We start from the raw sequence: 57195 nt of genomic DNA, 5'->3' as shown, positions 1-57195 counted from the left end.
TGGAGTTCGGCCTGCTGCCGCCGCTGCTGCGCCGCCTGCGCTCCGAGGCGCCGGGGATCACCCTGGTGGTGCGCCGCGCCAACTACCTGCTGATGCCGCAACTGCTGTCGTCCGGGGAAATTTCCGTAGGCGTGAGCTACACCGACGAGCTGCCGGCCAACGCCAAGCGCAAGACCCTGCGCCGCAGCACCTGGAAGATCCTCCGTGCCGACTCGATTCCCGGTGCGCTGACCCTCGATGACTACTGTGCGCGGCCCCACGCGCTGGTGTCCTACGCCGGCGACCTGGACGGCTTCGTCGACCAGACCCTCGCCGAGATGGACCGCAAGCGCCAGGTGGTGCTGGCCGTGCCGCAGTTCGTCGGCCTCGCCCAGTTGCTGGCCGGCACCGACATCATCGCCACCGTGCCCGAATACGTGGCCCTGGCGCTGACCGCCGCCGGCGGCCTGCGCGCCGAGGAGCCGCCCTTCCCCACCCGCCTGGCCGAGCTGTCCATGGTCTGGCGCGGCGCCCAGGACCAGGACCCGGCCGAGCGCTGGCTGCGCTCGCGCATCACCATGTTCGTGGGTGATCCGGACAGTCTCTGACACCCGACAACCGATTCAACCTGCAGGAGCGCGCCATGCGCGCGATCGCGGGCATGGCCCGCTCCTACAGGGGAACGCGCGCTCGCGGCAATCCCCGTGCCCACTCCTTCTATCTATTCCTGCGCATAGTGCAAAAGCATTTATCACTGCGCGTGATAATCAAAATCTGCTCGTTCGATTAGTTCCCGGGCGCCCCCTTGCGCAGACTCCGCTCCATCAGAAATCCCAAAACCAATTAGATCGCCGGAGTATTTCCATGGAGCGAAATCTGAACACCTTGCGTATTCCGTTGGCGTTGGCCGCCGTGCTGGTTCTCAGCGCCTGCGGCAAGGGCCAGGAAGCGGCGCAGAACATGGCCGCCCCCAAGGTCAGCGTGGCGGACGTCATCGAACAACCGATCAACGAATGGGACGAGTTCACCGGCCGCCTGGAGGCTCCCGAGTCCGTCGAACTGCGTCCGCGCGTCTCCGGCTACATCGACCGCGTCGCCTTCCGTGAAGGCGCGCTGGTGAAGAAAGGCGACCTGCTGTTCCAGATCGACCCGCGGCCGTTCCAGGCCGAGGTCCATCGCCTGGAGGCCCAGCTGCAACAGGCTCGCGCCAACCAGACCCGTACCGTCAACGAAGCCTCCCGTGGCGATCGCCTGCGCGCCACCAATGCCATTTCCGCGGAACTCGCCGACGCCCGCACCGCCGCCGCCACCGAGGCGAAAGCCGTGGTCGCCGCGACCCAGGCGGAACTGGACAACGCCCGCCTGAACCTGTCGTTCACCCAGGTCACCGCGCCCATCGACGGCCGCGTCTCGCGCGCCGAAGTCACCGCCGGCAACCTGGTGAACAGCGGCGAAAGCGTGCTGACCACCCTGGTTTCCACCGACAAGGTCTACGCCTACTTCGACGCCGACGAGCGCGTCTACCTGAAGTACGTCGACCTCGCCCGCAAGGGTGGCCCGGACGCCCGTGGCACCAGCCCGGTGTATCTGGGCCTGACCGGCGAGGACGGCTTCCCCCACCAGGGCCGCCTGGACTTCCTCGACAACCAGGTCAACCCCAAGACCGGCACCATCCGTGGCCGCGCCGTGTTCGACAACGACGCCAACCAGTTCACCCCCGGCCTGTATGCCCGCATCAAGCTGGTCGGCAGTGGCACCTACCCCGCCGCGCTGATCAAGGACGAAGCGGTCGGCACGGACCTTGGCAAGAAGTTCGTGCTGGTGCTCGACAAGGACAGCAAGGTGCAGTACCGCGGCATCGAACTGGGCCCGAAACTCGAAGGCCTGCGCATCGTCCGCAGCGGCCTGGTGAAGGGTGACCGCATCGTGGTCAATGGCCTGCAACGGGTCCGCCCGGGCGCCCAGGTTGATGCCCAGGGTGTCGAGATGGCCAGCAAGGAAACCCTCGCCAACCTCGAAAGCCAGCGTCGCGCGCTGGAGAGCTTCGAGGCACCGAAGGTCGCCGAGAAATCGGCCAAGCCGGGTGCGCCGCGCGGCTGACCCCCCAACCCGTAATCCATGAACTGATGTACCAGGCCCTGTCCCACCAGGGCCTTGGGTGACCTTTGTCCCGGGTTTGGCGAACCGCAGCGTTCGCGACAGGAACCAGCCATGAACTTTTCGCAATTCTTCATCCAGCGGCCGATCTTCGCCGCCGTGCTGTCGCTGATCATCCTGATCGGCGGGGCCATCTCGCTGTTCCAGCTACCGATCAGCGAATACCCCGAGGTCGTGCCGCCCACCGTGGTGGTGCGCGCCAACTTCCCCGGCGCCAACCCCAAGGTGATCGGCGAGACCGTCGCCGCACCGCTGGAACAGGCCATCACCGGCGTCGAGAACATGCTCTACATGTCCTCGCAGTCCACCGCCGACGGCAAGATGACCCTGACCATCACCTTCGCTCTGGGCACCGACCTGGACAACGCGCAGGTGCAGGTGCAGAACCGTGTGACCCGCACGCAGCCCAAGCTGCCCGAGGAGGTCACGCGGATCGGCATTACCGTCGACAAGGCCTCGCCCGACCTGACCATGGTCGTGCACCTGACCTCGCCGGATAACCGCTACGACATGCTCTACCTGTCCAACTACGCCATCCTCAACATCAAGGATGAGCTGGCGCGCCTGGACGGCGTGGGCGACGTGCAGCTGTTCGGCATGGGCGACTACTCCCTGCGTGTCTGGCTGGACCCGAACAAGGTCGCCTCGCGCAACCTGACCGCCACCGACGTGGTCGCCGCGATCCGCGAACAGAACCGCCAGGTCGCCGCCGGTTCGCTGGGCGCCCCGCCCTCGCCGAGCGACACCAGCTTCCAGCTGTCGATCAACACCCAGGGTCGCCTGGTCACCGAGGAAGAGTTCGAGAACATCATCATCCGCAGCGGCCCGGACGGCGAGATCACCCGCCTGAAGGACATCGCCCGCGTCGAACTCGGCTCCAGCCAGTACGCCCTGCGCTCGCTGCTGGACAACCAGCCGGCGGTCGCCATCCCGATCTTCCAGCGCCCCGGGTCCAACGCCATCGCCATCTCCAACCTGGTGCGCGAGAAGATGGCCGAGCTGAAGAAGGACTTCCCCCAGGGCGTGGACTACTCCATCGTCTATGATCCGACCATCTTCGTTCGCGGCTCCATCGAAGCAGTGGTGCACACCCTGTTCGAAGCCCTGATCCTGGTGGTGCTGGTGGTCGTGCTGTTCCTGCAGACCTGGCGCGCCTCGATCATCCCACTGGCCGCCGTGCCGGTGTCGCTGATCGGCACCTTCGCGGTGATGCACGCCTTCGGCTTCTCGCTCAACGCGCTGTCGCTGTTCGGCCTGGTACTGGCCATCGGCATCGTGGTGGACGACGCCATCGTGGTGGTGGAGAACGTCGAGCGGAACATCGGGCTGGGCCTCACCCCCATCGAGGCGACCAAGCGCGCCATGAAGGAAGTGACCGGCCCGATCATCGCCACCGCGCTGGTACTGTGCGCCGTGTTCATCCCTACCGCGTTCATCTCCGGCCTCACCGGGCAGTTCTACCGGCAGTTCGCCTTGACCATCGCGATCTCCACGGTGATCTCCGCGTTCAACTCGCTGACCCTGTCGCCAGCGCTGTCCGCCGTGCTGCTCAAGGGGCACCACGAGCCGAAGGACCGCTTCTCGGTGCTGCTGGACAAGCTGCTGGGCGGCTGGCTGTTCCGTCCGTTCAACCGCTTCTTCGACCGCGCCAGCCACGGCTATGTCGGCACCGTCACCCGCGTGCTGCGTGGCAGCTCGATTGCGCTGCTGCTGTATGCGGGGCTGATCGGCCTGACCTACCTGGGCTTCTCCAGCACCCCGACCGGCTTCGTGCCGCAGCAGGACAAGCAGTACCTGGTGGCCTTCGCGCAACTGCCCGACGCCGCCACACTGGACCGCACGGAAGCTGTGATCAAGCGCATGTCGGAAATCGCCGGCAAGCACCCGGGTATCGAGCACACCGTGTCCTTCCCCGGCCTGTCGATCAACGGCTTCACCAACAGCCCCAACAGCGGCATCGTCTTCACCCCGCTCAAGGACTTCAGCGAGCGTAAAGGCCCGGGCATGTCGGCCAACGAGATCGCCGCCGAGCTGAACAAGCAGTTCGCCGATATCCAGGACGCCTACATCGCGATCTTCCCGCCACCGCCGGTACAGGGGCTGGGCACCATCGGTGGCTTCCGCCTGCAGATCGAGGACCGTGGCAACGCCGGTTACGAGGAGCTCTACGCGCAGACCCAGAACATCCTCAACAAGGCCCGCGCGCTGCCGGAGCTGAACCCCATGTCGGTGTTCACCAGCTACCAGGTGAACGTGCCGCAGGTGGATGCCGCCATCGACCGCGAGAAGGCCAAGACCCACGGGGTGGCGATCAGCGACATTTTCGACACCCTGCAGGTCTACTTAGGCTCGCTGTACGCGAACGACTTCAACCGCTTCGGCCGCACCTACCAGGTGAACGTCCAGGGCGAGCAGCAGTTCCGTCTCGAACCCGAGCAGATCGGCCAGCTGAAGGTGCGCAACAACCTGGGTGAAATGGTTCCGCTGGCGACCTTCATCAAGATCAGCGACACCTCCGGCCCCGACCGCGTGATGCACTACAACGGCTTCATCACCGCCGAGATCAACGGCGCTGCCGCACCGGGCTACAGCTCCGGCCAGGCCGAGGCTGCCATCGAGCGCCTGCTCAAGCAGGAGCTGCCCAATGGCATGACCTACGAATGGACCGAGCTGACCTACCAGCAGATCCTCGCCGGCAACTCCGCGATCTACGTGTTCCCGCTCTGCGTGCTGCTCGCCTTCCTGGTGCTGGCCGCGCTGTACGAGAGCTGGGGCCTGCCGCTGGCGGTGATCCTGATCGTGCCGATGACCCTGCTGTCGGCCATCGCGGGCGTGATCCTGTCCGGTGGCGACAACAACATCTTCACCCAGATCGGCCTGATCGTACTGGTGGGTCTGGCGTGCAAGAACGCGATCCTGATCGTCGAGTTCGCCAAGGACAAGCAGGACGAAGGCATGGACCGCCTGAGCGCGGTACTGGAAGCCTGCCGCCTGCGTCTGCGGCCGATCCTGATGACCTCCATCGCCTTCATCATGGGCGTGGTGCCCCTGGTGCTGTCGTCCGGCGCCGGCGCCGAAATGCGCCATGCCATGGGTGTCGCGGTGTTCTCCGGGATGCTCGGCGTGACCTTCTTCGGCCTGCTGCTGACCCCGGTCTTCTATGTGCTGATCCGCCGCTTCATGGAAGCTCGTGAGGCGAAGAAACAGGAACGCGCCGCCCTGAGCCACACGACCAATAACGAGGCCCACCAGGCATGAGCGTCATGACCATCAATGCTGTGAGCAAGAGTGCCGTGAAACTGTTCGTCCCTTCCCTGCTCGCGCTGGCCCTCAGCGCGTGCATGGTCGGCCCCGACTACCAGAAGCCGGACACCGCGCCGGCCCAACTGGACAGCAACGCCCAGGCGCAGAACTACGACCGCACCCGCTTCGAAGACGCCTGGTGGAAACAGTTCGATGACCCGGTGCTGACCCAGCTGGTCGACCAGGCCCTCAAGGAAAACCGCGAGCTGCGCGTGGCCTATGCCCGCGTGCTGGCTTCGCGGGCGATCCGCGACGACGTTGCCAATGACCGTTTCCCCACGGTCACCAGCCGCGCCGAAGGCCAGGTTGGCAAGGGCCAGGTGCCCGGCCAGACCGAGGACCGGGTGAACCAGGAGCGCTACGACCTGGGCCTGGACATGATCTGGGAAGTCGACCTGTTCGGCCGCGTGCGTCGCCAGCTGGAATCCAGCGACGCGCAGAGCGAAGCCATAGTCGCCGACCTGCAGCAGTTGCAGGTCAGCCTGATCGCCGAGCTGGCCGATGCCTATGGACAGCTGCGCGGTGCGCAACTGCGCGAGAGCATCGCCAAGAGCAACCTGGACAACCAGCGCGAGTCCCGTGACCTGACCATCCAGCTGCGCGACGCCGGCGTCGGCAGCGAACTGGACGTGCAGCGTGCCGAAGCGCGCCTGGCTTCCACCGAAGCCAGCGTGCCGCAACTGCAGGCCGAGGAAGTACGCCAGCGCAACCGCATCGCCACCCTCCTCGGCCAGCGCCCGGACGCGCTGAGCGTGGACCTGTGGCCGAAGAAACTGCCGGCCATCGCCAAGGCCCTGCCCATTGGTGATCCGGGCGAGCTGCTGCGTCGCCGGCCGGACGTCGCCTCCGCCGAACGCCGCCTGGCGGCCGCCACCGCGGACGTGGGCGTGGCCACCGCCGACCTGTTCCCGAAAGTCAGCCTCGGCGGCTTCCTCGGCTACACCGCCGGGCGTGGTTCGCAGATCGGCTCGTCCGCCGCCAGCGCCTGGGGCGTGGCCCCGAGCATCACCTGGGCGGCCTTTGACCTGGGCAGCGTGCGGGCCCGCCTGCGCGCCTCCAAGGCCGATGCCGACGGCGCCCTGGCGACCTACGAGCAGCAGGTCCTGCTGGCGCTGGAAGAGTCGTCGAACGCCTTCAGCGACTACGGCAAGCGCCAGCAGCGCCTGGTGTCGCTGGTGCGTCAGTCCGAAGCCAGCCGCAATGCCGCGCAACAGGCCGGCCTGCAATACCGCGAGGGCACCGTGGACTTCCTCAACCTGCTGGACGCCGAGCGCGAACAGCTGGCCGCCGAGGACGCCCAGGCCCTGGCGGAAGTCGACGTGTATCGCGGCATCGTGGCGATCTACAAGGCCCTTGGCGGCGGCTGGCAGCCGACGCCGGCAGCCTGATCGATCCTCCCCGGTCGGGAATCTCCCGACCTTCTGACCCCGCGGTCTGACGCTCCGGACCGCGGGGCTTTTTTATGCCCGCCGCCAGGCAGTTCCCGCGCAGCCGGTCACTTTCTGCCCCACGCAGGCAAGCCCCAAGGACGCCGGTTCGAGAATCTGTCAGAAACCCAGATGTCGATCAGTGTTTTCCGATAGCAAATAAAAATAAGCTGAAGCCGGTTCGAATTCAGAATTCACTGACATCAAGAATCAGGGAAGCCGCTCAGTGCTCAACAACGAGGTCGAGAGAAGTCCACCATCCTCCGGCGACAGCGAGCTGTGCCGGCTCCTCCTCGGCGTCAGACGCGGCGAGGTCGTCCACCCTCGTTTGAAGTGGCTGCTGGTACACCTCGGATTCGCCGAACGGCGCGGCCTGCAGCTTGCCCTCACGGGCAAGGGCCGGCTCCTGCTGGAGACCTGAGCTTGGGCTGAGCGCCGCGGGCCGCTATGATCCGGACCGACTTGCCAGGGATCAAAGGAGTTCGGTCCTGCTCTGGCCTAGACTCTCTATATCGGATATTTCAGACAAGGACACGCCGTGGACGCCACTGCCCATTTCATCCCGCTGGACCCCACGTCTCTCTTCATCACCCTCGGCATCATCGTCTTCGGCATGTTCATGCTGGGCATCGGCTTCACCATCCGCCATCGCCCGGTGGGCGTGTTCCTGATGTGGGTCGGCACGCTGAGCATGCTGTCGATCATTGCCTACCGCATCTACATCGCTACCTCGGTGTAACGATGCAGGCAAAAAAATGGCGCCCTCGGGGCGCCATTTTCGTTTCAGCCAGCCTCAGTGCTGCATCGCCCGCGCATAGCCTTTGGGCGAGAAGCGCAGGGTCACGCCCAGCATCAGCACCACCGACACCGCCAGCAGGACCCAGGAAGCCTGGAAGCTGCCGGTGCTGTCGCGCAGCCAGCCGGTGACGTAAGGCACGATGCCGGTGACGATGAAGCCAATGCCCTGCACGAAGGCCGCCAGGCGCCCGGCTGCGCCGGCGTCGGCGAGGTGGTCCAGGGTCAGGGTCAGGCTCAGGGCGAAGCAGGCGCCCAGGCCGTAGCCGATCATCGCCACCCAGATGCCCGGCAGGTGCAGCGGCGCGCAGATCAGCCCGACGAAGCCGGCGAGTTGGATCAGCAAGCACAGGCACAGCCAGCCACGGCGATCCAGCGAGCGGCGGATCAGCAGCGGGATGGTCAGCGCGGCGATCACCTGGAAGATGGTCATCAGGCCGATCAGCTGGCCGCTGGCCTGTGCCGTCCAGCCAAGCTGGCGGTAATACACCGGCAACCAGGCCACCATGCTGGTGTAGCCGCCGTTGATCAGGCCGAAGTACAAGGCCAGCAGCCAGGCGCGACGGCTGCCGAAATAGTGCTGCACCTTCTGCCTGGGCGGCGCGGCCACCGGCGTCTCGCGCGGGCGGGCGACGGACCACAGCAGCAGGCCGACGACAGCCAGCAGCAGCCAGGCGCCGAGGCCGTCCTGCCAGCGGTGGAAGTGCTCCGATACCACCGGCGCCAGTACGGCCGCGCTGCCGCCGCCGGCCATCAGCGATGCCGAGTAGAGGCCCATGGCGGACGGTACCTTGTGCGGGAACCAGCGTTTGATCACGCCCGGCACGAACGCCTGGATCACCGCCACGCCGCAGCCCGCCAGCACCGCGCTGGCGATCAGTGCGAAGCCGCTGTCCAGCAGCAGCCGCCAGAAGCAGGCCGCACCAATGGCCAGCAGGCCGAGCACCATGCCGCGGCTCTCGCCCAGGCGCGGGCCTACCCACGGCAGGCCCAGGGCGAACAGGCCCATGCACAGCACCGGCAACACCGTCAGCATCGACAGGCCCTGGAAGCCCAGGCCGGTGGCATCGTGGATATCGGCCAGCAGCGGGCCGATGGAGGTGAGGATCGGCCGCAGGTTGATGCCCAGCGCGACTATCACCAGCAGGCCGATCCAGCCGGCGTGGCTGCTCTGCCCCGCCGCTTCACCCTGGGCCGGCAGCGTCATGCCGCGGCTCATGAGCGCTGCTCCTGCCAATGGTTGTAGAGACCCTCTTCACCGCTCGGACGCAGCGCGCGCAGCGGTACCGATTGCCACTGCGGCGGCTGGGTCATCTGCTGGTACACGGCGGCAGTCGACAGCCCGAACGGCTCGCCATCGTCGTTGGAATAGGCGAAGTACGCGCCCTCCACGCCGCACAGGTGCATGGCCGCCAGGCACATCGGGCATGGGTGGCCGCTGGCGTAGATCACGCAGCCGTCCAGCCGCGACATGCCCAGCACCGCCGAGGCACGGCGGATCGCCAGCAGCTCGGCGTGGGCGGTGGGGTCGAAATCCAGGTGGATGGAGTTGGCGGCGCGGGCGATCACCCGGCCGTCCTTGACGAGCACGGCGCCGAACGGGCGGCCGCCGGCCTCGATGTTGTCGCGGGCCAGTTGCAGGGCCTCGCGCATGAAGACTTCGTGTGACATGGCAGTTTCCAGCGAATCGGTTCGATCAATGCGCGCCGGCGACTTCCAGCATCCTGGCGATGGTGGTCTGGTTGCGCTGGCGGGCGTGTTGCAGCGGCGTGACGCCGTCGTTGTCGGCCAGGTTCAGGTTCGCCCCGGCTTCTATGAGTTGTTTCACGATGGCCTGGTGACGCGGGCCGCCGTCGCTGAGCAGGATGGCTTCGAGCAGCCCGGTCCAGCCCAGCTTGTTGACGTGATCGGGGTCGACGCCGGCCTTGAGCAGTGTCGCTACCACCTCCACATGGCCGCGCTCGCAGGCCGGGATCAGTGCCGTGCCGCCATAGCGGTTGGTGCTGCGCAGGTCGGCGCCGTGGGCCAGGGTCAGCCGGAGGATCTCCAGGCGCCCCGCCGCACCGGCCAGCAGGTAGGCGCTGTCATGGATACGGTTCTGCCGGTTGACGTCGGCGCCAGCGGCAATCAGCAGCCGCGCGACTTCCACACGGTTGCCGGCGGTGGCCAGCAGCAGCGGCGTGTTGCCCTGCCCGTCACTCACATCCACCGGTACGCCGCGTTTGAGCAGGGCCGCCACCTCGGCTTCGCGACCGTCGCTGGCAGCGCCCAATAGCGAGTCTGCGGCGGCACGGCTGTGCACGTCCTCGGTCTGAACAATCGGCATTTCCATGGGCGCTCCCCCGTGATGGCTGTCGTGCCTCTAATCAATGCAGCCAGTATGACGAAGGGATGTTCTATGCTGAAATTAAATAGAAACATGACTTTCAGTGGGAATCGCAATGCTTGATCCCAACCTGCTGCGCAGCTTCGTGATGGTGGTGGACGCCGGCAACTTCACCCGCGCCGCCGAGTTGCTGCACCTCACCCAGTCCACCGTCAGCCAGCAGATCCTGCGGCTGGAGCAGAGCCTGGACTGCCGCCTGCTGGACCGCAGCCAGCGCCAGGTGCTGCCCACCGAACAGGGCGAGCAGCTGCTGGGCTACGCGCGGCGCATCCTCGAACTCGGCTCGGAGGCACGCGAGGCGCTGAGCAGCGAGCACAGCGAAGGCGTGCTGCGCCTGGGTATGCCGGAGGACTTCGCCGGCGAACGGATGATGCCGCTGCTGGCGGCCTTCAGCGCAGAACGCCCGAGGCTGCGCCTGGAAGTCTCCAGCGGTCTCAGCCAGGAACTGCTGCGCCAGTACCGCAGCGGCGAACTGGACCTGGCGCTGGTCAAGCAATGGGGCGCGGACAGCGACTGCCTGGCCCACTGGCCCGAACCCCTGGCCTGGCAGGACAGCGCCGCCACCCCTGCCGCCACCCGTGATCCGCTGCCGCTGGTGGTCTTCCCGCTGGGGGCGCTGTATCGCCAGGAGATGATCCACGCCCTGGAAGCCAGCGGCCGGCGCTGGCGCATCAGCTACAGCAGCGCCAGTCTGGCGAGCCTTTCAGCGGCGGTGGCGGCGGGCATGGGCGTCAGCCTGCTGCCCCTGCGCGGCCGTCACGAAGGCCATCGCGTGCTGACCGCCGAGGAAGGTTTCGCCCCCATCGAGGGGCTGGAACTGGCGCTTTATGCGCGCCCGGAGCTGGGCAGCGCCGGACGCAGCCTGTGCGAGCAACTGCGCGAACTGTGCGCGCAGCTCGCAGCGACCGCGCCGGAAAACTGAAGGGCTCAGGCCGGCGTGCCGAGACGCTCGAGAAACTGTTCGGCCGGCACCGGCTTGCCGAGCAGGAAGCCCTGCAGCGAGTCGCAGCCCAGGCGGGTGAGGAAGTTCTGCTGCCCCGAGGTTTCCACGCCCTCGGCGACGATGCGCAGGTCCAGCGCCTGGCCCAGGGCGACGATGGCCGAGACGATGGCCGCGTCGTCGCTGTCCTGCTCCAGGTCGCGGACAAAGCCGCGGTCGATCTTCAGCTCGTTGGCCGGCAGGCGCTTGAGGTAGAGCAGGCTGGAGTAGCCGGTGCCGAAGTCGTCGATGGACAGGTCGACGCCCATGTCCGACAGCCTGCCGAGGATTTCCAGGCTGGAGTCGGCGTCGCGCATGGCGGTGGTCTCGGTGATCTCCAGGGTCAGGCAGCGCGCCGGCAGCTGGTGGCGCTGCAGCGCGTCGGCCACCGACTGCACCAGGGCCGCATGGCAGAACTGCAGCGCCGAGAGATTCACCGCCACACGCCAGCTTTCATGGCCCTGCAGGTACCACTCGCGCATCTGCCGGCAGGCTTCGTCCAGCACCCAGTCACCGATGGGGATGATCAGCCCGGTGCGCTCGGCCAAGGCGATGAAGGTGTCAGGCATCAGCAGGCCACGCTGCGGATGCTGCCAGCGCAGCAGCGCCTCGGCGCCGATGGGCTCGCCGCTGGCGGCGAACTTGGGCTGGTAATGCAGGATGAACTCGCGACGCTCCAGGGCCGCGCGCAGGTCGTGCAGCAACTGCAGGTGGTTGCGCGCGTTGGTGTTCATCGACTGCTCGAAGAAGCTGTAGCCGTTCTTGCCGTTGCCCTTGGCGTGGTACATCGCCGCGTCGGCGTTGCGCAGCAGTTCATGCTGGCTGGCGCCGTCGCCGGGATAGACCACGATGCCGATGCTGGCGGCGATGCGCAGCTCCTGCCCGGCGACCTGGAACGGCTGGGCCAGCAGGCTGATCTGCTGCCCGGCGACGGTCACAGCGTCCTCGGCCTCGGCCAGTTCGGCGAGCACCACGAACTCGTCGCCGCCGATGCGCGCCACGGTGTCTTCGCTGCGCAGGCTGTCGCGCAGGCGCTGGGCCACAGCCTTGAGCAGCAGGTCGCCGACATGGTGGCCGAAGGCATCGTTGACCGGCTTGAAGCCGTCGAGGTCGAGGAACATCAGCGCGAAGTGCCCGCCGCCGCGCTGCACCTTGCCGATCATCTGCTCGATGCGGTCTTCCAGCAGGATGCGGTTGGGCAGGCGCGTGAGGTTGTCGTGCAGGGCGAGCTGGGTCAGTTCCTGGTTGGCCAGGGCCAGCGACGAAGTGAGCTGCGCCGTGCGCGACTCCAGCCGTGCGTCCAGCACCGAGGTGAGCAGCGCGATGCCGATCACCGCCAGGGTGACGATGATGATCAGCAGCGCCAGCCAGTCACTGTTCAACCCGCTGGGGGAGGCGCCGCAGAAGCTGCCCGCGGGGAAACGCGCGGCCGCCATGCCGGTGTAGTGCATGCCGACTATGGCCACACCCATCACCAGCGCCGCGCCAGCACGGGCCAGGCGCACGTAGGGCGTGTTCTGCCGCAGTTTGAAGGCAATCCACAGTGCCGCGCCGGAAGCCGCCACGGCGATCGCCAGGGACAGGCCGAACAGCGCCGGGTCGTAATCGATACCCGGCTGCATCAGCATCGCGTACATGCCCAGGTAGTGCATGCAGCTGATCCCGGTGCCCATGGCCAGCGCGCCGCAGATCAGCTGCCAGAGCGGCAGGCGATCCTGGCTGACCAGCGCCAGGGCGAAGCCCGAGCTGAGCACGGCAATGGCCAGCGACAGCAGCGTCAGGGTGAGGTCGTAACCCAGTGGGATGGGCAGGCTGAAGGCGAGCATGCCGATGAAGTGCATCGACCACACGCCGATGCCCATGGCCACCCCGCCGCCGCCGATCCACAGCAGCACCGGCCAGCCACGAGTGGTCGCGATGCGCCCGGCCAGGTCCAGGGCCGTGTAGGACGCCAGCATGGCGACACACAGCGAAATCAGGACAAGGGAGGGATCGTAACTACCGGCAAGCATGGGAAATCTCGGTGCCCGTGGGGCGGGCGCAAAAGTGCGGAATTCTAGCGAAGACCGGTGAAGAGGAACCAGCGCTTCCGGTGGAATTTCTATCGGCGTGCCCGCAGCTGCCTTGAGCCCGTTCGGCGGCTCGCCAGAATGATCCACCGCAGGCTCTGGCCGGCGCAACCGGCTACCCTTGCAGAGTCCCCCACAACCGGAGCCGCTTCCCTTGGCGAAGCAACCCTCGATCCTCACCCTGCCGTTCCGCCGCCTGGCCAACCCCTACACCCGCTACCGCTACGCCGCCTGGATTCACTGCGTGCGCGTCGGCCTCGCGCTGCTCGCCTCGATGCTGCTGACCAGCGCGCTGAAATTGCCCCACGGTCTCTGGGCCTCGGTGACGGTGCTGGTGGTGATGGGTGGGCTGGTGCACCAGGGGACGATCCGCGGCAAGTCCTACGAGCGGGTGATGGGCACTCTGGTGGGTGCGGCGCTGGGGCTGTGTGTGATCGCGATCTACGACCAGACCCGTTCGCTCACCCTCACCTACCTGGCCATGTCGGTGCTGGGCGCGGCCTCGGCCTTCTATGCGATCCGCCGGCCCGGCTACGTCGCGCTGCTGGCGGGGATAACCATGTGCATCGTCGCCGGTCCCGGTGAGACGGGCTTCACCGAAGGGCTGTGGCGTTCGGCCAACGTGCTGATCGGCGTCGCTGTAGCCCTGCTGTTCTCGCAGATCTACCCGCTGCGGGCGGTCTATGTCTGGCGCTACCTGCTCTCGGACAACCTGCGTGCCTGCGCGCGGATGTACGGGCAGCTGTCGTCCAACCACGACTTCACCCCCGAGCATTTCGCCCGCCAGCTGGAGGAGCTGGACCACCGTCTGGTGGCATCGCGTGCACACCTGGGGCCGGTGTCGCGGGAGACCGGCATGCCGCTGCGCGAGCTGGAGATTCTCCAGCGCATCCACCGCGCGATCATGGGCACCCTGGAATCGCTGATCGCCTCACGGCAGTTCGCCGCCGAGGCCGGGGAGATAGAACCGGTGCCGGCCAGCCTCGACAGCCACCGGCAGATCATCGGCCGCCTGCTGCTGCAATCGGCCCATGCCCTCAAGTTCAGTCGCACCAGCAAGCTGGTGCAGGCCTGCCAGGGTCTGGAAAACCTCCCGGTGCGGCCGCACAACCTGACCGACTCCTTCGAGAAGCAGGGCTTCTACTGGCTCACGCTGCGTCTCTATGAACAGGTGGAGATGCTTTCGGAAAAGCTCGCCGCCACCTCCGGGCACTGGAACATCCAGAGCAGAGATAGAGTTTGATTGCGCGAGCTAGAGCAGAACAAGGCGAAAAATGCCACGGACGCGGAGTTTGCAGATTGCAAATGAGCAGTCCGGGGCATTTTTCAACGCAGTTATGCCGACGCGCAGCCAATCAAGCCCCGAAGCCGCCGTCGATGGTCAGGCTGGCACCGGTAATGTAGCCCGCTTCCGGGCCGGCCAGGTAGGCGACGAAGGCGGCGATTTCTTCCGCGCGGCCATAACGACCCACCGCCATCAGGTCCATCAGGGAGGCCGCGAAGTCGCTGTCGGCCGGGTTCATGTCGGTATCCACCGGGCCGGGCTGCACGTTGTTCACGGTGATGCCGCGCGGGCCGAGGTCACGGGCCAGGCCCTTGGTCAGGCCGACGATAGCCGACTTGCTCATGGCGTAGACCGCGCCGCCGCCGAAGGGCATGCGGTCGGCGTTGGTGCTGCCGATGGTGATGATGCGCCCGCCCTGCCCCATGTGCCGCGCGGCGGCCTGGGTGGCGACGAAGACGCTGCGCACGTTCACCGCCAGGGTGCGATCGAGGTCTTCCAGGCTGAATTCTTCCACCGGGGCGATGGCCAGCACGCCGGCGTTGTTCACCAGGATGTCGATGCCGCCCAGGCGCTGGGCCGCGGTGTCGATGGCCTGTTGCACCGAAGCTGCATCGCCGCTGTCTGCTTTCAGCGCCAGGGCGCGGCCGCCGCCGGCTTCGATGCTGGCGGCGAGGTCTTCGGCCTTCTGCGCCGAGCTGACGTACGTGAAGGCCACGGCAGCGCCTTCGCGGGCCAGGCGCTGCACGATGGCGGCGCCGATGCCACGGGAGCCGCCCTGTACGAAAGCGACTTTGCCGGCGAGAGGTTGATGGGTTTGCGTGGTGGTCATTTCGTGTCTCCAGGAATCCAGTGGGGGAGTAAGTTCGACGGGGCCAGTTTCCCTCGCGGACTCGTTACTCGGTAGCCAGCAATCGCTATATTCAGTCGATACCAAACGTCCGGAATACCACCCATGGAAAGCCTGATCAGTATCGAATGCTTCGTCCGCAGCGCCGAGGCCGGCAGCTTCGCCGCCGCCGCGAGAAACCTGGGGCTGACGCCCGCGGCGGTGAGCAAGAACGTGGCAAGGCTGGAGAGCAACCTGGGCGTGCGGCTGTTCCAGCGTAGTACCCGCAGCCTGACACTGACCGAATCCGGCGCGCGATTTCTCGACGAAGCAAGCGGTGGCCTGGCCAGCCTGCAGAGCGCCATCGCCAATCTGGCCAGCGCCGACGGCCAGCCCAGCGGCATGCTGAAGGTGAGCATGGGGCTGGTGTTCGGCCGCGACTACATATTGCCGCTGCTGGGCGACTTCCTCGGGCGCTACCCGGCGATCCGCCCGGATTGGCACTTCGACAACCGCCAGGTCGACCTTATCGCCGAAGGCTTCGACGCGGCCATCGGCGGCGGCTTCGAGCTTCCGCCCGGCGTCGTGGCGCGCAAGCTGAGCCCGGCGCACCTGGTGCTGCTGGCCTCGCCAGCCTACCTCGACGGCCGCCCGGCAATCCGCTATCCGTCGGACCTGCCCAGCCACGACGGCATCCGCATCCGCTCGCCGCAGACCGGCCGCGTGCGGCCCTGGCCGCTGACCAACCGCCAGCAGGCCCAGGCGCCGATCTCACTGAAGGAACGCATGACCTTCAGCGACCCGGAAGCCGCCTGTGTCGCCGCACTGATGGGCCTGGGGGTAACCCTGGTGAGCATGCAGCACGCCGTGCCCTACCTCGACAGCGGGCGCCTGGTGCGCGTGCTGCCGGAGTGGTATGTGGACGCCGGCAACACCGCGCTCTACTACGCCGCGCAGAAACTGCTGCCGGCCAAGACGCGGGTCTTCGTCGATTACGTCATCGAGCACTTCCGCAGCCAGGGCCTGGAGCAGCGCTTCAGTGCGCTGTGAAGCGCTACGACCTCGACCCTTGTTGCGAAAATTGAAATGAATCTTGCCAGTCGCCAGCGGGTCGATACTTAGCAAGCTACGCAGACCAGAAGCTTGCGCATCGAGAATCGAGGAGAACCTGGATGAAAAAATATGCCCTGCTCCTGGCCATGATGTTTTCCGTACCGGCCTTCGCTGATAGCGCGCTGTGCGACGGCAACCTGCAGCAGATCAACGACTTCCTCAAGACCGCCAGCAAGAACGCGACCGGCGTGAAGGTCAATACGGTCCACGAGTACGTCGCCAAGGCCGAGGCGGCGAAGAAGGCCGGCAACTACGAGGAGTGCGTCAACCAGTCGAGCCAGGCGCTGCGCGTGATCAAGAAGCCCGCCAACCGCTGAGGGCTCCGCAATGAAAACAGGCCGCAGCAGCGGCCTGTTTTTTGCGCGCACCGGCAACTGCGTTCACTCTCTGGGCAGATGACCCTGATAGCGTTTCCAGGCCGCCGACCCCACTTTTGTATAACTGATGTGTGCACAGGTCTGACACCAGTGTCCCGCACGGACCTGACGAAAAGGAGTACTCCATGTATGTCCTCGAGCGCACAACCACTGATATTTCACATGAGCACCACGGTACTCCTCGGCCAGGCACTGTCCGCCATGCCTTGCGGCAGCCTCCTGCATATCCTCCAGCGTAAGCCAGCGAGCATCCTTGGCGCATTGTGCGCACCAGTTTCCCTTGCGGACCGTATAGAACAATGCCTCCCAGACGTGTCCCTTCGCGCATTCCCAGCGATGCTTGGCACTCACGCCCAGAAAAACCTCGGACAGGCATTTCCCACCGTGAAGCGCGGCGGCTTGCTGCAATGGTCCCAGGTCCGCGGCTTTGTCCTCCTTGACGCACTGCAAACACCAACTGCCCCTGCGTATACGTGCGTATTGCCCCTCCCAGATATGGCCTCTGGAGCAACGCCAGGTATAGCGCTCCTTGCTCGTCATGAACTCTGGAGAGAGAAACTCACCTCCGCGCGATTGCGCCAGGCGTCGAGCGTCCTCGATATCCAGCCGCCGTTCCGTGCCCTTGCCCCTGCACCTGTAGCACCAGGTCCCTCTCTGCAGCACCTGTATGGCCATCGCCTCCCAGGTGTGCCCTTCGGCGCAGCGGAACAGGTATTTGAAGTTTTGCCCACGAAAGACAGTGGACAGGCATTCCCCTCCCCGCTTCTTCGCGTGCTCCTGCAAGCGCGGCAATCCCTTGCGCGAAACTCTCTGCAAGGCCCCAGCCCGGCGTACACAAAGCGGACACACGCTATCGCGAACGGCGGAGTTATAGTTTCGCATCCACTCATGGCTCGGCTCATGCAGGCAGCGAAAGCGATAATGGCTGTATTGCCCGTTCCATTGCTCGTCCAGGCACACACTGCCATCCTGTCGCGCCTTGCTATGCAGACGCTGCATTCGCGCCGCCTCACGGCACAAACGGCAACTGCGAACAGGCACCAGGTTATAGGCCGTGTAACTCAATACATGCCCCTGGCTGCACTGGAATCGATAGAGCGCCTTGCTGTTCACCCACTCGCTATCCAGCGCGATGAAGCCCAACTCTTCCAGCTTGCGTCTGACGAAAGGTGGGCAATTGAAAGTGTCCGTGTTCATTTCCGCGCTCCCACGGCATAGGCCGCGTCATGTCTGGTACCCAGCAGCACCTCCTGCGGCAACCTGAAATCTCGCAGCTTCAACATCGCCAGCACTCCGCCACCTTGAGCGCGCAGCTCCCAGGTCAGCGGCAGGCCATCCGGCGCCATCAACCTCACCTGATAGATCGAACCACCGCCCGCAGGAGGTGTGATCTTCGCCTGTTCCAGCAGCCGCAACAGCGCCCAGGGGCCAGAGTAGTCGCCATACAACCGGGCGCCCGCCTTGACGCTGCTCCAGGTCAGCATGACGCCCGGATGGTCGTTCTGGCTTGGCCAGGTGAAGGTCTTCCAGCTTTCCATCTGGTTGAAGTACTCCAGCCGCTCACCATCGATGATCAACGTGGTCTCCACCACATCACGCACCGGCTTGGCCTTCAGCTCGAAAGACATACGCATGGCGCCATCCGAGTACAGGGCACCGGCCAGTTCACCCAGTCGATTCACCGCAGCCAGGAAGGCGGGATTGATGCGTACCCCCTGCGCCTCGCCGCCCACCGGCACCCAGCGCTTGCCTTGCTTGCGCAGGACCCCACCCAGCTCATCGGCGATGAAGCGGTCGATACGCCCACCGGACCGGATCATCTGCCCCAGCATGGGTAATGGCGCATCTGGCCCACTAACGACGAAGGGATAACGCCCAGCGAACGCACGCTGCCAATCGGCGGCTATCTCCTGTTGCCACTGGCGATTCAGGTTACCCGCCGAGGACTGCATCATCCCCGACCAGGCCTGCCCCACAGGCAGTACGAACAGGTTCTGGGCGAAGGCCTCCAGCGGTTTGCCGAGGCTTTGCGCGACCACCTGGCCGTAGTCCTGGGTGTCGATGGTGCGACCCTGGAAGGTGGCTTGCGCCAGAGTCTGCGCCATCGCCCGTGGATCTGACGCGCTCTCGACCTGTTGCAAGCGTGTGCGCACCTGTCCGACACGGATGAGGTAAGTCGGCAGGCTGGCCTTCTGACTGGCCGTCGGAGCCGCCCTGCCCAGCAAGGCCAGAAGCGGCCCGAACGTTTGCTGCATGGCTGTGCTTGCGTCCGTAGCCGCCTCATCGCCGGCACCTTCGCCCTTGGCGGAACGCTGCACATTGGCAGTGCCGGCCCCGCCCTGGAATGCCAGCGAATCCATCAACGCCACCAGGGGCGAGCGACGTGAGTCGGCCAAAAGGCCCAGTTGGTCAATGGCCTCCCTCCGAGAATCCGCCTTGCGCCAGCGAATGCTGTTAAGGAATTCCAGCCAGGCCTGGGCGAAATCCTGGAAGTAGCGCTCGCTAATGCGTGCCTGCAGGGCGGCTGGTTGCAGCTCAGGGGCCAGCGGGTGCTGCGGGTCGCTGAGTACCCAGTCGAGTTCCTCGTGGCGGATTTCGCCGAGCTTGGCGATGGCTTCACGGAGATAGCCGTCCCACGCCTGACGGGTGAAGGCTCCCGCCACGCTGGCGGGTGTTTCGAACAGCGTTGTGGCTTCATTGGCGCCTACCAGGCTCGCCAGCCCGAGGTCGACATACTGCTTGCCCGCCCGCGTCAGCAACTGCTGGTAGAGCGCCTCTTCGGTCGTGGGCTGGTCGAGCTGTCCGAGCAACGCCTGGCGCGCCTGGGCGATCAGCCCGGCGTCGGGCTGGAGGCGCCACTCAGGATGGGCCTGCAGGTGCTCGGCATAGAACCCCCAGAGGTCTGGCGCCAACGCCTGCCACTTCTCGGCGGGCAGGTCCGCGCGCTCGGCACTGACCTTGCGCAGCTGCTTGCCGAGGAACTTGCCGTCGGCCTTGTCCGGCTGGCTCATCATCAGGTAGGCCTTGAGCTGGTCGCGGGCGCTCAGGGCGCGCTCAGCCAGTTCGGTGCCGTCAGTTGGCAAACCGGCCAGGCTGGCGAGTTGTCGCTCCAGCGCGCGGGCGCCCACATCGCGCATGAGCTCATTGTTGGCCTTGGCATAGCGCGGCCAGAGCGCCGCCAGCAGCGCATCGTTCTGGCTCAGGCCGAAGCCCTGGTACCAGGGTGCACCCTGCTCCCGTCGCTGCTCCAACCTCGACAGTTCGCGGGTAAGAGCCCGCAGCGCGGTCAACTGCGCATCAAGGTCGCCCGCTGTGCTGACCGTCGTCACGGTCGCTTCGGCCGTAGCGATCTGGCTACGGTTGCTGGCGAACGAAAGCAGCAGCGCCAGCGCGCAAAGCCCGGCAAACCCCAGCGCAGCTACCTGCGCACCGCGCAACCATGTCCAGCCGAAGCGACGCCCGCGCGCCTGCCGGTCCTCGCGAATGGCATCCCAGGCCGGCGCCGGCGACCAGGAGTTTTTGGCTTGCCCTTCGGCAGAGGGCACTTGCGCCAGGCTGAACAGCAACCCACGCAACGGTACGCCACGAGCAAAACGGCTCAGCAAGGGTTCCAGAACCTTGCGCCAGCTAGCGATACCCGACTCGCCCAGGTCGCGGGACAGGCGCAGCAGGAAATCCTGGCTGCTGGCCGAATTCATGCGTTGCAGCCCCTGCCCACGCAACGGCGCCAGCAACTGGTGCAAGCGCGTTTCGATTTGGTCAACCGAGGCGCCTGGCGGCAACAGGCAGCCCACCGAAGGGTTGCTGCGGGACTGCTGCTCCCAATCGCTTCTACGGAGTTGCCACAGGTACAACGGCGCCTGCCAGCGCAGGTCCCGCGCCAGGCCGCGCAGTTGCAGCACGCCTTCGCTCAGCGCCGGCAACTCGTGGCTTTGCCCTTCGCTCTGGGCCCAGACCACGCCATCCAGTGGCAGCCTTGGACGTAACTGCCCCAGCAGCCAGATGACGCCAGCGCGCCAGGAACCGCGCAGGCTGCCGCCATGCAGCAGCACCACGCCCTCGCCTTCCAGCCAGCGGGCGGCAGGCAACCCAGGCGCGATGGCATCGACCTCCGTCTGCTCGCCCACCACCAAAAACAGGCGAACCTTGTTGCGCCAAGCAAAGCCGTAGACGGTGGACATATGCTCGCGAATGGCACGCAGATCACCCCGGGCAGCATCCTGCGCCGAATCAATCGCAGTTGGCGTGGCTGGCTGCGCATCATCGGCGCTTTCCACTTGGTAATCGAACTGCCCGGACTTCCTGCCCAGGAAGCGATAAAGCCCCAGGAGCAGCAGCACAAACGAGCCGAGCGCCAGCGTCCAGAACAGCCCTGAGGACTGCTCCGCGCTGCCAGCACGCACCCCCAGCAACTCCGGATAGCGCCGCAGCAGCACGGTAACGACACCGCCAATCAGCACGACCAACGAGACGATCAGAACCAGCAAACGAGCAGAACGCATGGGCATTTCCTTATTGCGGCGACGGCGCAGCCATCACCACCGCACCCCAGAGCGCGGACTCGGCAACGACGTTTCCGCTGAAGATGATTTGCGCCTGGCCCTCGCGGCGCGCCGCCTGCACCGCAGCCGCGATGGCCGCCCACGGAGCCGCACAGCCGGGGTGGCCCAGGAGAGCGCCCAGGTCGCGCAGGGCCGGTTCCGGCTTGAGCAGTTCCAGCGCCATCGTATTGACGTCGCCCTGGCGCTTGGCGGGGATACCCACCAGCCACAATCGCTTGAGCGCATCGGCCTTCAACGGCACCCAGTCCAGCGCCTGGCGAGCGGCGTAGTGCAGGGTTTCGCTGGTGATGCCGTGCTCCTGCTCCGGGCGGTGCAGATAAGCCACGGCGGGCACGGTTTTCTGCGTCAGGCGGTTGCCCAGCAGCAACGCCACCGCCACCTCCGCCGAGTCTTCCAGCGGCTCCGGCGCAACGCACAGTGCAACCACCAGCAACAGCGCCGGGTCGGTGATGCGCACGTCCAACCAATGATCAACAGCGTCCAGCCCCTTGCGCTCCAGGCGCGTCGGCGTCTGGCGGATACCCGACTCGGCCCAGGCCAACTGCCAGGCATCCTGCTGCTGAGCCAGGGGAACGCCGCTGTCGGTTTCCAGCACCAACGTCACTGGCTGTTCGGCCGGGAAGGCCTGCAAGGTTTCGGCGATGTCGCTCAGCACCTGGCGATACAGGCGCAGCAGCATCGCCGCGTCATCCAGCAGCGCGCCCGACTCGCCAACCACCGGCGCCATCGCACTGTGCCGGGCGGTGGGTTCCCCCTTACCGCGTACGGGCTGGGTTTTCAGCACGCTCTTACCGCCGACCAGCGCCTCGTACTGCATGTCGCCCTGCTCATCGCCCTCTTCACGCAAGGCGGTGTAGAGGCTGATCGCCAGCACCTGCTGCGAGCGACGTCCCTTGCGCAGCTTCGCCAGCCAATCGGCCTCACGCGCCTCGTTCCAGCCTTCCGCACTGCTGAGCAGGCTGAGATGCACCATGAAGCGGACCAGCAACAGACCACTCCAGATGAGCAAGGGAAGCCCCAGCGCCATGCCCCAGAACGTCACCGGCTGCTGGCCCAGCGATTGCCCGCCCAGCACCAGGGTCAGGCCCATACCCAACAACAGGGCCAGCAACAACAGACCGAGCCAGACCCACGCATTCGGTGAAGCCGGCAGCTTGGCAGGCGGCGGCACCTTATCCAGACGGACAGCCATGATCAGCTCGCGGTCGCCTCGGGAAGAGAAGTGATCAATGCACAACCGCAGGCGCAGCGATGGCCGTGGAAGGCAATCGGGATGCCGTTATCCTTGAACGTCGGGTGCCCCTCGCTCACCACCGTCTCGCCATGGGCAGGGCAACTCACCCGGTCGCCTACTCGGGCCACGCCGATGCCGTGGAATTTCCTGTCACCGGAGCCGGTCAGGACACTGCCGCCGCTGGTGGTTTTGTCGCCGATACGGATGATGCCTTTCATTGCAACACTCCTATTCCTTTACCAAGTTTAAGTATCTGAAGATCAACAAAGCAGTATCGCTAATGGCTCAAAGCACAAGATCAATTTCAAAAAGCAAAGCTCCAAGCCAACCACACACTGCTACCCCTTAACTCTGAACAACAAAGGATTTCTCTTTCTCAAAACCGAATAAGGGATAATTGACCATTCTGGATTATCACAAGCGCGCTGCACGCGCGCAAAGTAAGCCCCTATGCGGAGTCCTTTAGGAGTCAAATACCAAGAAGGGTATTTCCAGACATTAATATCCGAATAGTCGCAACCACCATTACCATCAGGACCACTCATATCATCAGGGTAAAGCCTCCTGAACAACTCAACTATGGCCGGGGCGAATACCTTACGTCGATACTCCATCCAGGCATCGGAATCCGGAACAAGTTTATCCGCACCGCCCAACCAATACATTTCTTCCAGCGTCAATTCCAAGCCTGTTTTTGCACTTATAGTTACCCCCTCAACACCAAAATCAGGATGAGCTGCCCCCACGCAGTACCAACCACTATTCACAGCATAACTCACAAAGTTCTCACTCAGAAAATAACTACCCACCACCAACTCAACACCTGACTTTCCAAGCCCATCGGAGCAACCAAAATAATTTCTTAACTCAGAATAGAATCGCCCATCAATAATACTATTTATAGACCTTATTACCGACTCCGGATACCCGCCCGTCACATGAAACATTGAAAGTCCCGATCTAGTCTCATGAAACCATTGAAGATTGAATCCTCCACCAATAACCTCTTTTTTCCCCGGGACAAACTCAAGGCCAGTCAGTTGCAATTTCTCATAGCCGCCCAAATCTTTTAAAATCCCCGAATCTATTCGAGGTTCCTTTACAGATGAAGGCGTAACGACCTTTAGCTCTACGGACAACTCTTTACCTTTAGGACTTATGAACTTGCCACTCACCAAGCCCCCCGCTCGGCTTAACTCGAAAACATCCGCAGGTCTATCATCGCCTTCATAATTCGCTGAACTAAGGCGATAGACGTTTCCGTCGAGATGCCCACGCAATGGTATATCCTGCCTATATCGCTCATAAAAGTATCGACCCGAAACATCACCACCCGCATCCCACAAATCCATTACGACCGGATACTTACCTACCTGACCCTGGAGCAAAATATGCTCTGCACGAGCACAATGAACAACCAAGAAAGCCAGCAATACAACCAAACACCTTAAAGCTCCTTTCATAAATCATCCTTGAGCCCCAAGAGACTTCAAAAATTAGTCGATTAATTCCCTGCACCAAACCCTAGCCTACCGAAGCGATCCAAATCAGAACAATCACCCTCTTTCCCTCCAAGCATCAAATCTAATACGCCTAACCTCCGTAATTACATTTGCTTGCATCGCTACATTTTATCCAACCTTCAGTTATTACCTTACCTTTGAATCTAATTCTTGCGTAATCCTCTCCTCCATACTTCCCAAACTCCAGCACCAAAGCCCTATCCCCCTTAACCAGATACTTCTTGGTTGGCTTTAGGGTCTCCTGCCCGCCATAGATAACGGCCTTAGTTGATGAAACATCAATAACCACAGGCGAGCGGCCACTAAACTTCTCACTATCCGTCACCAAATACCGTAGCGCGCCCAATGAATTGAATTCAGTCCTTGATATCTCTCCACACCCCACACAGCGATCCTTATAGTAGATATTTGCCTGCCCACTTTTAAACTTGTAGAAGTCCTCTTCCCACAACGCGCCAACCCGATATGAACTGACAAAATACCCACTTTCCCTCCTAACATTACACACCCCAGCACTACCAAACTTAATCTCAACCAGCGAATTGGAGTTTTTTTCGTACCTATACACTTTTGAACAAATATTTACTGAGCTTGAACTCATCGTTGCCACAACCTCAGCGACACCATCTCCATCAAGGTCTTCTAGTGAAACACTCGAGTATATACCCCCAATAGAATCAGCTATTTCCTTAGACATTAAGACCTTCTTTCGCCCTCCACCACTCTCATAAAAAATTGAAATAGGACTCACTGAATTTACTACTAAACCTGACGAATTAAGCGCCTCAACCTCACTCAACGCCGAATTAGAAAAAACAAATAGCGTTAAAAAATAGAAACTTCCCCTCATCAAACCAACCTCCACTCATTTTTATGGCCATGTCTGAGTTAACTGCTGGAACACAACACAAAAGCCCGGATTCTGGGCTTTTGCCCATCTCGACGAGCAATCTGCACAGAGCTCCAGCTCACAAGGCTTCGAGCTTCATTCAAGAACACCTATAACAGCTAATTCATACATAGCCTTTTTACTGTCTCAAACAACCTCCTTCGCCCTAACAGCCCACACAAAATTAAATCTGACACCCTTAATTTCGAGAGCTATCCAGCTGCACTTGCAGAAATAATAAGAAAAGCAAGAAACACACATCCACTGCCGCTATTGCTGTAACAGGTAATTTATTTCCTTCAGACGCTGAATGGCTTTTTCCATAGGACACACTGAGTACATAGGCGACCCAATATGCACCCCAGAAAGCTCACACTGCATATCTCTATATGACTCCCAAAACCTTTGGGACTCATCTAGCCTCTCAACATCCTGCGGAGCCTCTTCTACATATGCCTTTCGCAAACTCTTCAGCTTCTGAACCATTTCAGCGTTAACCCTCCTCGATATGTCGTCGGCACAAGCGTGAACCACCATATTATCCAAGCCCCCTGCCTTTGAAAGGCAATCTTGATAGGCCTTTGAGTAACCATCAGGATCTGTTGAGGCCAGAGCCCGAGATGGAGGAACGACTAGGAGAATTGCTACGACCGCTCCCACCGCCCCAAATGCTTTTTCACTAAAAATAGTATTCTTCAATTATCGACCATCTAGAATTATCTAATTAAGTTAGCAAATACAAAGAACCGTGACTGATGCTAATTTCGCAGACAAGACCTCGCCTACCTGGCAATATATATCTTTATAACAAGCTCTCCCGCTAGCCCTGCCTGGAGCATCTCACCGATGGTAAGCTGAGTTCTCATTAGTCGTGGTTAGTCGTCTTTTTAAAACCCACCCTTCTTCCGTTCCCCCTCCCTTCTTAAAGTACATAACTGAAATATAATCATTGTATTCAGTGTATACCTGAAGCTTGTCTCCCCGCACCACAAATGTGCGTTTTCTACACGACGCATCGGGAGCACTATAAAAAAGTCCTGCCTCTGTCCGCAACAACATAGACACCCCCTTCAGGAAGAACTCTAGCTTCATGCTTATAGGATTTTTTATTTAATTCATCGCAGAAATCTCCCGCCGCAGAATTTACAGAAAAAACAAGAAAGAGAATCAGAAAAACTTCTCTCACTGCAACCCCCAAGACATGATGATTTATTTTAAATCCCTAGCCCATTAAACATTTCTTTCAAGCAGCGAGTTAATTTCGAATCCGCAAAACTATTCACCTCTACTTAAGCAGGCAACTCATTGATCAATGCGAATATTTTCTATTTTGTCATTTTTACCCTTAACCCTAACCAAGTAGACATGATTAACCAACCTACTCCCAATTACTCTCGAGGGTAGAGTTGTATTTTTAGGTATATCAACATTGACGACTTTTATGGCACTCTTTGTTGGGGGCAAAAACCTGTACAACTTAAAATCTCGCTTACCCACGCTCAGCAATGTGCCTTTTTCATAATCAATAGAGTCGACTAGAGAATAAGGGCCTGATATTGAGTTATTGGAAAGTATGAAATAAGTAGCAGAGCATTCCGTTCCGCAGGAGTAGAGCACCTCGATAACTCCACGAGTTTCCCTTGCCGAAACAGGAGCATAGGGAAAGTCTATTCTCGCCAACTCACCTCCCCCACTGGATTTAATAGTGCTGCATTTATACATTGACTCGCAGTCACTGGACAGAGTCCAGCCCCCTCCAGTAAGCAGTGTTTGTTCGGCATCAGCATTAGCCATCAGCATCATAGTAGTTAGCGCGAAAACACTAATTTTTATAGAATCGATAATCTTCATTTCTTACACCAGCAGGGTTTGGGACACGTTTGCTCTCTATTGCAAACGGCGGTGTTGCCGGATAGGTACTCGGATTCACTGCATGGAGTTGCGCCTGTGCAGTAGGACTATAATAGTTAACCGCCCCCGGTAGTGGATTACTATCGTCTGATGCAGACATCACCTCTCTAGCTGCGCTCTTGCAATCTTCCCAAGCGAGGCCGACCGGATTGTGAATTGCGGCGTAGCCTTGTGGATCAACAGCTTGACTCCAGCACGTAAATTGCAGGCGCGCCGTAACTACTAACTTATAGGTCTTCCCCCATCTGCCAGTTGCCAGGCGATTTCTGATGACCCAGCCAACGGCTATTTTTGATTCATAACTTTGCCCACGTGCTTCTCCATAAATAGTCATCGCCAAGTGCATGAACTCATCGTCAGATCCATGTACAAAGTTTCCGAGCAACCCAATCGGATGCAAGTGATAAACCCGCCCCCCCTCCGGCAATCCCACTCTCCCCGCCACATCACTCCACCACTTCAACTCTCGAATCCGTTCCTTTTCCGCCATCCAGTTAAGGAAGGGTGTCGAAGGCGTATGACCCTGAACATCGTCCAAGTCATCCCATTTCTGCTGGCGGTAGTGCCATTCGCTTTCGTAGTTGATGACCAGTTGTGAAAGGGATTGCGCCTTGGCGGGAATAGCCAGGGCAGCCTGCATTTCATCCGGGCTCAACTTGCCATCTCGGTTGCTGTCGATAATGTCGTACAGCCGAGTTTGTAGAGGTCCTTGATCCCAGGCGTCGATATGCGGGCGTAGACGCTCGACCTCGTCGTCGGTCAGCAGGCCTCGGACATTGAAGCTGTACGCCAAGCTGCTGGCCAAGGGGCCGTAATCATTGATGATCTCGTAGCCATCCCAGTGCCAGGGGCTGACCCAGGGCGTGGTACCGACCCGCTCGCAAACCCAGCCGTCCAGCGGTTTGTCTGCCGCATCGAGGAGCAGCCCTTCGAGGCGATACCAATTGAACGCCTCGCCGGCAACAACGCGCTTGTTCGCAGCGCCCAAGCCATCAAGCAAACTGCGAGGGACCAGCAGGGTGTAGCCGCTGGGTGTACCGACTCGCATCACAGAGGGCGGGCCGCCGGTACTGGTGGTGACTACATCGGTGCCCTTGGCCAGCTTGAGCCAGGTTTTTTCCTTCGCCGGCAGGCGGTCCGCCCAGGTGCGGCTGTCCTGGAAGAACTTCGGCAGGTTTTCCGCAGTGAAGGTTTCCAGGTGCAGCTTGTACACGGGGGGTGCAGGTTTGCTGGTCTGGTAGGGGCCGAGATGCCCGATCAGTTCGCCGGCCTTGATCGCAATGGGCGGCTCCAGGATAGCAACCGTGTCCAGTTGATGGGGCAGGATGATCGGCTCCAGGGCGCTGAAGCGCAGGTAGCCGCTGGCCGCATGGAAATCGTCCGCGCTGGAGCTGGCAGATTCCGGTGCTAGCACGTTTTCCAGCTTGCGGTATTCCCCTTCGCCGCTGACCACCACCTCAGCGCCGCGCGGCAGGGTGGCAATGACCTTGCTGCTGGCCTTGGCTTCGGCATGGACGTTGAGGTGTTCGCACTTTTCCTTACCCAGGGCATCGTCCTTGACCCTGTATCGGCCGGTCGTGCTCTCCAGTGCATCCATGCGGATATAGCCCAGCGCTGGGTTCTTTGGACCAAGGGGCGGCAGGTCGATGCCATCGGCACTGACCAGCTTGCAGAAATCGCCGGTGCCGCTGATGGTGACGGCAGTCCCTCGCGGCAAGGTCTTGAGCACCTTGCCGCCTGGTTTGGGCTGTGCAAGAACGCTGGTGCCGAGGGGACCTGGATCGGTGGTATCGGGCTTGACCCGGTAGCTGCCGGATTTCCAGAAGGCGGGGCGCGCGAGCTTCGGGTCGTCCTCGTAGCTTTTCCAGTCCTGCAGGTGCATGTAGAGGCTGTAGAAAATCAGGCTGGGGGGAATATCCGGACTGTTCTCCAGCTTGGGCGCTTGCAGATGGTGACGCACCAACACGAACCCAGACGCGAAAGGCGCCTCCATCAGTTCATCGGCCTTCGTGTGATAGGCAGTTCTGGGGGTGTTGGCGGCGATGCGGTAGGCCACAACTTCGCCATCAGCCAGACAGCGGACGTGATCTTGCTTGAGGATGCCGGCGGTTCCGCTGTCGAAGTGCACACCACCGTGCCACAGCCCGCCTCGCCCTATCGGGTAATAGCCGGCCACGGCCTTGGAAAGGTTGGTCAGCTGCACCAGCGGATTGGACTTGTCCCCAAAGGGATGGGCCCAGTTTTTCAGGGGTGCCAGGGTGCCTCGCACAGCAGGAACTGGTGCAGGAGGCGGTGCAGCGGGTTTCGCGGGAGGCGGCGCTGGTGGTGGGGCATCGAGTAACGAGCGAGGCGGTGACGGGCCGTCGCGTCGGTTGCGATAGACGTCCATCAGGCCTTCGTAGAGGTCGCGCAAGTAGTTGAGCATAGGTTTCCGTTCCCTTATCTGAACTGCGTGATGTCCGGTCAGTCGGAGTGGTCACTGCCGTTTTGCCTCGCGATGGGTGTGTCGGCGAGTGGAGCTACGTCCGGCATCGCCACTGGCTTGGCAGCCGGCCCTTGGAAATCGAAATCCGCCGACTTGATCAGGTAGTCGCCCTGAGTGCCTGACTCGATGCCGCAGTTGTCCATGCGGATGTAGCTGCCGCCGGCGTTGAGGACGATCTTCTTCCTGGCGGTGATGTGGATTTCGTCCTCGGTGCTGGTGATCTCCAGCGCCTGCCGCGCGAGCAGTTCCAGGCGGTCGTTTTGTGCCTGGATCTGCACGGCGCCCTGGTTGGCGATGAGCTTCATGCCGAGCTTGCGGACGAACAGGCTCATGCCCTGGCCGACGCCGATGAACAGGCGCCTGACCACGCTGATGTCGGCCTCGTTACCGGCGTTGAGCATGAGGTTGCGCTGGGCGGCCAGTTGCAGGTGCTGGCCGCTGGTGAGGGCGATGCCTTGCGGGGCGCTGAGCAGCGCGACCGAGGCCTGCAGTTGATCGAGGCGCTCGTTCATCAAGGCGAATTGCGCCTGAACATCCGCGGGCTCTGCCTGGGCGCCCTGGGCATCGCTGGAGAGGGACTGGAGTTGTTCGCCGGCTTCCTGCAGGCGCTTGACGGCGGCTTCCATGGCCAGCACCTGCCCCTGGGCGCCGGGCTGCACATCGGCGCTGATGAATACGCCCTTGCCGGCTCGCACGGAACCCCAGCCGTCGGTGCGCAGCTCGAAGCCTTCGCCGCGTTTCTGCCGCTGGGCATCCACCAGGTGGCCGAGGTTCAGCTGGCTCTTGCCGCTGTGCTCGGTTGAAATCTTGATGTGCTCTTGCCCGCGTGTGTCATCGAGGCGGACCTTATTGTTACTTGGCGTCCTAAGGACGTTTCGCTTGTAGTTATGGATGGTTACGTGGTCAGGATGGGAAGAATCATGCAGTGCATGGGCGATAATCGGACGGTCAGGGTCGCCCTGCTCAAAAATTACAGCTACCTCAGTGCCCGCCAACAGAGGCATATGGAAGCCGAATGTGTCTCCCGAATAGGGCCGCGCTAGACGCATCCACATGCTGGATCGCCCAGCGGGCCATTCATCCCTATCGAATAGGAAGCTAACGCGGTAGCGCCCTTCGCCGTCGATATCGGCGTAGGGGGCGTTCCGCTGCGGGCTGGTGATACGCGCCGGAACGGTGCCGGCAATGCGCGGCTTGGGCGGCACGGGTGGGCGGAACGCGATGTTGCTGTCGGGGAGGGCCTCGAAGCGGACTTCAAAGCTGCGATCACGGGCGGCGGTGCAGTGGGTGCGGACGATCAACGCGCCTTCGGTGAAAGCGACCGAGGCACCGCCCTCGACCTTGAGCACCTGGCCGGGGGCAAGGGCAGCGCTGCTGCTGGCACCGTAGAGGCGGGTCTGCTCGTTCAGGTAGCGCTCGTGGGCCAAGCGCGCATAGAACACGCCACTTTCGGCGAAGCCCTCTTCATGGCCATGGGCGTAGGGGTTGCCCAGTTCCTGGTAGGGTTCGTCGGCGTAGTGGTAGGCCTCGCCGTAGGTGGTTGTCGCGCCACGCGTGAGGTCGACGTTGGCATCGAGGTTGGCGCTGGCATCACGCGAGTAGTAGGCGCGGGTGCTGACCTGCTGTTCCACCATCTGGTGGCTGGCTTGCAGGTCCCAGACGGCATCCTGCCCCGTACTCTCCAGACCGCTGAGCGGGCGCAGCGGCAGGCGGACATCGCGGGTGTAGTGCATGACCGAGTCATGGAACTCGACCACATCAATTTTTAACCTCGCATCCATGCTGAAGGAAAACCAGATACCCCTCTCCGCACAGATGCGCTTGATGTAGGAAAGATCACTTTCCCCATACTGAAGCAGTTGCTCGTGCTGCTTGTAGGTTCTGCCGAGGTCGATCAGGAAATCCTGCCCACGAAATCCATGGCGACGCAGGATGAGCTCTACGACTTCCGGGACGCTCTGATTCTGGTAGATGCGGTACTGGCAGCCCTTGCTCAGGAGCGCCAGGCGTGGCTTGAGGATCAGCTCATACCTGGCCTCGTCCCGTGAAGCGGACAATCGATTGAACCCGCTTACAACGCCATGAAGGGTGCGCAGCGGTGGCGCCACCGGAGGTGTGTAGCCGCGTATTTTTATCGAAGGCGGCGCTTCGCGCAGGCTGAAGGTGCCGTCCTTGCCGAGCACGCTCTCGGGCGGTATGTCCAGTTGAGGGCTGGTGACTTCGATGGCATAGCGAAAGGTCTCGCTAAGACTTTCGCGACCGTCAAACGCCAAAACGTCTAATGGATTCTCCAGACCTTCCACGACCAGAGTGTGCCGGGAATGATCGAAGAAGCTGCGCAGCTCATTGAGCATCGCGAGTCACCTCGCGACGATCGAGGAATCGAGTGGGGACAGCAGGGGACGAGCGCGACGGGAAAGCTGCATTGCTCATGGAGGGGCATCCTTGTCGACCAGAAAGAGCCTGGGAAGGACGCACCATCGGTGACGGATCACTGTTTTCATAGCCGCTAAAACGGCAACAGCGGTTTCGCACGGTATCTAGGGAAACAGCGTCCAGTTCGGGCAGAACATCCCCGACAACTAGGAAGACACCAATCTGATCTTGCCAAGAATTGCCTGACAGAAGCCCTGTGAAGGCAGGGGCAAACGCCATAGAACGAAAAAGCCCCGCCTAGGCGGGGCTTTTTCATGGGCGCCGGCCGGCGAAGGACTCAGCCGCAGGAGACCTGCTTCACCACCTGGTTGTCATCGACATCGATGTTCAGGCGCTGCGAGTTGTACTCCATGGTCACCGGCTGGTGCGGGGTGAGCACGCGGGCAACACTGGCGCCGGCGTCGCGGCGGGCTTCCTCGGTCAGGGTCGGGTTGACGACCTTGCCGATGATCGATTGCACCGCCTTGGCGTTGCAGGTGCCGGTCATGGCCGGCGAGTCGTCCGCGGCCGGCTGGGCGGCATCGGACGAGGAATCCTTGGAACTGCAACCGGCAAGGGCAGCGACAGCAAGAAGCGACAAGAGCGTCACTCGGTTGAAGGGCATGGAAGGTCTCCCTGGTTCTGCATGGAAAAAACGCGAAAGGCGCCACCTTACCAGCCCGGAGGCTGCGGCAGCGCGACGGATGTATTGCAGGCTGATACATGCAATGCCCATCGCAGAGCCGTACGGCGCCATTTACACAACCTTTACACCGGCGGCGTTACGATTCTTTCGAGGCCGATGTCTCATAGATACCTGGTTCCTCGCCGGGTTCCTCAGGAGGTGCATCATGCTTCACCGTCTCCCCCAGATCGCCCTGCTCTGCGCCGGCCTTGCCCTCGCCGGCCAGGCCGCGGCCAACAGCAACACCGATGCCGCGGCAATCGGCGCGGTGGTCGGCGCCGTTGTCGGGGGTGCCGTGGTCGCCGGCTCGCAACCCGCGCCGGCGCCCTATTACGCTCCGCCGCCCCCGGTCGCCTATTACCCGCCGCCACCGGTGTACTACCAGCCGGCGCCGGTCTACCAGCCCGTGTATCAACCGGTGTACCAGCCGGTCTACCGCCCGGTCGTGGTGGTACCCGGCCCGCGTTACTACGGCCCGCCCCGCTACTATGGTCCGCCACGCTATTACGGCCCCGGCTACTACGGCCCGCCGGGGCACTACCGCCACTGGTAGGTACAGCTACAGACCAAAGACCCCGCTTCCCTGGCGGGGTCTTTTCATTCAGGCCGGCAGACGAATGCTCCCGGCCAGTTCCTCGAACAGCGTCACCACCGCCCGCAGCGCCCGGCAGTCCGGCCGGGTCAGCAACCAGAGATGGATGCTGCAACCGGGCAGTTCCGGCTCCAGCACCTGCAGCCCGTCGTCCGGGCGCAGCAGGAACGCCGGCAGCGCAGCGAGCCCCAGCCCCGCGCGGCACAAATCGAGCACCGACAGCATGCTGTTGCAGCGGTAGGCCGGAAGTACCGTCGGGAACGCCTGGCGGCGCCAGGCGACGCTGGAGTGGTCGGGCAGAAAGTCGTCCGGGGCGATCCAGCTCATGTCCTGCCAGGGGCGTTCGCCCTGCTCGGCCAGGTAATCGCGATGGGCACAGAGGACGTAGTGCACCTCGCCCAGCTTGCGTCCGACAAGATGCTCCGGCGGCGCATTGGTCAGGCGCAGGGCGATGTCGGCGTCACGGCGGCTGAGGTTGGCGAAGGCGTTGGAGGTGGTCAGCTCCAGGTTCAGCGCCGGGTAGCGCTTCATGAAGCGCGCCAGGGCCGGCAGCAGCAGGCCTTGCAGCACGGTGTCGGAACAGGTCAGGCGCACGGTGCCGCTGAGCACGTCGTGGCCCTGCTCCAGGCCCAGGCGCGCCGCTTCAAGCGCCTGTTCGGCCAGTTCCGCCTGGGTCGCCAGTTGCTGCGCGGTGGCTGTCGCCAGGTAGCCGTTGCGGCCCTTTTCGAACAGCGCGGTGCCCAGTGCCTTCTCCAGCCGACGCACAGCACGGAATACGGTGGAGACGTCTACCTCGAGCAATTCCGCGGCGCGCGCAAGGCTGCCTCCGCGTACCAGCGCCAGCACCAGGGCCAGATCGGCGTATTCCAGACGGTATTGCATCGACGCACTCCAAGGTTGCGCAATTGCCCATTTTCGCTTGCGCCTGCGCAACTATAAATTGCCTCCCAGGGGCCCGCCAATGGGCCACGACGCCAGGGGGAACAAAAGATGGGGAAACGTCGTAAAGCACTGCGCATCGGCCTGATCGGCGACCGCGATAGCCGCGTCACCGCCCACTGGGCAATTCCCCTGGCCCTGCAGCAATCGCTGCTGCCACATTCAGGCACCTTGCGCGTGGACTGGCTGGACACCCCGCGCCTGGCACAGGGGCTGGACCTTGAGCCCTTCTCCGGCTTCTGGGCGATCCCCGGCAGCCCCTACCAGAACACCGAAGGCGCCTTGCGGGCGATCACCTTCGCCCGCGAGAACCAGGTGCCCTTCCTCGGCACCTGCGGCGGCTTCCAGCACGCCCTGCTGGAGCGCGCCCGCAACGTCCTCGGCTGGAGCGACGCGGCCCACGCCGAGACGGACCCGGAAGCGGCGCGCCCGGTGGTGCATGCCCTGCCCTGCTCACTGGTGGAAGTCAGCGAGACCATCCGCCTCACCGCCGGCTCGCACCTGGCGGCAATCTACGGCTTGCCGGATATCCGCGAGGGCTATCGCTGCAGCTACGGGGTGAACCCGCAGTTCCAGGACGAGCTGTTCGGCGGCTCGCTGCGCGCCTGTGCCCACGGCGAGGACGGCAGCATCCGCGCACTGGAAGCGACCGACCATCCGTTCTTCGTCGCCACCCTGTTCCAGCCCGAACGCAAGGCCCTCGCCGGCATCGCCGTGCCCCTGGCCGAAGCGTTCCTGTCCGCTGCCTTCCGCCATCAATCCAGTCAAGAGCCCACTCGCATCGGGAGTCCCGCATGATCGCCAGCACACCGCAACCGCCCTACTACGCCGTGACCTTCACCTCCTACCGCACCGAGCTGGACGAAGGCTATGGCGCCACCGCCGAACGCATGCTGGAACTGGCCGCGCAGCAGGACGGTTTCCTCGGCGTCGAGTCGGCCCGTGGCGCTGACGGCCTGGGGCTGACCGTGTCCTACTGGCGCGACGAGGCCGCCATCCGCCAGTGGAAGCAGCAGACCGAGCACCGCATGGCCCAGCAGGCCGGCCGCCGCGACTGGTACAGCGCCTTCCGCGTACGTATCAGCCGGGTCGAGCGCGAATACGGTTTCGAACGCTGAGCGACCCGTTCTGGCCCAGACACGACATGCCGGGTTCGATGCCCGGCGCACATCGTCTAGGCTGGTCCCCATTGAGCACGGGGGACCGACGCATGCACCGACAAGCCAGTGAACTGCAGGCCGCCTACCTGGGCGAAGTCCGCGGTGAAAACTTCTTCCTCGGCCTGGCCGAGCAACTGCCGGAGGGGGCATCCTCGATGCTCCTGCTGGCGCGACTGGAACGCCAGACTGGCCTGCGCATGGCGCGGCTGCTGCAGCGCCACGGCCTGCCGCTGGGCGACACCGCACACGCCGCCGCCCAAGGCCGCCAGCGCGCCGCCGACTGGCTCGGGCTCGACTGGCCGCAGACCCTGGAAAAACTCGAAGTGCTGGTGGAGCCCTACGTCCAGCGCTACGACAGCCTGGCCATCGAGGGCGACGACGATGACCGCGACATCCTCGACGACCTCGCCGAGCATGAACACGCCCTGCTGGACTTCACCCGCCTCGCCCGCGAGGGCCAGATGAGCGCGGCCAAGGCCACCATCAGCCGCCTGCTGGCCGTACCGGCCTGAACCTGACAGGGAGCACGTCCATGGCGCTATCGCCCTTCCACCTGGCCATTCCCGTTTACGACCTCGCCCTGGCCCGGCGTTTCTACGGCGAGGTGTTCGGCCTCGCCGAGGGCCGCAGCAGCGCCCAGTGGGTAGACTTCGATTTCTTCGGCCACCAACTGGTGATCCACGAGCACCCGCGCACTGCCAGCCAGGAGACGGCGCACACCAACGCCGTCGATGGCCATGACGTGCCGGTACCGCACTTCGGCGTGGTGCTGCCGTGGGAAGACTGGGAGCGCCTGGCGCAAAGGTTGCGCGAGCGTGGCACGCAGTTCGTCATCGAGCCCCATGTACGCTTCCAGGGCCAGGTGGGCGAACAGGCCACGCTGTTCCTCTTCGACCCCTGCGGCAACGCTTTGGAGTTCAAGGCCTTCAAGGACATCGGCCAGCTGTTCGCCCACTGAAGGCGGTGACCACTGATCCACGCATGGAATCCACCTTCAAGCCAACTAGAAAACTCCTACATAGATTTTCCCACTCACTTCCTAGGATGACGCCCGTCCCGATTTCTCACCGCGAGGTGATGCGACGTGCGCATCCGCTGCTGCCTTCCTCTCTACCTGGCCTTGGCACTCGCCGGCCCCGTGGCCCAGGCCGATGACTTCGACGCCCCGGCCTGGCGCCGCTTCGATGCGCCCCAGGCCTCGAACCTGGCGCTGGGCAGCGCACTCTCCGCCCCCCGCCGCGAAGGCCGGCCCAAATCCGAGGGACAAGCCACGGCGAAACCGGCCGAAGCCCTGAACGGCAGGCAGCGCTTCGCCATGCTCAAGCTCGAACGGTTGCGCAGGCAATTTGGGCAGCAGAGTCCGGTCGACACCGACCGCATCGTCGCCCGCGCTCACGAACTGATCGGCACACCCTACCGTTGGGGCGGCGAATCGGAGAAAGCCGGCTTCGATTGCAGCGGCCTGCTCGTCTACCTCTACAGCAGCATCGCCAAGCGACAACTGCCGCGCACCACCGGCCTGATGGTCGCGCAACAGCGCAACCTGGTTGCCCAGCGCGACCTGCAGCCCGGCGACGCAGTGTTCTTCAACCACAACGGTCGCGGCCGCACCAACCACGTGGGCCTGTACATCGGCGCGGGACGGTTCATTCACGCCCCCAGCACCGGCAAGACGATCCGCATCGACTCTCTGGACAACAGTTATTGGCAACGCCGCTACACCACAGCGCGGCGGTTCAGCGGCTGACCGCGCAAGAAGTACTTCAGGAGTCACCGCCACGATACAAATAGGAAAAATCCCACGCCTACGTGGCGTTAGTCCACGTTCCTGGCGGCGAGGAGATTCATACGATGACGCCCCGTTTTGCACGATAGCCATACGATGTACCCCAAATGCGTTTCCTCCCTACCCTGCTGGGCACAACTCTGCTGCTCTCCCTGACCATTACTCTCGCCCAAGCCCGCGAAGTGAAGCACACCTCCGCACACAAGACCGCATCCAGCGCGGTACGCCCTGCCCAGGTGAAGAAGGTGGTCATTCGCAAGAACGTCCGTCCGCACCGGGAACTGAAGCGACCGCTCCAGTCCAGCCTGCGCCGGGGGCAAAGGGCGACCAACTCCCGTGTGGTCAACCGCGCCCGCGAACTGATCGGCGTCCCCTATCGCTGGGGCGGCACCACGGTGGCCAGCGGCTTCGACTGCAGCGGCCTGCTGGTCTACCTGTTCCGCACAGAGGCCGGCATGCAGTTGCCGCGCACCACGGGCGAAATGATCGACAGCGGCAGCAAGCGCGTCGGCCTGGGCGAACTCAAGCCTGGCGATGCGGTGTTCTTCAATCGCAATGGTCGCGGCGATGTCAGCCATGTCGGGCTCTACATCGGCAACAACCAGTTCATCCACGCGCCGAGCTCGGGCGAGAGTATCCGCATGGACTCCTTGAGCGAAGGCTATTGGCAACGCAGCTTCACCACCGCCCGCCGCTTCAACGGCTGACTCCCTTCCCGCTATCGGAATCCGAAGATGCCCAGCCTGCTGGTCGAGATCGTGCGTTACACCGAAGAGTGTTTTCCTGGCTGGGCCGAATGCCGTCTGATCGATGCTGGCGGGCGTGACTGGCGTTTCCTCAAGCCACGTGCGCGCCTGCGTACCGCCCGCCAGGACGATCTCCTGCCTGCTGTGGGAAGGATCGATTGCGAGGTACTCGAGCGTCAGGAAGGCACCGTGCTGGTCAGCACGGCACTCCCACGTGGGATCAAGTCACTGGACGGGGAAAGCCACTTCCGCATTCCCCTCAGCGCCCTGATCGAGGACTGACGCGGGCTCAGTCCCGCGTCGCCTGCCCTTCCTCGGCGATCTTCGCCGCATCCCAACCGCCGCCCAGCGCGGCGATCAACTGCACGCTGGCAGTCAGCCGGCTGCCCGTCAGGGTCAACAACGTGCGCTCGTTGGACAGCGCGCTGGTCTGGGTGGTGACCACGTTGCTGTAGTCGATGGTGCCGGCCTTGTACTGGTTGGTGGTCAGGCGCAGCGCCTCGCGGGCGGAATCCAGCGCTTCCTGCTGCACGCCGCTTTCCTCTTCCAGCACCTTGAGCTGGACCATGTAGTCCTCGACCTCGCGGAAGCTGTCCAGCACGGTCTGCCGGTAGCTGGCCACGGTCTGGTCGTAGCTCGCCTCGGCCTGCTCGACCTGGGAGGCGATCAGCCCGCCGTCGAACAGGGTCATGGCGAACTGCGGGCCGATGGACCAGTAGCGGTTTGGCGTCTCGATCCAGTTCTGGAAGCTGCCGCTGCGGTAGCCACCGGCGGCGGTGAGGGTCAGGTCGGGAAACCAGGCGGCCTTGGCCACGCCGATCTTGGCGTTGGCGGAAATCACCTGGCGCTCGGCGGAAGCCACGTCCGGGCGGCGCTGGAGTATCTCCGACGGCAGCAACGCCGGCACTGCCGGCAGGTTCGGCACGCCGTCCACGGCAGCCAGGGAGAACTGCGCTGGCGGCACGCCGACCAGCACGGCGATGGCATGCTCCAGTTGCGCGCGCTGGTACTTCAGGTCGATGGCCTGGGCCTCGGTGCTTTTCAGCTGGGTGCGCGCCTGGGCGACATCGGCCTTGGTGACGATGCCGGCGTTGTACTGGTTCTCGGTGAGCTTGAGCGAGCGCTGATAGGCCGTGACCGTGTCGTTGAGCAGCTTGATCTGCTGGTCCATGACGCGCAGTTGCAGGTAGTTCTGGGTCAGCTGCGATTGCAGCGAAAGCCGCGAGTTGGCCAGGTCGGCCGCGCTGGCGTCCATGCTCGCGTTGTCGGCTTCCAGCTGGCGGCGCAGCTTGCCCCACAGGTCCAGCTCCCAGCTCACACCGAGACTCGCCGAGTAGCTGTTGCTGATCGAGCTGCTGCCGCCGCCACTGCTGACGGTGGAACCGTCCGGCAGGCGCACGCTGCCGCCGCTGCCGGTGCCTTGCCCGGAGCGGGTCTTGCCGACGTCGGCGCTGATCGTGGGGAAGAAGGAAGAGCGCGCACCCTTGGCCAGCGCCTGAGCCTGGCGATAGGACGCGAGCGACTGCGCCAGGGTCTGGTTGGCAGCCACCAGGCGGGTCTGCAGATCGTTCAGTGTGGCGTCGCCGTAAAGCTCCCACCAGGCGCCGTGGTTGAAGCCGTCCTGCGGCTTCGCCAGTTGCCAGCCCTCGCCCTCCTTGAAGCTGGCGGGCACCGTCAGCTCGGGGCGCTGGTAGTCCGGGCCGATGGCGCAACCGGCCAGGGCCACGGCCAACGCCAAGGGAAGAAGTGAACGGGAACGGATCATACGGGTGTCTCCAGGGCGCCGTCGGTGCGCACGCCGCGCTTCTTGTTGACCCAATGGCGCAGGCGGTCGAGGTAGAGGTAGACGACGGGGGTGGTGTACAGGGTCAGCAACTGGCTGCCGATCAGGCCGCCGACGATGGTCATGCCCAGCGGGCGACGCAGCGCGGCGTCGCCGCCGATGCCGAAGATCAATGGCAGCGCGCCGAGGATGGCGGCCAGGGTAGTCATCATGATCGGCCGGAAGCGCTTCATCGCCGCCTCCAGGATCGCGTCCCGAGGGGACAGGCCCTGGGTGCGTTCGGCGTCCAGGGCGAAGTCGATCATCATGATGGCGTTCTTCTTCACGATGCCGATCAGCAGGATCACCCCGATCAGCGCAATCAGCGACAGCTCGGTGCGGAACAGCATCAGCGTGAGCAGCGCGCCGACGCCCGCCGAAGGCAGCGTCGAGAGGATGGTCAGCGGGTGCACATAGCTCTCGTAGAGGATGCCCAGCACGATGTAGACCGACACCAGCGCCAGCAGGATCAGCCAGGGCATGTCGTTCTGCGTGTCCTGCACCGCGCCGGCGTTGCCTTCGAAGGTGGCCTGGATTTCCATCGGCAGGTGGATGGGTTCCACCGCCGCCAGGATCGCGTCGCGGGCCGGGCCGATCTGCGCGCCCTGGGCGAGGTTGAAGGAGAAGGTGGTGGCGGCGAACTGGCCCTGGTGGTTGACCTCCAGCGGCGCGCGACTCGGCTCGATATGCGTGAAGGCCGACAGCGGAATGCGCTGCCCTTCGCTGTTGATCACGTAGACCTGGCGCAGCTCCTCGGGCGTTTCCTGGTACGGCTGGGCGACTTCCATCACCACGTGGTACTGGTTCAGCGGGTTGAAGATGGTCGAGACCTGGCGCTGGCCGTAGGAGTTGTTCAGCACCGCGTCCACCTCGGCGACGTTCACCCCCAGGCTCGCCGCGCGGTCGCGGTCGATCACCAGGCGGCTCTGCACGCCCTTGTCCTGGGCATCGCTGTTCACGTCGACGATCTGCGGCACCTTGTTCATCGCCGCCTCGACCTTGGGCGCCCATTCGCGCAGCAGGTTGAGGTCATCGCTGCGCAAGGTGAAGTCGTACTGCGCGTTGCCCTGGCGGCCGCCGATGCGCACGTCCTGGCCGGCGACCAGGAACAGGTTGGCGCCAGGCACCTCCGCCAGCTTCTTGCGCAGGCGGTTGACGATGGTCTCGGCAGAGTCGCGTTCGGTGATGTCCTTCAGGGTGACGAAGAAGGAGCCGGTGTTGCTCGACTGCCACTTGCCGCCGCCGACAAAGCCCACCACGTTCTCCACGCCGGGGTCCTCGGAGAGGATCTTGCGGAACTGCGCCATCTTCTTGTCCAGCGCCTGGAACGAGATGCTCTGGTCGGCCACCGCGAAACCGCGCAGGCGCCCGGAATCCTGCTGCGGCAGGAAGCCCTTGGGCACCACCACGAACAGGTACAGGTTCAGCGCGATACAGCCGAGCATGATCATCACCATCAGCCGCGAGTGCTCCAGCGCCCAGCTCAGGCTGGCGCGGTAGCGCTGCATGAAGGCGACGAAATAGCGGTTGCTCTGGCGCTCCACCGAGGCCTTTTTCGGCCCGCGCTCGACCGGCTTGAGCAGGCGCGCGCAGAGCATCGGCGTCAGCGTCAGGGAGACCACCAGCGATACCAGGATGGCCGCCGCCAGGGTCACCGAGAACTCACGGAACAGCCGCCCGGTGATGCCGCCCATGAGCAGCAGCGGGATGAACACCGCCACCAGCGACAGGGTCATCGACAGCACGGTGAAACTCACTTCCCGCGCGCCGCGGATCGCCGCCTGGATCGGCGGGTCGCCTTCCTCGATGCGCCGGGCGATGTTCTCCACCACCACGATGGCGTCGTCCACCACGAAGCCGGTGGCGATGATCAGCGCCATCAGCGACAGGTTGTTCAGCGAGAAGCCGCACAGGTACATGACCGCGAAGGTGCCCACCAGCGACACCGGCACCGCGAGGCTGGGGATCAGCGTGGCGCGGCCGTTGCGCAGGAACAGGTAGACCACCAGGATCACCAGCACCACGGAGATGATCAGGGTCAGCTCAGCCTCCTCCAGCGAGGAGCGGATCGACGGGCTGCGGTCGTCCATCACCGACAGCTTCACCTGCGGGCCGAGCACGTCCTGGATGATCGGCAGCTGCTCGTGGATGGCGTCGGTGGCCTCGATGATGTTGGCGCCAGGCTGGCGGGTGATGATCAGCAGCACCGCCGGCAGGTCGTCGGAGAAGCCGGCGTTGCGCACGTCTTCCACCGAATCGGTGACCTTGGCCACGTCGCGCAGGCGCACCGCCGCACCGGTGTCGGCGTTGTAGTGGACGATCAGCGGGGCGTACTCGCTGGCCTTGCGCAGCTGGTCGTTGGAGTCCACCTGCCAGTGCCGCTCGCCGAACTCCAGCGAGCCCTTGGGCCCGTCGGCGTTGGTGTTGTTGATGGCGTTGCGCACCGTGTCCAGGGAAATGCCGTAGTGGCTGAGCTGGTCCGGATTCACGTCGACGCGAACCGCCGGCAGCGAGGAGCCGCCGATGCTCACCTGCCCCACGCCCTTCACCTGCGCCAGCTTGGGCGAGACGATGGTCGAGGCCAGGTCGTACATCTGCCCGCGGGTGTAGGTGTCCGAGGTCAGCGTGAGGATCATGATCGGCATGTCCGACGGGTTCGCCTTGCGGTACGTCGGGTTGTTCGGCATGCCCGAGGGCAGCAGGCTCATGGCCGCGTTGATCGCCGACTGCACCTCGCGCGCGGCGCCGTCGATGTCCTTGGACAGGTCGAACTGGATGATGATGGTGGTGTTGCCCAGGGAGCTGCTGGAGGTCATGTCGGTGACCCCGGCGATGCGCCCCAGCGAGCGCTCCAGCGGTGTTGCCACCGTGGAGGCCATGGTTTCCGGGCTGGCGCCGGGCAAGGAGGCCTGCACCAGGATGGTCGGGAAATCGACGTTGGGCAGCGGCGCCACCGGCAGCAGGCTGAACGACAGCGCACCGGCCAGCATCAGCGCCAGGGTCAGCAGGCAGGTGGCGACCGGGCGCAGGATGAACAGGCGAGACAGGCCGCCCATCAGCCACGCTCCGCCGGGTCGATGCTGTTCACGTCCAGGCCGTGGCGCTGCCGCCAGTTGGCCCAGCGCGTGGCCAGACGGTCGAAGTACAGGTAGATCACCGGCGTGGTGAACAGCGTCAGCAACTGGCTGACCAGCAGGCCGCCGACCATGGTGACGCCCAGCGGCTGGCGCAGCTCGGCGCCGGCGCCGCCGGCGAGCATCAGCGGCAGCGCGCCGAGCAACGCGGCCATGGTGGTCATCAGGATCGGCCGGAAGCGCAGCAGGCACGCCTGGTAGATCGCCTCATGGGGCGGTTTGCCCTCGTTGCGTTCGGCATCCAGGGCGAAGTCGATCATCATGATCGCGTTCTTCTTCACGATGCCGATCAGCAGGATGATGCCGATGATCGCCACGATGCCGATGTCCTGCCCCGAGAGCATCAGCGCCAGCAGCGCGCCCACGCCCGCCGAGGGCAGCGTGGAGAGGATGGTCACCGGGTGGATGAAGCTCTCGTAGAGGATGCCCAGCACGATGTACATGGTGACGATGGACGCCAGCACCAGCAGCAGGGTGTTGGACAGCGAAGCCTCGAAGGCCTGCGCCGCACCACGGAAGCTGCCCTGCAGGCTGACGGGCATTTCCATCTGCGCCTCGACATCGCGGATCGCCTGCACCGCCTCGCCGAGGGCGACGCCCTTGGCCAGGTTGAAGGAGATGGTCGCGGCCGGGAACTGGGCGATGTGGTTGACCGCCAGCAGGGTGTGGCGCTCCTCCACCTTCGCCAGGCTCGACAGGCGCACCTGGGTGCCGTCGCTGGATGGCACGTAGAGGTTCTCCAGCGACTGCGGGCCGATCTGGAATTCCGGCGCCACTTCCAGCACCACGCGGTACTGCGTGGCCTGGGTGAAGATGGTGGAGATCAGTCGCTGGCCGAAGGCGTTGTACAGCACGCTGTCGATGCTCGACAGGCTCACGCCCAGGCGCGAGGCGGTGTCGCGGTCGATGTTGATGTAGGCCTGCAGGCCCTTGTCCTGCCAGTCGGTGGCCACGTCGGCCAGCTCAGGCAGTTGTTGCAGGCGGTCCACCAGGCGCGGCACCCAGTCGGCGAGGACATCCGGGTCGGCATCCTGCAGGGTGAACTGGTACTGCGTGCGGGCGATACGGTCCTCGATGGTCAGGTCCTGCACCGGCTGCATGTACAACTTGATGCCGGCGATCTGGTCCAGCTCCGGCTGCAGGCGATGGATCACCTCGCTGGCGGTCACGTCACGCTCGGCGTGCGGCTTGAGGTTGATCAGCAGGCGCCCGGTGTTGAGGGTGGCGTTGGTGCCGTCGACGCCGATGAACGAGGACAGGCTGTCCACCGCCGGGTCCTTCAGCACGATCTTCGCCAGGTCCTGCTGGCGGCTGGCCATGGACTGGAAGGAGATCGACTGCGGCGCCTCGGCGATGCCCTGGATCACCCCGGTGTCCTGCACCGGGAAGAAGCCCTTGGGCATGAAGATGTACAGCAGCGCGGTGAGCACCACGGTGGCGATGGCCACCAGCAGGGTCAGCGGCTGATGGCGCAGCACCACGCGCAGGGCGGCGGCATAGCGCTCGATCATGTTGTCGATGAAGCGCCCGGCGGCGCGGGCGAAACGCCCTTCCTTCTCCGGCTCGACGTGGCGCAGCAGCTTGGCGCTGAGCATCGGCGTCAGGGTCAGGGAAACGAAACCGGAGATCAGGATCGCCACCGCCAGGGTGATGGCGAACTCACGGAACAACCGGCCGGCGACGTCACCCATGAACAGCAGCGGGATCAGCACGGCGATCAGCGAGAAGGTCAGCGAGATGATGGTGAAGCCGATCTGTTTCGAGCCCTTGAGCGCCGCTTCCAGCGGTTCGTCGCCCTGCTCCAGGTAACGCGCGATGTTCTCCACCATGACGATGGCGTCGTCCACCACGAAGCCGGTGGCGATGGTCAGCGCCATCAGCGTCAGGTTGTTGATCGAGAAGCCGGCGAGGTACATCACGCCGAAGGTGCCGATCAGCGACAGCGGTACGGCGAAGCTGGGGATCAGCGTCGCGGAAATATTGCGCAGGAACAGGAAGGTGACCATCACCACCAGGCAGACGGCGAGGAACAGCTCGAACTGCACGTCCGCCACCGAGGCGCGGATGGTCGTGGTGCGGTCGGTGAGCACCGTCACTTCCAGGCTGCCGGGCAGGGTCGCCTGTAGCTGCGGGAGCATCTTCTTGATGCTGTCGACCACCTCGATGACGTTGGCGCCCGGCTGGCGCTGGATGTTCAGCACCACGGCCGGCGAAGTGTTGGCCCAGGCGGCCAGGCGCACGTTCTCGGCGTCGTCTTCCACGCTGGCCACGTCGCGCACGCGCAGCGGCGAACCGTTCTTGTAGGCGATGATCAGGTCGCGGTAGGCGTCGGCGGACTTGAGCTGGTCGTTGGCGTCCAGGGTCGAGGAGCGGGTCGGGCCGTCGAAGCTGCCCTTGGGGCCGTTGAGGTTGTTGTTGGTGACGGTGGTCTGCAGGTCTTCCAGGCTCAGGCCGGCGGCCGCGAGGGCGCCGGGGTTGGCGCGAATGCGCACGGCCGGGCGCTGGCCGCCGCTGATGCTGACCAGCCCGACGCCGGAAATCTGCGAAATCTTCTGCGCAAGCCGCGTGTCCACCAGGTCCTGGATCTGCGGCAGCGGCATGTCCGGGGACATCACTGCCAGGGTCAGGATCGGCGCGTCCGCCGGGTTCACCTTGCTGTACACCGGCTGGTTCGGCAGGTCCTTGGGCAGCAGGCTCTGCGCCGTGTTGATCGCCGCCTGGACTTCCTGCTCGGCCACATCGAGGTTGATCTGCAGGCTGAACTGCAGGGTGATCACCGAGGCGCCGCCGGAGCTGGTGGAGGACATCTCGTTCAGGCCGGGAATCTGCCCCAGTTGGTTCTCCAGCGGTGCGGTCACCGAGGAGGTCATGATGTCCGGACTGGCGCCGGGGTACAGGGTCACCACCTGGATGGTCGGGTAGTCCACTTCCGGCAGCGCCGAGATCGGCAGGAAGCGGTAGGCGATGATCCCCGACAGCAGGATCGCCACCATCAGGAGCGTGGTGGCGACCGGCCGCAGGATGAACAGGCGCGACGGGTTCATTCGCTCTTACCGCTGTCCTGGACCGGAGTGTCCGAACCGAACGGCTTGGCGGTGGACTTGTCGCCCTCTTCAGTGGCGGCCGCGCGGGCCTTCTCGTCGGAGGTGGCGATGTTCATGCGGGTGCCGTCACGCAGGCGGTCGGTTCCTTCGACGACCACGCGGTCGCCTTCTTTCAGGCCCTCGGTGACGACCACTCGCTCGCTCTCGCTGGTGCCCAGGGTGACCAGCTGGCGCTTGGCCTTGCTCTCCTCGCCGACCAGGTACACGTAAGTGCCATCGTTGCCGCGCTGCACGGCGTTGGCCGGGATGGTCAGCACGCCCGGCAGGGTTTCGGCGAGCAGGCGCACGTTGACGAACTGGTTGGGGAACAGCTTGTGGTCGGCGTTCTCGAAGCCGGCCTTGAGCTTGACGGTGCCGGTGGTGGTATCGATCTGGTTGTCCAGGGTCTTCAGCACCCCGGTGGCCAGAGTCTGGTTCTGGTTGCGGTCCAGCGCCTCGACCGGCACCGGCTTGTTGCCATACAGCTCGCGGGCGATGGTGCCCAGTTGCTGCTGCGGCAGGCTGAACACCACGGAGATCGGCTTGACCTGGGTGATGACCACCAGCGGCGTGGTGTCGCCGGAGGTGACCAGGTTGCCCACGTCCACCTGGCGCAGGCCGACGCGGCCGGAGATGGGCGCGCGCACCTGGGTGAATTCGAGGTTGAGCTTGGCGTCGGCGACCTGGCCCTGGTTGGTCTTCAGGGTGCCTTCGAACTGGCGGACCTGGGCTTCCTGGGTGTCCAGGGTCTGCTTGGCGATGGAGTCCTCGGCGTACAGGCCCTTGTAGCGGGCCAGGTCGATTTGCGCGTTCTTCAGTTGCGCCTGGTTCTGCAGCAGGGTGCCCTGGGCCTGGTCCAGCGCGGCCTGGAACGGACGCGGGTCGATCACCGCGAGGACGTCGCCAGCCTTCACTTCCTGGCCTTCCTGGAACGGCACCTTGACAAGCTGACCGCTGACCCGCGCGCGGACATTGACGGTGTTGTAGGCCGTCACCGTGCCTAGCGCATGGTAGTGCACCGGCAGGTCGCCCTTGAGCACCGGCGCAACGCTGACGGTCACCGCCGTGCCGCCCTGCCCCGTGGCCATCTGCCCCGGCCCCGGTCGCCCGCCGCGCCCGCCCTGGGCTGCCGGCGTTCCCGAAGACGTCGAGTGCAGCCACATGATCAGCCCGACCACGGCGGCGAACAGCAGCGCGGTGATGAGCCAGGGGCGCAGGGTGCGAAGTTTCGAGGGCGATCCGTTGCTTGCAGTCATGGGACTCTGTCTTTTGAAAAGGGGGTTTGGCGCAAGGAAGTGAGAATACCGAGGCTGAACGATAAGCACAGCATGGCCGCAGGCAAAGTCTCTTTACCCGCTATTTACCTTTGATTTACCGGGAGTTACGAATTACCGGGGCATTGCGACCCGGAAATGGCGCGGGAGGTTCCGCGCCATTGGGGCCAGTCCTGATGGACCGGCCCGATCCTTCCATCAGGCCAGGGCGGCGATGGCGGCGGCGTAGTTCGGCTCGTCGGCGATCTCGCCTACCAGCTCGCTGTGCAGCACCTTGTTCTGCTCGTCCAGCACCACGACAGCACGGGCAGCCAGGCCGGCCAGCGGGCCGTCGGCGATGGCTACGCCGTAGTTGGCGAGGAACTCGCGGCCACGCAGGGTGGACAGGTTCACCACGTTCTCCAGGCCTTCGGCACCGCAGAAGCGCGCCTGGGCGAACGGCAGGTCGGCGGAAACGCACAGTACGACAGTGTTGGCCAGCTTGCTGGCTTCAGCGTTGAACTTGCGCACGGAGGTGGCGCAGGTCGGGGTGTCGACGCTGGGGAAGATGTTCAGCACCTTGCGCTTGCCGGCGTAGGTTTCCAGGGTGACGTCGGACAGGTTGCCGGCGACCAGCGACAGGGCCGGAGCCTGCTCGCCTTTCTGCGGCAGCTTGCCGTCGACGGAAACCGGGTTGCCCTTGAGGGTAACTTGAGCCATTGCTTGGGTCCTTCTGTGAGGGATGGCGGCGCTGGCGGGTTGCCAGCGCCGCAGGAGGATTCGGGGCCGGGGCAGATGCTAGCACGACTTTCCCGAGCTTAACGCTCGGGCATGCATCCGCTCGCTCCTCCTGCCCACGCCCGGCTCAGACGAACGGCTGGTCCTGGAACCCGCGCGGCAGGCGCTGGCTGCCCGGCATGGCGACGAGGCGTTTCTCCCAGAAGCTGCGCCAGTCGTTGTGCACGGCTTCGGCACGGGCCTTGCGCTGGGCGCGGCGGGCGGCGTTGCGCGCATCGCGGCGGGCTTCCTTATAGACCTCGGTGTTGCGGCAGCTGCGGCATTTCACCCGGTTCAGCTCGGTGGTGGATTCCAGGTGCTTGCCCGCATGTCCGCAGGCCAGGTGCCCCTTGACCTTGTAGTGAGTGACCATCGCAGATTCTCCCTGTCCGGCGAGCGCACCCTCGCCGCTTGGCGGTGCCACAGTCGGGCAATCGGTGCGTACCCGGTGACTGCGACGCTCAGGGAGTTGGACGAGCCGTCAGGGGCCGGGTTCGAATTTTCTCGTCAGGCACGCATCAGTGGCTTGCAACCATCCGCGCACCGAACAGCAGGTAGCAGCAGCCGGCGAAGCGGTCCAGCGCCCGGCGGAAGCGCCGGTACACGCCGGCCATGCGCTCGCTGGCAAACACCAGGACCACACAGCAGTACCAGCCCAGGGACAGAGTCACCATCAGCGCGATGGCCATGGCCAGAAGTGGCGCAGACGGTGAAGCCGGCATGGCAGTGGCGAACAGCGTGGCGACGAAGAGCGCGGTCTTGGGGTTGGTGAGGTTGCCCAGCAGGCCGAGGCGGAACGCCGAGAAGGCACTGCGCTGCCGGGTCACCTCGACAAGGCTCTCGCCGCCGTCGGCGGGCGCCTTGCGCTTGAGCAAACGGATGCCCAGGTAGATCAGGTAGGCGCCACCGGCGAGCTTGAATCCCAGGTACAGCGCGGGGGCAGCGCTGAACAACGATTTGATTCCCAGCCCACCGGCGAGCCCCCAGACCAGCGTGCCGCAGGCCACTCCCAACGCGGCGATGAACCCATGGCGGCGGGAGTGCACGGCGGCGATGCGCGCGGTGGTGAAGAAGTTCGGCCCCGGCGTGATGACCGCCACGATCCACAGCAGGGCAACGGAAAGCAGCGGTGCGATATAGCTGGCAGCGGTCATGGATCACTCTCGTTGCGCGGATGGCGAATGAGCATTCTAGCGCCCTTGAGCGGGTCTCATTCGTCCAGATGGCAGACGCAACACAGCTTGTTGCCGTCCAGGTCACGTACGTAGGCGCCGTAGTAAGTCGGTGAGTAGTTCAGGCGCAGGCCGGGCGGCCCCTCGTCGACGCCGCCCAGTTGCACGGCGCGGGCATGGAAGCTGTCGACCTGGTGCCGCGTGCGCGCCTCGAAGGCCACCAGGCTGCCATTGCCGATGCTGGCTGGCCGGCCGTCGATGGGCTGGTAGACGCAGAACACCACGTCGCTGTCCGGGTGGGCGAAGATCGCCCGCTCGGGCGCATGGCGATGCGCCTTGAGGACGATCCCCAGCGCGCCGAGCACCCTGCCGTAGAACTCGATGGCACGCGGCAGGTCGTTGGTGCCGACGGTGATATGGCTGAACATGCCGCGCGCCCTCCTCTGCCTGTGGGAATCAGTTGCCGGCGTGAGCGCGCTCGATGGCGGCCATGTCCAGCTTCTTCATGCCCATCACCGCCTGCAGTGTTCGGCTGGCCTTCGCCGGGTTCGGGTCGGCCACCATGTCGCCGACGTGGCGCGGGCAGATCTGCCAGGACACCCCATAGCGATCCTTCAGCCAACCGCAGACCTGCGCCTCCTCCGGGCCACCGGCGCCGAGCTTGTCCCAGAAGTGGTCGATCTCCTTCTGGCTGTCGCACATCACCTGCAGCGACAACGCCTCGGTGAAGTTGAAGGTCGGCCCGCCGTTCAGCGCGATGAAGGTCTGCCCGTCGAGGACGAACTCCACCGTCAGCACCGAGCCGGGCACGCCGCCGTGGCGGTCCTTCTCGGCCTCGGGGTAGTAGGCGGTCTGGACGATCCGCGAGTTGGGGAAGATGGCGACATAGAACTCGGCCGCTTCCTCGGCCTTGCCGTCGAACCACAGGCAGGGGGTGACGCGTTGCAGGCTGGACATGGTGAATCTCCTGATTCTCGCGCGGTCGGCTTGACCGGCATGCAGCTTGGTCGCCTGGGCGACGGCGGAATCGACAAGTCTAGGCGGACTTTCGCGCTTCACCGGACGACCGGTCGAGCGGCATGCAGGACTGCCAACCCAATGGCCAGACATGAAAAAGGGCACCCGAAGGTGCCCTTTCCGTGCAGTTCCGTAGGGCGCATAACCCGGAACGGGTTATCCGCCGTTTGCTCCGCGGCGGATAACGCTGCGCATTATTCGCCCTACGGACTCGCTGACTACGCGAAATCGACTTTGTCGGATCAGCGGCCCGCCACCGCCCTGGCCCGTGCCTGGTGCAGTTTCTTGTAGCTCTCGATCAGGCGCAGGTGCTTGTCCAGCCCCTCCAGCCTGGTGCTGGTCGGCGTCAGGCCGTAGAAGCGCACGCTGCCGTCCAGCGAGCCGAGCACCGCGTCCATGCGCTCGTTGCCGAACATGCGGCGGAAGTTGGCCTCGAAGTCGGCCATCTCCAGCTCCTCGTCCAGGTGCACTTCCAGGGCGGCGCTGAGCGCCTGGTAGAACAGCCCGCGCTCGACGGTGTTGTCGTTGTACTGGAGGTACATTTCCACCAGCTCCTTGGCCGTCTCGAAGCGCTTCGCCACGAGATTGATCAGCAACTTGAGCTCGAGGATGGTCAGTTGGCCCCAGACCGTGTTGTCGTCGAACTCGATGCCGATCAGCGTGGTGATGTCGGTGTACTCGTCCACCTCGCAGGCTTCCAGGCGCTTGAGCAGCGACTTGAGGCGGACGATGTTCAGGCTGTGCAGGTTGAGGATGTCCGCGCGGAACGCCAGCGCCTTGTTGGTGTTGTCCCAGATGAGGTCTTCCACCGGGTAGATTTCCGAGTAGCCCGGCACCAGGATGCGGCAGGCGGTGGCGCCCAGGTGCTCGTACACGGCCATGTAGACCTCCTTGCCCTGCTCCTCGAGGATGCCGAACAGGGTCTGCGCTTCCTGCACGTTGGAATCGTCACCGTGGCCGGAGAAGTCCCACTCGACGAACTCGTAATCGGCCTTGGAGCTGAAGAAGCGCCACGACACCACGCCGCTGGAGTCGATGAAGTGCTCGACGAAGTTGTTCGGCTCGGTCAGCGCCTGGCTTTCGAAGGTCGGCCGCGGCAGGTCGTTGAGGCCTTCGAAGCTGCGGCCCTGGAGCAGCTCGGTGAGGCTGCGCTCCAGTGCTACCTCGAAGCTGGGGTGCGCGCCGAAGGAGGCGAACACGCCGCCGGTGCGCGGGTTCATCAGGGTCACGCACATCACCGGGAACTCGCCGCCCAGGGAGGCATCCTTGACCAGCACCGGGAAGCCCTGCTCCTCCAGGCCCTTGATGCCGGCGACAATGCCCGGGTACTTGGCCAGCACGTCCTGTGGCACGTCCGGCAACGCCAGTTCGCCTTCGAGGATTTCGCGCTTCACCGCGCGCTCGAAGATTTCCGACAGGCACTGCACCTGCGCTTCGGCCAGCGTGTTGCCGGCGCTCATGCCGTTGGACAGGTAGAGGTTCTCGATCAGGTTGGACGGGAAGTACACCGTCTCGCCGTCGGACTGGCGCACGAACGGCAGCGAGCAGATGCCGCGCTCGGTATTGCCCGAGTTGGTGTCGTAGAGGTGCGAGCCACGCAGCTCACCGTCCGGGTTGTAGACCTCCAGGCAGTGCTCGTCGAGGATTTCTTCCGGCAGCTCGTCTTTCGCGCCCGGCTTGAACCAGCGCTCGTCGGGGTAATGCACGAACGGCGCGTTGGCAATCTCCTCGCCCCAGTACTGGTCGTTGTAGAAGAAGTTGCAGTTCAGCCGCTCGATGAACTCGCCCAGCGCCGAGGCCAACGCGCTTTCCTTGGTGGCGCCCTTGCCGTTGGTGAAGCACATCGGCGACTGCGCGTCGCGGATGTGCAGCGACCAGACGTTGGGCACGATGTTGCGCCAGGATGCGATCTCGATCTTCATGCCCAGGCCGGCGAGGATTTCCGACATGTTGGCGATGGTCTGTTCCAGCGGCAGGTCCTTGCCCTGGATATAGGTGCTGGCGCCGGCGGCGGTGCTCGGCATCAGCAGCGCCTGGGCGTCGGCGTCGAGGTTCTCGACTTGCTCGATGACGAAGTCCGGGCCGGTCTGCACCACCTTCTTCACCGTGCAGCGGTCGATGGAGCGCAGGATGCCCTGGCGGTCCTTCTCGGAGATGTCCGCCGGCAGTTCCACCTGGATCTTGAAGATCTGCTTGTAGCGGTTCTCCGGGTCGACGATGTTGTTCTGCGACAGGCGGATATTGTCCGTGGGAATGTCGCGGGTCTGGCAGTAGAGCTTGACGAAGTAAGCCGCGCACAGCGCCGAGGAAGCCAGGAAGTAATCGAACGGCCCCGGTGCCGAACCGTCGCCCTTGTAGCGGATGGGCTGGTCGGCAATCACCGTGAAGTCGTCGAACTTGGCTTCGAGTCGGAGGTTGTCGAGAAAATTGACCTTGATTTCCATGCGGGCATTACCACGAAAAAGTAGAAAGCGAACTGCCGCGCATTATCCGGACAAAAGCGCCGCGGGGATATCCCGACGTGCCCGGCGCCGGTCGGGAAGCGTGCTTGCACAATCGACACGTGGTCGGCTACAGGCAGCCCGCACGGCGCCCTTGGGGTAAGATGCGCGGCTTTTGCGTCGCCCAGGCGCTCGTCCACGAGGAATCCACCGTGCTCAGATCCCAGGTCATCATCATCGGCGCCGGCGCCGCGGGACTGATGTGCGCCATGAGCGCCGCCGCGCGCGGTCGCCAGGTCCTGCTGATCGACCACGCCAACAAGGCCGGCAAGAAGATCCTCATGTCCGGTGGCGGGCGCTGCAACTTCACCAACATGTACTGCGAGCCGGTCAACTTCCTCTCGCAGAACCCGCACTTCTGCAAGTCCGCGCTGGCGCGTTTCACCCAGTGGGACTTCATCGCCCTGGTGGCCAAGCACGGCGTGCCCTACCACGAGAAGAAGCTCGGCCAGCTGTTCTGCGATAACAAGTCCAGCGACATCCTCGGCCTGCTGCTGGACGAGTGCGAGCAGGCCGGCGTCGACCTGCGCCTGGACACCTCGGTGAGCGAGATCGCCCGTCTCGACGAAGGCGACTACCAACTGCAGACCAGCCTCGGCCTGGTGCGCTGCGAATCCCTGGTGATCGCCACCGGCGGCCTGTCGATCCCGACCTTGGGCGCCACCGGCTTCGGCTACCAGGTCGCCCGCCAGTTCGGCCACAGCGTGCTGCCGACCCGCGCCGGCCTGGTGCCCTTCACCATTACCGATCCGCAGCTCAAGGCGCTGTGTACCGAGCTGTCCGGCACCTCGGTGGAGGACTGCCGGGTCAGCTGCAACGGCCAGAGCTTCGTCGAGAACATCCTGTTCACCCACCGCGGCCTCAGCGGCCCGGCGATCCTGCAGATTTCCTCCTACTGGCAGCCGGGCTACACCATCAGCATCGACCTGCTGCCGCGCATCGACCTGCCCGTCTGGCTCGTCGAGCAGCAGCGCGAGCGCCCCAACAGCGAGCTGAAGACGCTGCTGGGCGAGCTGTTCACCAAGAAGATGGCCGGCCTGCTGGCCGAGCAGTGGTTCGTCTCCAGACCGATGAAGCAGTACACGCCGGCCGAGCTGAAGGCGATCGCCGAGCGCCTGGGCGACTGGCAGCTGGTGCCGGCCGGCACCGAGGGCTACCGCACGGCGGAAGTGACCCTGGGCGGCGTCGACACCCGCGAGGTGTCGTCCAAGACCCTGGAGTCGCTGAAATCCCCCGGCCTGTACTTCGTCGGCGAAGTGCTGGACGTCACCGGCCACCTGGGCGGCTTCAACTTCCAGTGGGCCTGGGCCTCGGGCTATGCGGCGGCGCAGTTCGTCTAAGGCAGACGCCCCACGCCGAGGCTTTCGAACGGTAGGACCGTAGGGCGCATAACCCGGAACGGGTTATCCGCCGATTGCCTGGCGGCGGATAACGCTGGCGCGTTATCCGCCCTACGATCTTCGCTCTGCATCGGCGCTCCTGCAGGTGAGCTCGATTTCAGAGGTTTACAGGCTGCTGGCAGCAAAGGATGCACGGCTGTCCGGATTCGCTCCCTCGCCCTCGTTGTCCCTCGGGGGCCGCGGATTTCCAATGGCATGGAGCGCGACGCACCCCGCGCCGCGCGTAGAAATCCAGCCCAGGAGCCCGCCATGAGCCTCGACCTGAACGGCGTCAAAGTCCCCGACAGCGCCCTTGCCAAGGCCATCACCGAGATGGTCCGCGACAACGCCACCCCGCTGCTCTTCCACCATTCCTCGCGCGTCTACTACTGGGGCGCGCTGACCGGCGCGCGCAAGGAACTGAAGTTCGACGCCGAGCTGCTCTACGCCGGCGCGATGTTCCACGACATGGGCCTGATGCCGCGCTACTGCAGCCAGTGCGAACGCTTCGAAGTGGATGGCGCCGACTGCGCGGCAGAGTTCCTGCGCAGCCACGGCATCGCCGAGAGCGATATCGATACGGTGTGGACCGCCATCGCGCTGCACACCACGCCCGGTATCCCGCAGCACATGAAGCCGGAGATCGCGCTGGTCACCGCCGGGGTGGAAATGGACGTGCTGGGCATCGCCTACCCGCAGTTCAGCGACGCCCAGCGTGACGCCGTGGTCGCCGCCCATCCACGCGGCGGGCAGTTCAAGCAGGACATCCTGCAAGCCTTCTACGACGGCATCAAAGCCAAGCCGGAAACCACCTTCGGCAACGTCAAGGCCGACGTGCTGGCGATGAAGGATGCGGACTTCGTGCGCGGCAACTTCTGCGAAGTGATCCTGAATTCCGACTGGGCCAGCTAGGTCTTCACAGTCACGGGAGTACCCAGCACCCCGGGTTCGCCCAGCAACTGTGCCAGCCATTGCATGAACACCCGCACCCGCTGCGGCAGGCGGCGATGGGCGTAGAGCAGGGAGATTTCCATGGGCGGCAACGGGATGTGCTCCAGCACCGCCACCAGCCGCCCCGCTTCCAGGTCGTCCAGCACGCCATGGATCGGCACCTGGATGATCCCCAGCCCACCCATGGCCGCGCTTTCGTAGGCCTCGGCGTTGTTCACCGACAGCGCCCCGCCCATCGGCACGAAGCGCACCTCGCCATGGTGCAGGTACTCGAAGCCCGGCGGCCGCGCACCCAGCACCGTCACATAGTGGATCAGCTGGTGCCCGGCGAGGTCGTCCAGTGTCTGCGGCACGCCGTGTTCGGCGAGATAGGACGGGCTCGCGCAGGTCACCTGCGGAAACTGCCCGAGGCTGCGCGCCACCACCGATGGATCGCTCACCGAACCGACCCGCACCACGCAGTCGAAACCCTCGCGCACCAGGTCGACGCGGCGGTCGGTGCAGCTCACCTCCAGTTCCAGCGCCGGGTGCCGCGCGAGGAATTCGCCCAGGCGCGGCATCACCAGCTTGCGCGCCATCACCGTCGGCATGTCCACCCGCAGGCGGCCGCCGAGGGCTTCGTCGTCCTGTCGGAACAGGCCCTGCAATTCGTCCAGCTGGGCCAACATGTCCTTGCTGCGCTCATAGAGCACCAGGCCGTCCTGGGTTGCGGTAACGCGTCTTGTCGTGCGTTGCAGCAGGCGCGTGCCGAGCAGTTCCTCCAGCGCCTGGATGTGTTCGGACACGGTGGAGCGCGGCAGGCCGAGCTGCTCGCCGGCCTGGGTGAAGCTGGCCAGCTCGGTGACGCGGACGAAGGTGCGGAGCAGGTCGGGGCGGATCATGGGTGGCTCTCTGTGGAATGCACGGCTTATTGTTCGGCAATGTCGACCAGTATTTCCGATTCATGCCTGTTTATCACCAGCCAATCGAACAATAAGCTTTCCCTCAATCCCACCTGCTCTCCAAACCAGCACAGGAGCTTCGCCATGACCCGCAAGATCGCTCTCATCACCGGCGCCAGCCGTGGCCTTGGCCGCAACGCCGCCCTGCACCTCGCCGCTGCCGGCGTCGACATCATCGGCACCTACCGCAGCCAGGCTGACGAAGCCCACGCCGTCGCCACCGAGATCGAGCAGCACGGCGGTCGCGCGGTGATGCTGCAACTGGATGTCGCGGACAGCACCCGCTTCGCGGCCTTCGCGCAGCAGATCCGCACCACCCTGGGCGACACCTTCGGCCGGCAGGACTTCGACTTCCTGGTGAACAACGCCGGCATCGGCCTCTACGCCAGCTTCGCCGAGACCAGCGAAGAGATGTTCGATCAACTGATGAACATCCAGCTCAAGGGCCCGTTCTTCCTGACTCAGAAGCTGCTGCCACTGATCGCCGATGGCGGCCGCATCCTCAACGTCTCCAGCGGCCTGACGCGTTTCTCGCTGCCCGGCTACGCCGCCTACGCAACCATGAAAGGCGCCATGGAAACCCTCACCAAGTACCAGGCGAAGGAGCTGGGCGCACGCGGCATCGCCGTGAACATCCTCGCCCCGGGCGCCATCGAGACCGATTTCGGCGGCGGCCAGGTGCGCGACAACGCCGAGCTGAACAAGCAGATCGCCAGCAACACCGCCCTGGGCCGCGTCGGCCTGCCGGACGATATCGGCGCGGTGATCGCCACCCTGCTCTCCGACGGCGGCCGCTGGATCAACGGCCAGCGCGTGGAGGCTTCGGGCGGGATGTTCCTCTGAACCCCCGCAGCTGCGTGACCTTGGCGTAGGAGCGGACTGCGTCCGCGATCGGTCCGCATCGCACCGGGTCATCGCGGACAAAGTCCGCTCCTGCACACCCTGTTAGTCCGCGGCGCGTCTGGCCCGCGGATTTTCTCAAAATCCGCAACAAGCCTTTACCGCGAAAAAACCTGCAACATTTTGTTACGGCCTCTAGTCTAAAAACGCGCGTGGAAAAGACGAAGCGCCAATCCGGCACAGGCCAGGGACCATTTCCGGCCAGCCGATCGGCACAGTGCCCCCTTGCGGGCCGACTTCGCACCCCCGCTCCGCTCGACTGCCGCGGCACAGAGCGCACCACCGTGAACAGACCTGGCAAGACCCTTCCATTCCCCCTCGACAACGAGCGGACGGGTATTGCCTCAGGAGCCGAAATGACCGAACACCCCAAGGGCTTCACCCGGCGCCAGCTGTTGAAGTCGTCCGCCGCCTCGCTGGCCGTCGGCGCTGCCGCCAGCGCCCAGGCCACCACCGTGATCGGCACGCCGAAATGGCTGCCCTTCGACCACAACGGCCCGCTGCACTACGACAGCCCCGGCTGGCAGTTCTTCACCGCCGAGGAAGCCACCGAGGTGGAAGCGATAGTCGAACAGCTGATTCCCGCCGACGAGCTGAGCGTCAGCGGCAAGGACGCCGGCTGCGCGGTGTTCATCGACCGCC

The 57195-nt window shown here is 64.1% G+C and carries 50 protein-coding genes (2 of these 50 running past the window's edge); 22 read left to right on the top strand and 28 right to left on the bottom strand.

What is annotated here, in order from left to right:
- The 6 genes from IB261_RS12295 to IB261_RS12270 all read left to right on the top strand — a co-directional run.
- Nucleotides 1-587: the 3' portion of a LysR family transcriptional regulator gene (locus tag IB261_RS12295; protein WP_017517481.1), read on the top strand. Its footprint begins 328 nt before the window's first position; 587 of the gene's 915 nt are visible here — the last part of the coding sequence; the start codon falls outside the window, past its left edge; its stop codon occupies nt 585-587.
- A 256-nt stretch (nt 588-843) separates the two neighbouring features.
- Complete coding sequence (mexE, locus tag IB261_RS12290; RefSeq protein ID WP_192223124.1) at nt 844-2079, top strand: multidrug efflux RND transporter periplasmic adaptor subunit MexE; 1236 nt, start codon at nt 844-846, stop codon at nt 2077-2079.
- A gap of 111 nt (nt 2080-2190) precedes the next feature.
- The gene (locus tag IB261_RS12285; RefSeq protein ID WP_081516797.1) at nt 2191-5394 is read left to right on the top strand and encodes an efflux RND transporter permease subunit; all 3204 of its coding nucleotides are present in this window, start codon (nt 2191-2193) and stop codon (nt 5392-5394) included.
- A 5-nt stretch (nt 5395-5399) separates the two neighbouring features.
- Nucleotides 5400-6827, top strand: a complete 1428-nt coding sequence (locus IB261_RS12280) for an efflux transporter outer membrane subunit (protein WP_192382973.1) — start codon at nt 5400-5402, stop codon at nt 6825-6827.
- A gap of 265 nt (nt 6828-7092) precedes the next feature.
- Nucleotides 7093-7287, top strand: a complete 195-nt coding sequence (locus IB261_RS12275) for a hypothetical protein (RefSeq protein ID WP_192382974.1) — start codon at nt 7093-7095, stop codon at nt 7285-7287.
- A gap of 117 nt (nt 7288-7404) precedes the next feature.
- Nucleotides 7405-7605 (top strand): hypothetical protein, encoded by a 201-nt coding sequence (locus IB261_RS12270; protein ID WP_192383258.1) that lies wholly within the window; start codon nt 7405-7407, stop codon nt 7603-7605.
- Between the two features lie 54 nt (nt 7606-7659).
- Here the strand turns inward: IB261_RS12270 and IB261_RS12265 are convergent, their stop codons facing one another.
- Genes IB261_RS12265 through IB261_RS12255 form a run of 3 tightly spaced genes read right to left on the bottom strand, consistent with a single transcriptional unit; the run spans nt 7660 to nt 9993 of the window.
- A complete protein-coding gene (locus IB261_RS12265) occupies nt 7660-8880 on the bottom strand; it encodes a CynX/NimT family MFS transporter (RefSeq protein WP_192382975.1) in 1221 nt (406 codons plus the stop codon).
- Nucleotides 8877-9332 (bottom strand): nucleoside deaminase, encoded by a 456-nt coding sequence (locus IB261_RS12260; RefSeq protein ID WP_138216536.1) that lies wholly within the window; start codon nt 9330-9332, stop codon nt 8877-8879. Before IB261_RS12260 ends, IB261_RS12265 begins: the two co-directional genes overlap by 4 nt.
- Nucleotides 9333-9357: 25 nt before the next feature.
- On the bottom strand, nt 9358-9993 hold the full coding sequence (locus IB261_RS12255; protein WP_151186733.1) for an ankyrin repeat domain-containing protein: 636 nt from the start codon (nt 9991-9993) through the stop codon (nt 9358-9360).
- Nucleotides 9994-10102: 109 nt separating this feature from the next.
- On the opposite strand from IB261_RS12255, the gene IB261_RS12250 reads away from it, so the two are divergent.
- Nucleotides 10103-10969 carry a LysR family transcriptional regulator gene (locus tag IB261_RS12250; RefSeq protein WP_192382976.1) on the top strand — a complete coding sequence of 289 codons (867 nt, stop codon included), beginning with the start codon at nt 10103-10105 and terminating at the stop codon, nt 10967-10969.
- 5 nt (nt 10970-10974) lie between these two features.
- Here IB261_RS12250 and IB261_RS12245 read toward each other — a convergent pair whose 3' ends face one another.
- Nucleotides 10975-13038 (bottom strand): putative bifunctional diguanylate cyclase/phosphodiesterase, encoded by a 2064-nt coding sequence (locus IB261_RS12245; protein ID WP_151186731.1) that lies wholly within the window; start codon nt 13036-13038, stop codon nt 10975-10977.
- A 211-nt stretch (nt 13039-13249) separates the two neighbouring features.
- Between IB261_RS12245 and IB261_RS12240 the strand changes: the two genes are divergently transcribed.
- Nucleotides 13250-14338, top strand: coding sequence for an FUSC family protein (locus IB261_RS12240; RefSeq protein WP_192382977.1), 1089 nt, complete (start codon nt 13250-13252; stop codon nt 14336-14338).
- Nucleotides 14339-14450: 112 nt separating this feature from the next.
- On the opposite strand, the gene IB261_RS12235 is transcribed toward IB261_RS12240, so the two are convergent.
- Nucleotides 14451-15209: a 3-oxoacyl-ACP reductase family protein gene (locus IB261_RS12235; protein ID WP_081516790.1), complete on the bottom strand. Its 759-nt coding sequence runs from the start codon at nt 15207-15209 to the stop codon at nt 14451-14453.
- A gap of 123 nt (nt 15210-15332) precedes the next feature.
- Between IB261_RS12235 and IB261_RS12230 the strand changes: the two genes are divergently transcribed.
- Nucleotides 15333-16256, top strand: coding sequence for a LysR family transcriptional regulator (locus IB261_RS12230; protein WP_081516789.1), 924 nt, complete (start codon nt 15333-15335; stop codon nt 16254-16256).
- A gap of 122 nt (nt 16257-16378) precedes the next feature.
- Nucleotides 16379-16636 carry a PA2433 domain-containing protein gene (locus IB261_RS12225; protein WP_192382978.1) on the top strand — a complete coding sequence of 86 codons (258 nt, stop codon included), beginning with the start codon at nt 16379-16381 and terminating at the stop codon, nt 16634-16636.
- Nucleotides 16637-16699: 63 nt separating this feature from the next.
- On the opposite strand, the gene IB261_RS12220 is transcribed toward IB261_RS12225, so the two are convergent.
- The 11 genes from IB261_RS12220 to IB261_RS12170 form a co-directional block, all read right to left on the bottom strand.
- Nucleotides 16700-17893 (bottom strand): hypothetical protein, encoded by a 1194-nt coding sequence (locus tag IB261_RS12220; protein ID WP_192382979.1) that lies wholly within the window; start codon nt 17891-17893, stop codon nt 16700-16702.
- Nucleotides 17890-21198: an ImcF-related family protein gene (locus IB261_RS12215; protein WP_225606124.1), complete on the bottom strand. Its 3309-nt coding sequence runs from the start codon at nt 21196-21198 to the stop codon at nt 17890-17892. The genes IB261_RS12220 and IB261_RS12215 overlap by 4 nt, the downstream gene beginning before the upstream one ends.
- Nucleotides 21199-21208: 10 nt before the next feature.
- A complete protein-coding gene (locus IB261_RS12210; RefSeq protein WP_192382980.1) occupies nt 21209-22450 on the bottom strand; it encodes a KPHS_23130 family T6SS system protein in 1242 nt (413 codons plus the stop codon).
- 2 nt (nt 22451-22452) lie between these two features.
- Nucleotides 22453-22710: a PAAR domain-containing protein gene (locus IB261_RS12205; RefSeq protein WP_192382981.1), complete on the bottom strand. Its 258-nt coding sequence runs from the start codon at nt 22708-22710 to the stop codon at nt 22453-22455.
- 120 nt (nt 22711-22830) lie between these two features.
- Nucleotides 22831-23955, bottom strand: a complete 1125-nt coding sequence (locus IB261_RS12200; RefSeq protein WP_192382982.1) for a hypothetical protein — start codon at nt 23953-23955, stop codon at nt 22831-22833.
- Between the two features lie 130 nt (nt 23956-24085).
- Nucleotides 24086-24865, bottom strand: coding sequence for a hypothetical protein (locus tag IB261_RS12195; RefSeq protein ID WP_192382983.1), 780 nt, complete (start codon nt 24863-24865; stop codon nt 24086-24088).
- Nucleotides 24866-25174: 309 nt separating this feature from the next.
- Entirely contained in the window at nt 25175-25390 is a 216-nt protein-coding gene (locus tag IB261_RS12190) for a lysozyme inhibitor LprI family protein (RefSeq protein ID WP_494515531.1), read from the bottom strand.
- Nucleotides 25391-26206: 816 nt separating this feature from the next.
- Nucleotides 26207-26755 (bottom strand): hypothetical protein, encoded by a 549-nt coding sequence (locus tag IB261_RS12185; protein ID WP_192382985.1) that lies wholly within the window; start codon nt 26753-26755, stop codon nt 26207-26209.
- Nucleotides 26727-29240, bottom strand: a complete 2514-nt coding sequence (locus tag IB261_RS12180) for a cell wall hydrolase (protein WP_192382986.1) — start codon at nt 29238-29240, stop codon at nt 26727-26729. Before IB261_RS12180 ends, IB261_RS12185 begins: the two co-directional genes overlap by 29 nt.
- A gap of 38 nt (nt 29241-29278) precedes the next feature.
- On the bottom strand, nt 29279-31654 hold the full coding sequence (locus IB261_RS12175) for a type VI secretion system Vgr family protein (protein ID WP_192382987.1): 2376 nt from the start codon (nt 31652-31654) through the stop codon (nt 29279-29281).
- Nucleotides 31655-32013: 359 nt separating this feature from the next.
- On the bottom strand, nt 32014-32340 hold the full coding sequence (locus IB261_RS12170) for an I78 family peptidase inhibitor (RefSeq protein WP_081516787.1): 327 nt from the start codon (nt 32338-32340) through the stop codon (nt 32014-32016).
- A 226-nt stretch (nt 32341-32566) separates the two neighbouring features.
- On the opposite strand from IB261_RS12170, the gene IB261_RS12165 reads away from it, so the two are divergent.
- The gene (locus IB261_RS12165) at nt 32567-32953 is read left to right on the top strand and encodes a hypothetical protein (protein ID WP_081516786.1); all 387 of its coding nucleotides are present in this window, start codon (nt 32567-32569) and stop codon (nt 32951-32953) included.
- A gap of 48 nt (nt 32954-33001) precedes the next feature.
- Here IB261_RS12165 and IB261_RS12160 read toward each other — a convergent pair whose 3' ends face one another.
- The gene (locus IB261_RS12160; RefSeq protein WP_192382988.1) at nt 33002-33874 is read right to left on the bottom strand and encodes a LysR family transcriptional regulator; all 873 of its coding nucleotides are present in this window, start codon (nt 33872-33874) and stop codon (nt 33002-33004) included.
- A gap of 108 nt (nt 33875-33982) precedes the next feature.
- Between IB261_RS12160 and IB261_RS12155 the strand changes: the two genes are divergently transcribed.
- From IB261_RS12155 to IB261_RS12125, 7 genes are all read left to right on the top strand, one after another.
- The gene (locus tag IB261_RS12155; RefSeq protein ID WP_192382989.1) at nt 33983-34729 is read left to right on the top strand and encodes a CTP synthase C-terminal region-related (seleno)protein; all 747 of its coding nucleotides are present in this window, start codon (nt 33983-33985) and stop codon (nt 34727-34729) included.
- Complete coding sequence (locus IB261_RS12150; RefSeq protein ID WP_081516783.1) at nt 34726-35049, top strand: antibiotic biosynthesis monooxygenase family protein; 324 nt, start codon at nt 34726-34728, stop codon at nt 35047-35049. The genes IB261_RS12155 and IB261_RS12150 overlap by 4 nt, the downstream gene beginning before the upstream one ends.
- Before the next feature lie 92 nt (nt 35050-35141).
- A complete protein-coding gene (locus tag IB261_RS12145) occupies nt 35142-35603 on the top strand; it encodes a hypothetical protein (protein WP_081516782.1) in 462 nt (153 codons plus the stop codon).
- Nucleotides 35604-35623: 20 nt separating this feature from the next.
- A complete protein-coding gene (locus IB261_RS12140) occupies nt 35624-36049 on the top strand; it encodes a VOC family protein (RefSeq protein WP_192382990.1) in 426 nt (141 codons plus the stop codon).
- A 126-nt stretch (nt 36050-36175) separates the two neighbouring features.
- Nucleotides 36176-36838: a C40 family peptidase gene (locus IB261_RS12135; protein ID WP_318653076.1), complete on the top strand. Its 663-nt coding sequence runs from the start codon at nt 36176-36178 to the stop codon at nt 36836-36838.
- Nucleotides 36839-36984: 146 nt separating this feature from the next.
- Nucleotides 36985-37584, top strand: a complete 600-nt coding sequence (locus IB261_RS12130) for a C40 family peptidase (protein ID WP_192382991.1) — start codon at nt 36985-36987, stop codon at nt 37582-37584.
- A 27-nt stretch (nt 37585-37611) separates the two neighbouring features.
- On the top strand, nt 37612-37905 hold the full coding sequence (locus tag IB261_RS12125) for a hypothetical protein (RefSeq protein ID WP_192382992.1): 294 nt from the start codon (nt 37612-37614) through the stop codon (nt 37903-37905).
- Nucleotides 37906-37912: 7 nt separating this feature from the next.
- On the opposite strand, the gene IB261_RS12120 is transcribed toward IB261_RS12125, so the two are convergent.
- The 10 genes from IB261_RS12120 to IB261_RS12075 form a co-directional block, all read right to left on the bottom strand.
- A complete protein-coding gene (locus IB261_RS12120; protein WP_081516778.1) occupies nt 37913-39388 on the bottom strand; it encodes an efflux transporter outer membrane subunit in 1476 nt (491 codons plus the stop codon).
- Nucleotides 39385-42501, bottom strand: coding sequence for a multidrug efflux RND transporter permease subunit (locus tag IB261_RS12115; protein ID WP_081516777.1), 3117 nt, complete (start codon nt 42499-42501; stop codon nt 39385-39387). The genes IB261_RS12120 and IB261_RS12115 overlap by 4 nt, the downstream gene beginning before the upstream one ends.
- Nucleotides 42501-45623, bottom strand: coding sequence for an MdtB/MuxB family multidrug efflux RND transporter permease subunit (locus tag IB261_RS12110; protein WP_081516776.1), 3123 nt, complete (start codon nt 45621-45623; stop codon nt 42501-42503). Before IB261_RS12110 ends, IB261_RS12115 begins: the two co-directional genes overlap by 1 nt.
- On the bottom strand, nt 45620-46918 hold the full coding sequence (locus tag IB261_RS12105) for an MdtA/MuxA family multidrug efflux RND transporter periplasmic adaptor subunit (RefSeq protein ID WP_192382993.1): 1299 nt from the start codon (nt 46916-46918) through the stop codon (nt 45620-45622). The genes IB261_RS12110 and IB261_RS12105 overlap by 4 nt, the downstream gene beginning before the upstream one ends.
- Before the next feature lie 216 nt (nt 46919-47134).
- Nucleotides 47135-47635 (bottom strand): thiol peroxidase, encoded by a 501-nt coding sequence (gene tpx, locus IB261_RS12100; protein ID WP_081516774.1) that lies wholly within the window; start codon nt 47633-47635, stop codon nt 47135-47137.
- Between the two features lie 145 nt (nt 47636-47780).
- A complete protein-coding gene (locus IB261_RS12095; protein ID WP_081516773.1) occupies nt 47781-48065 on the bottom strand; it encodes a hypothetical protein in 285 nt (94 codons plus the stop codon).
- Between the two features lie 145 nt (nt 48066-48210).
- Nucleotides 48211-48846 (bottom strand): LysE family translocator, encoded by a 636-nt coding sequence (locus IB261_RS12090; protein WP_192382994.1) that lies wholly within the window; start codon nt 48844-48846, stop codon nt 48211-48213.
- 56 nt (nt 48847-48902) lie between these two features.
- On the bottom strand, nt 48903-49292 hold the full coding sequence (locus tag IB261_RS12085) for a VOC family protein (protein WP_192382995.1): 390 nt from the start codon (nt 49290-49292) through the stop codon (nt 48903-48905).
- Nucleotides 49293-49320: 28 nt separating this feature from the next.
- The gene (locus IB261_RS12080; protein WP_081516771.1) at nt 49321-49821 is read right to left on the bottom strand and encodes a VOC family protein; all 501 of its coding nucleotides are present in this window, start codon (nt 49819-49821) and stop codon (nt 49321-49323) included.
- Between the two features lie 302 nt (nt 49822-50123).
- On the bottom strand, nt 50124-52325 hold the full coding sequence (locus tag IB261_RS12075; RefSeq protein WP_192382996.1) for an OsmC domain/YcaO domain-containing protein: 2202 nt from the start codon (nt 52323-52325) through the stop codon (nt 50124-50126).
- A gap of 161 nt (nt 52326-52486) precedes the next feature.
- On the opposite strand from IB261_RS12075, the gene IB261_RS12070 reads away from it, so the two are divergent.
- Together IB261_RS12070 and IB261_RS12065 are read left to right on the top strand one after the other, a co-directional pair.
- Nucleotides 52487-53722: a BaiN/RdsA family NAD(P)/FAD-dependent oxidoreductase gene (locus tag IB261_RS12070; protein WP_225606125.1), complete on the top strand. Its 1236-nt coding sequence runs from the start codon at nt 52487-52489 to the stop codon at nt 53720-53722.
- 309 nt (nt 53723-54031) lie between these two features.
- Nucleotides 54032-54673, top strand: coding sequence for an HD domain-containing protein (locus tag IB261_RS12065; RefSeq protein WP_192382998.1), 642 nt, complete (start codon nt 54032-54034; stop codon nt 54671-54673).
- Here IB261_RS12065 and IB261_RS12060 read toward each other — a convergent pair.
- On the bottom strand, nt 54670-55593 hold the full coding sequence (locus IB261_RS12060) for a LysR family transcriptional regulator (RefSeq protein WP_081516767.1): 924 nt from the start codon (nt 55591-55593) through the stop codon (nt 54670-54672). The two genes, IB261_RS12065 and IB261_RS12060, sit on opposite strands and share 4 nt — an antisense overlap.
- A gap of 144 nt (nt 55594-55737) precedes the next feature.
- On the opposite strand from IB261_RS12060, the gene IB261_RS12055 reads away from it, so the two are divergent.
- Both IB261_RS12055 and IB261_RS12050 read left to right on the top strand, forming a co-directional pair.
- A complete protein-coding gene (locus IB261_RS12055) occupies nt 55738-56496 on the top strand; it encodes an SDR family NAD(P)-dependent oxidoreductase (protein ID WP_192382999.1) in 759 nt (252 codons plus the stop codon).
- A 413-nt stretch (nt 56497-56909) separates the two neighbouring features.
- Nucleotides 56910-57195, top strand: the start of a protein-coding gene (locus tag IB261_RS12050) for a gluconate 2-dehydrogenase subunit 3 family protein (protein ID WP_192383000.1). It continues 461 nt past the right edge of the window; 286 of the gene's 747 nt are visible here — the first part of the coding sequence; it begins with the start codon at nt 56910-56912; its stop codon lies off the right edge, out of view.

The organism is Pseudomonas sp. PDM20, from assembly GCF_014852575.3.
Lineage (GTDB): Bacteria > Pseudomonadota > Gammaproteobacteria > Pseudomonadales > Pseudomonadaceae > Pseudomonas.
The sequence above is the reverse complement of the archived record's forward strand: the minus strand, read 5'-3'. Positions and strand labels throughout refer to the sequence as shown.

Excerpts from the sequence above, each read along its gene's own strand:
- mexE (WP_192223124.1), top strand. The coding sequence starts at position 844 with ATGGAGCGAAATCTGAACACCTTGCGTATTCCGTTGGCGTTGGCCGCC.
- IB261_RS12285 (WP_081516797.1), top strand. The coding sequence starts at position 2,191 with ATGAACTTTTCGCAATTCTTCATCCAGCGGCCGATCTTCGCCGCCGTG.
- IB261_RS12280 (WP_192382973.1), top strand. The coding sequence starts at position 5,400 with ATGACCATCAATGCTGTGAGCAAGAGTGCCGTGAAACTGTTCGTCCCT.
- IB261_RS12265 (WP_192382975.1), bottom strand. The coding sequence starts at position 8,880 with ATGAGCCGCGGCATGACGCTGCCGGCCCAGGGTGAAGCGGCGGGGCAG.
- IB261_RS12260 (WP_138216536.1), bottom strand. The coding sequence starts at position 9,332 with ATGTCACACGAAGTCTTCATGCGCGAGGCCCTGCAACTGGCCCGCGAC.
- IB261_RS12255 (WP_151186733.1), bottom strand. The coding sequence starts at position 9,993 with ATGGAAATGCCGATTGTTCAGACCGAGGACGTGCACAGCCGTGCCGCC.
- IB261_RS12250 (WP_192382976.1), top strand. The coding sequence starts at position 10,103 with ATGCTTGATCCCAACCTGCTGCGCAGCTTCGTGATGGTGGTGGACGCC.
- IB261_RS12245 (WP_151186731.1), bottom strand. The coding sequence starts at position 13,038 with ATGCTTGCCGGTAGTTACGATCCCTCCCTTGTCCTGATTTCGCTGTGT.
- IB261_RS12235 (WP_081516790.1), bottom strand. The coding sequence starts at position 15,209 with ATGACCACCACGCAAACCCATCAACCTCTCGCCGGCAAAGTCGCTTTC.
- IB261_RS12230 (WP_081516789.1), top strand. The coding sequence starts at position 15,333 with ATGGAAAGCCTGATCAGTATCGAATGCTTCGTCCGCAGCGCCGAGGCC.
- IB261_RS12225 (WP_192382978.1), top strand. The coding sequence starts at position 16,379 with ATGAAAAAATATGCCCTGCTCCTGGCCATGATGTTTTCCGTACCGGCC.
- IB261_RS12220 (WP_192382979.1), bottom strand. The coding sequence starts at position 17,893 with ATGAACACGGACACTTTCAATTGCCCACCTTTCGTCAGACGCAAGCTG.
- IB261_RS12215 (WP_225606124.1), bottom strand. The coding sequence starts at position 21,198 with ATGCGTTCTGCTCGTTTGCTGGTTCTGATCGTCTCGTTGGTCGTGCTG.
- IB261_RS12210 (WP_192382980.1), bottom strand. The coding sequence starts at position 22,450 with ATGGCTGTCCGTCTGGATAAGGTGCCGCCGCCTGCCAAGCTGCCGGCT.
- IB261_RS12205 (WP_192382981.1), bottom strand. The coding sequence starts at position 22,710 with ATGAAAGGCATCATCCGTATCGGCGACAAAACCACCAGCGGCGGCAGT.
- IB261_RS12200 (WP_192382982.1), bottom strand. The coding sequence starts at position 23,955 with ATGAAAGGAGCTTTAAGGTGTTTGGTTGTATTGCTGGCTTTCTTGGTT.
- IB261_RS12195 (WP_192382983.1), bottom strand. The coding sequence starts at position 24,865 with ATGAGGGGAAGTTTCTATTTTTTAACGCTATTTGTTTTTTCTAATTCG.
- IB261_RS12190 (WP_494515531.1), bottom strand. The coding sequence starts at position 25,390 with ATGGTTCAGAAGCTGAAGAGTTTGCGAAAGGCATATGTAGAAGAGGCT.
- IB261_RS12185 (WP_192382985.1), bottom strand. The coding sequence starts at position 26,755 with ATGAAGATTATCGATTCTATAAAAATTAGTGTTTTCGCGCTAACTACT.
- IB261_RS12180 (WP_192382986.1), bottom strand. The coding sequence starts at position 29,240 with ATGCTCAACTACTTGCGCGACCTCTACGAAGGCCTGATGGACGTCTAT.
- IB261_RS12175 (WP_192382987.1), bottom strand. The coding sequence starts at position 31,654 with ATGCTCAATGAGCTGCGCAGCTTCTTCGATCATTCCCGGCACACTCTG.
- IB261_RS12170 (WP_081516787.1), bottom strand. The coding sequence starts at position 32,340 with ATGCCCTTCAACCGAGTGACGCTCTTGTCGCTTCTTGCTGTCGCTGCC.
- IB261_RS12165 (WP_081516786.1), top strand. The coding sequence starts at position 32,567 with ATGCTTCACCGTCTCCCCCAGATCGCCCTGCTCTGCGCCGGCCTTGCC.
- IB261_RS12160 (WP_192382988.1), bottom strand. The coding sequence starts at position 33,874 with ATGCAATACCGTCTGGAATACGCCGATCTGGCCCTGGTGCTGGCGCTG.
- IB261_RS12155 (WP_192382989.1), top strand. The coding sequence starts at position 33,983 with ATGGGGAAACGTCGTAAAGCACTGCGCATCGGCCTGATCGGCGACCGC.
- IB261_RS12150 (WP_081516783.1), top strand. The coding sequence starts at position 34,726 with ATGATCGCCAGCACACCGCAACCGCCCTACTACGCCGTGACCTTCACC.
- IB261_RS12145 (WP_081516782.1), top strand. The coding sequence starts at position 35,142 with ATGCACCGACAAGCCAGTGAACTGCAGGCCGCCTACCTGGGCGAAGTC.
- IB261_RS12140 (WP_192382990.1), top strand. The coding sequence starts at position 35,624 with ATGGCGCTATCGCCCTTCCACCTGGCCATTCCCGTTTACGACCTCGCC.
- IB261_RS12130 (WP_192382991.1), top strand. The coding sequence starts at position 36,985 with ATGCGTTTCCTCCCTACCCTGCTGGGCACAACTCTGCTGCTCTCCCTG.
- IB261_RS12125 (WP_192382992.1), top strand. The coding sequence starts at position 37,612 with ATGCCCAGCCTGCTGGTCGAGATCGTGCGTTACACCGAAGAGTGTTTT.
- IB261_RS12120 (WP_081516778.1), bottom strand. The coding sequence starts at position 39,388 with ATGATCCGTTCCCGTTCACTTCTTCCCTTGGCGTTGGCCGTGGCCCTG.
- IB261_RS12115 (WP_081516777.1), bottom strand. The coding sequence starts at position 42,501 with ATGGGCGGCCTGTCTCGCCTGTTCATCCTGCGCCCGGTCGCCACCTGC.
- IB261_RS12110 (WP_081516776.1), bottom strand. The coding sequence starts at position 45,623 with ATGAACCCGTCGCGCCTGTTCATCCTGCGGCCGGTCGCCACCACGCTC.
- IB261_RS12105 (WP_192382993.1), bottom strand. The coding sequence starts at position 46,918 with ATGACTGCAAGCAACGGATCGCCCTCGAAACTTCGCACCCTGCGCCCC.
- tpx (WP_081516774.1), bottom strand. The coding sequence starts at position 47,635 with ATGGCTCAAGTTACCCTCAAGGGCAACCCGGTTTCCGTCGACGGCAAG.
- IB261_RS12095 (WP_081516773.1), bottom strand. The coding sequence starts at position 48,065 with ATGGTCACTCACTACAAGGTCAAGGGGCACCTGGCCTGCGGACATGCG.
- IB261_RS12090 (WP_192382994.1), bottom strand. The coding sequence starts at position 48,846 with ATGACCGCTGCCAGCTATATCGCACCGCTGCTTTCCGTTGCCCTGCTG.
- IB261_RS12085 (WP_192382995.1), bottom strand. The coding sequence starts at position 49,292 with ATGTTCAGCCATATCACCGTCGGCACCAACGACCTGCCGCGTGCCATC.
- IB261_RS12080 (WP_081516771.1), bottom strand. The coding sequence starts at position 49,821 with ATGTCCAGCCTGCAACGCGTCACCCCCTGCCTGTGGTTCGACGGCAAG.
- IB261_RS12075 (WP_192382996.1), bottom strand. The coding sequence starts at position 52,325 with ATGGAAATCAAGGTCAATTTTCTCGACAACCTCCGACTCGAAGCCAAG.
- IB261_RS12070 (WP_225606125.1), top strand. The coding sequence starts at position 52,487 with ATGCGCGGCTTTTGCGTCGCCCAGGCGCTCGTCCACGAGGAATCCACC.
- IB261_RS12065 (WP_192382998.1), top strand. The coding sequence starts at position 54,032 with ATGAGCCTCGACCTGAACGGCGTCAAAGTCCCCGACAGCGCCCTTGCC.
- IB261_RS12060 (WP_081516767.1), bottom strand. The coding sequence starts at position 55,593 with ATGATCCGCCCCGACCTGCTCCGCACCTTCGTCCGCGTCACCGAGCTG.
- IB261_RS12055 (WP_192382999.1), top strand. The coding sequence starts at position 55,738 with ATGACCCGCAAGATCGCTCTCATCACCGGCGCCAGCCGTGGCCTTGGC.